This window comes from Streptomyces sp. CG4 (assembly GCF_041080655.1).
Taxonomy (GTDB): Bacteria; Actinomycetota; Actinomycetes; order Streptomycetales; family Streptomycetaceae; genus Streptomyces.
In genome coordinates this window covers 9,496,022-9,553,692 of record NZ_CP163525.1, presented here as the reverse complement: position 1 = coordinate 9,553,692, position 57,671 = coordinate 9,496,022, and the positions used below count along the sequence as shown (strand labels likewise).

Genomic DNA, 57,671 nt, shown 5'->3' with positions numbered 1-57,671 from the left:
GTTGGTCAGGATCCTTTCGACCCGGCGCGGGTCGGTCTCCACCACCGCGTCCCTGTGCACCTGCACGTCCACCTCCTTGCCCGTGGCGGCTACCGCCCGGTGTGCCAGCTCGCCCAGGCGCACCTGCTCCCGCTGGGCTTGCTCGATACCCGGCACGTCCAACCGTGCCACTTCCAGCACGTCCTCGACCAACCGGCGCAGATGGTGCCCGCCTCCGCTGACCAGTTCGGCCGGTCGGGTGGCAGTAGCCCGACGGCTGTCACCAGGCCGGCCACGGGTGTGCGCAGCTCGTGGGCGATGTCGGCGGTAACCCGCCGTTCGGCCTCCAGCCGGGCGTTCAGGGCGTCGGCCATGATGTTGACCGCGTTCCTCATCCGTGCGATCTCGTCCTTCCCTCTGGGCTCGACGCGTGCCGTCAGGTCGCCGCCCGCGATCTGCTGCGTGGTCCGCGCCGACGCGCCGATGCGCCGCCCGGCGGCGGCCGCCACGACGATGCCCAGACCGCAGCCCAGCGCGACGGCGGCCGCACCCGCGCCGATCAGCTCGTGGTCCAGCGCCTTCAGGGCTCGTGCTTGCGGGGCGTAGGAGCGACGTATGGCGAGGATGTCGCCGCCGCTCCGCGACGCAGCCCACGTCACCGGTCCGTTGCGGCCGTCGGGGTCCTGGAGGTAGGTGGCCCGCACGGGTTGCCGGGTGACGGTCGCGCGCGCGGCGTACGCCAGTCCGATGACGTACGCCGTGCTCGATCGTCCCGCTCCCGTCCACGGGGCGCACCCGTCACAGACCCCAACGACCAACGTCAACTTCAGGTTCCGCCACCGGAAAACGGCGTGCATGTGCCGGCGTCAGTGCCGGGATGCGTACCAGTGCGGGTCCCCGGAACCGGTGGGCTATCCGCGCGGCGCGGCCGGAACCTGCGCCCGGTCTGTCGATGCGGGTGCCCCCGGACCGCTCAAGGGGCCGACTAGAGATCACCAAAACATCACTGTGTTGCCGCCGAGTGGTGTAGGCGGTGATGCGTTTGCCGGCGGCTGCTCCATGTGCTGCGCTCAAGGTGACATGTCGCGCAGCGGTGTGCAAGGTATCCCCATGCATACACAGATGGACCGGTCTAAGAAAGTCATTCTGCAAACATTCACAGCTGGTGCTGCCTTGGCCTTTGCTCTCGCGGCAGGGGCGGCGACGGCTGCGTCCGCTGCGGCCGCGCCGCTCACCTCACGCGCCACCACACAGGCGACGGCTGCCGCGACCAGCCCGACCGGCATCCACAGAGACAACGAGAACTGCGTCCTCACCGTCCAGCTCCCGTTCTGCCTGGGCATTGGCGAATAGGCAACCGGGGCCACCTCGTCCTCGCCCGTGACGCGACGGCGTTCCAGGGGCGCAGGCTCCTACCGTCCGCGCCCTGGTCCTCTATGACGAGGAGTAGGCGTGGGACCGGGCCGAGAAGCGGCGGCCCTTCATCGGCGCTTCGACCTGATGATCGAGGTCCCCAGCCTCGACCGTCAGCGCGATGCTGGGTGAACGCTCGGTCGTGTCGGAGCAGTCACGAACAACTGAAGCACGCCCCGGCAGGTACCCGTGCGCTCCCGTCCACCACCACGCCGGCCCGGCCCGAGGAATACGACGCCGCGACCCGGCCACGCTCGACCGCATCGACCACCAGGCGGTGCGGACCGCCCCCGGCGGCCGACCGGAGCGGATCCGCAAGCGGCCTCCGAACGAAACCTACTCAGACCATAAAGAACAAGCTGAGCAGTGCAGCCCACCGTCTGCATGCCATGTCCCGAGCGGCGTAGGCGAGCAGCTCACTGATAGCCGCCTCGTTCGACGCGGGCGGCCGCGCCCGCCACTCCCCCAGCGTTTCCCGCACCGTCCGCGCAACCGCGTGCGTATACGGCGTCAGATCCTCGTCCAGCGTGGTGATATCCCCGGCTGAGGCAGGTCCGGTCACGTCACGACCACCGGCCCGTGAAACGTGTACAAGGACATACCACGCCAAGCACTCGCCAGGGCCCACGCGGTGAGGTTGCCATCGAGCCCGATCTCCCGCCCGCTGCCATGCAGGTGCAGCAAGGAGCACAGGTGATGCACGCCTTGATCGACCGCACCGCTCGGCCCGACAAGGTCACGGATCATCGAGGGCGCACCGGACTCCGGCAGGACGAGATCCGTGGCAGTGTCGACGAGGTCGATGCTCGGCACAGGCGGAGATGTATCGGCCGTTGAAGTCGGCCGCGGCCGCCCCGTACGCCGCCTCGTGCCCGGCCTCCCAGCCGGCGCGCTCGGCCAGGTCAGGGCTGCCGGCCACGCTTCGTCCAGCACCCGGCGGGCCTCGCCGGCGACCGGAGGGGTTCTCTTCTCGGCTCCACCATCCGACAATGAGCATGCCAAATCCGGAAGTGCTCCGGTACGGAGAGGATCCCCCCCCACATGAACAGACCTTCTCTCATCGCCGCTTTGTCGGCCGGATGTCTCGCCGTCGTCACGCTGCTCGGCGCGACCGCCGCACCGGCCGAGGCCGCGGCAAGGCCCGCGGACGCGCAGGTCAGCTTCGCCGGGACCGTGGCGTTGGACGACTGCTCCGGGTCCGTCATACGGACTCCTACTGCGACGGACGACGAACCGGCGATGGTCATGACCAACGGGCACTGCCTGGAGAGCGGAATGCCCGCCGCGGGGCAGGTCATCACCGACCAGCCGTCCAGCCGGACGTTCACGCTGCTGGACGCCAACGCAAACCAGGTCGGCACATTGCAAGCCACCAAGGTGCTGTACGCGACGATGACCGACACCGACATTACGCTGTACCAACTGAGCAGCACCTACGCCCAGATCCGCCGGCAGTACCAGATCGACGCGCTGCCGCTGGCCACCACCCACCCGGTACAGGGGGACAACATCGAGGTGGTCTCCGGGTACTGGCAGTCCACCTACTCCTGTGCGATGGACGGCTTCGCCTACGAGGTCAAGGAGGCCGACTGGACCTGGAAGGACTCGGTCCGGTACACCCCGGACTGCCATGTGATCGGCGGTACTTCGGGCTCACCGGTCATAGACACCTCGACGGGCCAAGTGGTGGCGGTCAACAACACGACCAACGAGAACGGCGAGCAGTGCACCCTGAACAACCCCTGTGAGGTGGACCAGAACGGCAACGTCACCATCCACCAGGGCATCGGCTACGCCGAGGAGACATACCTGATCGCCTCCTGCGTGGGCTCCGGCAACCAGATAGACCTCACCCTGCCGAATTGCGCCCTCCCGAAGCCGTAACACGTGCGGAACGCCCTGGCGAGCGCAGCGCCAGGGCGTTCCCTTCAGGGCTTGATGTCAAGGTCTGATGAGGGCAGTGGGGTGACTGCGAGGGGCGGGGCATCGTTACCCAAGACGTAGTCGGCACAGGCAGTGGTCCAGCACCTCGCGGCCGGAGCCGGGATGCCGATGAACTCGGGGATCGACCGATCCATGTACTGCTGGCGCGCACGGCGACGCGATCAGTGCTGACAATCGAGACCTTCTCCAGCGTAGTGATCGAGCCTCGGCTCGTTGCGCGGCTGCTTCTTCCCCGGTTGCGGCCACTGCCCGTCCACAGCCCGCCGGACCGTCCTCCACGCCACGTTGTGCGTGCGCTGAGGGGACGTCCTTGTGGCTGGTGAAGACGCCGTAGCGAGAGACGACCGTCTCGTCGATCAGTTCCTGCGGAGACTCGCCACGTCCATCTGCTCTCCCAGGAGAGCGCCGACTCATGCAGCAGTGCCTCACCGCTCGAACAGGACATGGCCAGGGCCAGGAACCGCTCGATCCGCCCGAGGTCCAGTTCGGCCGCGAGCGACACACAGATGACGACGTAATCGATGTTAGTGGCCAGCACCTGTCCGTCGGAACGCTTGGACGACGTCGACCGCAGGGAGGCGGTACGGCGCGGCAGCAGAGTCCGCACGTACCGCGGGTCGCTGCCTTCGGGGTCGACGGCGACCCAGTCTCCCGTGCACACGACCTTCATGGGGTCGCGGGGGACGACGAACTCGGTGTCGGCACGGACGATGCCGGCCGGGGTGACGACGTCACACTGGCCGCGGTCGACGCGTACGACACGACCGGGCAGGAGACCCTGCTCGGCATGCGGAACGAACTCCGCTTCCCATCCCTCGCCCCAGCCGTACGGCACGAGAGGAAGCGAGGAAAATGAGGACGAACCCGCGGAAGAAGAGAAAGACAAGGAGAACCCTTCACAAGGGTGGCCCCGGCACCGCGCTCACTGGCGCGGGAGAAGAGTGAGGTCAGCCGGAGACCACGGAGGTGGAATGGATGAACTTCCGGATGCAGGCAGCGCCCATCACAGAGACAGCCATCGGTCACACCTCCCGTTCTCCACACGACTGACCGCGGCAGCCGGCGGCCACCGCGAGGAGCAAGCCCCACCTTAGAGGGGCTGGCTCTGCGGCACCAAAGAATTTCCCGCGTCGTTCCTCGAGGAAGACGACCAGGCCGCCTCCGGTGGACGACGGGCTCGGCAGCCCCATGCGCCGACGATCTTCCGCCCGTCGGTATCCGGGCCATCCGAGATCGCATGCCCGGCCGCCGGATCGAGCAGCACGCCCACGCCATGTTCCTGCCCAGTGGCGAAGGGCTCAACATCGACCGCCCTGCACAATGGTGCGTACCAGCCTGGGAGTTCGAGACCGAGCTCTACACGGACCTGCCGGTGCGATGGCACACCGCTCGACGCCCTGGCCAGGAGGTTGAGCCTCAGGTCCGGAGGACGGACGAGGATGCCGTCGCGTTCGTCGAGGCTTGTGCGCAGGCTACGGACCGTGCGAAGAACCCTGACGAGTATGGGTACTTCAGCGAGTGATGGCAGAGGCACGTCCACCTCGGCCCTTTCCGGGTTCGGCTTCTTCGGGCGGGTGAATGCCAGGGGTTCGACTCCCCTAGGCTCCACCTGATAAATGCCCCCTGACCTGCGGCAACGCAATCAGAGGGGTGTTTTTTCTGTTTTCCAGTGCTGACGCGTCAGCACTGGGGTGCTGACGTAAGCGCCAGGCAGCCCGTGTTTACGGTGCTTGGAGCGGTCTTCTCGCCGCTGGAGACGACGTACTCGTCCGGCCCGAGCGGGGCACCCTCGAACGTACGGGCGTATAGGTCAAGGACACGCCGGGCTTTGGCGCGGAAGTCCGGGTCGCGGATGAAGATCCAGGACCGGTACCGCCAGGGCTTGAGTACGTCCTCGCGCAGCCAGCGGCGCACCGAGGACGCGGAGACGGTGTCGGTGATCCCGCGTGCGGCCAGCTTGGCGGCCAGCTCCGGGCAGGATCAGCGCGACAGCGCCACACCCGTCTAGGCGGCACCAGCCTCGACGGTGGCGAGATAGGCGTACGAGGCAAGGTTCTTGACGGTGTAGAAGCTCACGACTTGTCCCGGATCGTGCAGGCGTGGTTGTCACTCATCGGGCAGGACTGCAGCCGTCCGCTCTCCGGCCGCGCGGTCATTCACGGCTCGAATCAGGCACTGTCGGCCGTCGCCCAGCCAGCCGGCCTGGCGGGTCGAGCCTCCGGACGTGTGGTGATCCGGAGCGCGGGCAGACCGCGGCGTCGGATCATGAACTCCGCGATGACGATGTTGGGAAGCCAGCACAGGAAGGGCAGCGGTGCGTAGGCCTCTCGCAGGATGGCAGGGAAGGGGTCCGTGCCGTGGACGAAGGGAATCTGGGCGAGGATCAATGCGCCGAACCACGATCGCAGGGTGACCGCGGCGTAGGTGAGGGCGAAATTACGGATCATCCATGCCTGGTGGCCGGGTATGTCGCGCCCACGGATGGCTCGGTAGCCGCGCCATGCCGTCCATCCCCACAGCACCGCGAGTGAGCCGAAGCCGAAGAAGCCCAGCAGTCCGACCGAGCTGAACAACGACATCACGAGGGCGGAGACAGAGCCGATCGCGACGCTGGCCAAGTAGATGCGGCCCACGGCGCGGTGCACCAGCGGGTGTCGACTGCGCAGCCGCCTGGAGAACTGCCATGGGCCCAGTGCCAGGGAGAGCCCGGCGGAGGTGATGTGGAGGTAGAAGGCCAGCTGGATCGGCCAGGCCCGCGATGCGTAGTCCTCCGCGAGCCCGACGTGCTGGTGCGCGAGGGAGTCGAGGGTGCCCTGGGCGTACTGGCCCGTGAAGTACCCGGCGACCGCGAGCGAGGACAGCGCGACCCAGGCCCAGCTCCACCGGCCCCGGCGCTTGCGGGGAAGCTGCCCGATCTGCACGGGAGGTGCGACGGCGGTCATACGAACTCCTTGGCGTCACCGAGCCACTTCAATGTGAATGCCTCTAACATAGCAGCAATGTTAGAATCATCAACATGGATTCGGCCCTGACTTTCCGCCTCCTGGTGCGAATGCCCAACCTCCGACCGCACCCGTGGGGTATCAGCTGATGTCACGCGCGACGTACCACCACGGCGCACTGCGGCAGGCGTTGATCGACGGAGCCCGCGAGATCCTCGCCGAACGCGGACACGACCAGTTCAGCCTCAACGAGGTCGCCCGCCGCGCCGGCGTGAGTACCGCAGCCCCCTACCGCCACTTCGAGAGCAAGGACGACCTGCTGGCAGCGGTGGCCGACCAGGGGTACGCCACGCTGCACCAGACTCTTGACCGGACCGCGGCGAGCACCGACGACGTGCGCGAGCGACTCCTGCGCCTGGGCGGGGCGTACGTGCGCTTCGCGCACGACCACCCCGACCTGTTCGTGACCATGTTCCGCGGGCGGCCGAGCCCCAGCCCAGTCGGTGTCGACTCCTTCAACATCCTCCTGCGGAGCGTCATCGACGCCCAAGCGGCCGATCTCATCTCCACTCACCCGTCGCCGGAGCTGATGGCCAGATCCATCTGGGCCGCGCTGCACGGCCTTGCGGTGCTCAGCCTGCGACAGCCCCACCAGCGGTTCGGCATGGACGAACCCCCGGAGGACCTTGCCGCCCACACACTGTCAGCACTCCTGGGGTTGTAGACACCCACGTTGAACACGCTGACCGGGGGGAATCGGATTCGGCACTCGGCGCGCGGAAGGCCTTCTCGATAGCGGATTTTCCTTCTCGCATCTCCCGGAGCGACGGGGAAAAGCCCGGTTACACCTGATCGGCAAGCTCCAGATAGAAGGGGGCACGTGCCCGCCTCGGACGCTGACAGCGATTCGGGGGGGCTCGACGGCCCTGGTTCGGCAGGGCCTTCTCGGCCGTAGATGAAGGAAGTCACGAGAAACGGTCGGGGCCGCTCGCAGCAGCACCGTGGGCTGCCGCCTGGATGAAGTGGTCACTTCCGATCAGTGCGCCGGCCCCGATGAAGGCCATCCCGCCCAACAGCAGGGACACCGCCGTCCCCATCATGTACCGCCACATCTGCACCCGTGCCGTCTGAGGGCGCCGACCTTCATACAGCACCGGAACCCCACGCCCGGTCTCCAGGCCCATCCCGCTCCCGCGCATCCGGGGTGAGAACTCCACGCGGTGTCCCTGCTGGTCGTGGAAGGCGATGCACCGGCACCCAGATGTGCCCGTCGTCCTCGATGACCTGCGTGTTGTCGACCACGACGCTTCGCGTGTGAATGCCGTCCCGCCGAAGCCGCCGCACCACAGCCGTCTCCCGCCACGCGAAGCCGAAAAGCGGCGCGGCCGCCGAAGCACACAGCACCGCGCCCGTAGTTCCGTTCGACACCGACCGCCCTTCCCGTTCCGTCCGGCACGCCGAGTCCCCGAAGTCGAGGAGCCACAGCACCCTGAGGACCGGCTGCAACACCAGATGACCCGGCTCCCGGAACGCCGGATCATCTGCGGGACGGTCCTGCCAGCCACGTCCAGGCGGCAGGACCACCGACACCGCTACGAGCGCGGCGGCGGCCGAACCGCCCTGGCACCGCGGCCCTGTGCTCAAAACCCTGATCCGGGCCAGGGTCCAACGCTGGTCCTCCCAACCATGCGGCGGCCGGCTCCCGCGCCAGCTCCTTCTCCAGCTCGGCACACTGCTCGTCGGAAAGCTTGGGCAGTTTCGGCGGCCCAGCGGAGGCGAGCGCGGCCATTCCGCCCTCCCGCCAGGCACGACGCCGGCGTTCCACCGACCGCTCACTGACCCGCAGGTCCTTCGCGATCACCGTGGTTCTCTCGCCACGAGCGAACCGTTCACCGGCCTCGTATCGGATCCGCTCGCGAAACCGCCGCCGCTCCGCGGTCAGCCCACCACCCTGCGCGAACCGCATACCACCGGCCCACCGCAGGGATCACTACACGTCATCACACCCGACAACAACCCGAAGAGCTCAGTAATCCGTCCAGACGAACAAGGGATCGTGATTCCGGTGTCCGGGTACACGGGCTTGCTCTCAAGCTACCTTCCGCCTCGCGTCACCGAGTTGACGCGGAAGATCGCCCGAGGCGATGGAGGAAACCGCAGTCGGCACTTGCGTGACGGCAGGGTCGCGGCGTCGTTGGACGATGCATCCCCCGATCCGGGCCCCGAGGATGTCATGACTGATCCCCTCGGGGCCCGTGGTGTGTCCTGACCTGATCCGATCGGGAAGCGTCGACTGCTCGCTTTCCGGCTTCGGCTGTCGATAGCCTTCGTCTTCATGATGCGCGCCTGGATCTTGCCGATGCTGCTGGTGTTCTGCGGCTCAGTCCTTGCGGCTGGGCTGATCGTCAGCGGGTCCCCCGGCGCAGCCGCAGCCCTCCTGCTGATCTTTGTGCTGCTCGCAGGCGTGAACTCGCCTCTGATCTTCCCGAGGTCGATCAACGCCCTGGAGGCACAACGCCGCAGCGCGATCGACGGCCGGCCGGTCGTCTTCTGGCGACCGGGCTGCACGTACTGCATACGACTGCGCATACGGCTGGGCCGCAGTGCCCGTCACGTGCACTGGGTCAACATCTGGCGCGACCCAGCCGGAGCCGCAGCAGTGAGGGCAGCCAACGACGGCAACGAGACCGTGCCAACCGTCATCGTGGCGAGCCAAACGCACACCAACCCCGATCCCGCATGGCTGCGCAAGCAGCTCTCCCGTTCCGCGTGACCGGGAGAGGCGCCACATCGCAGAAGCGTCCGCATACGCCGACCAACGGACAGTAGAGCGGTGACGCACGCGCCAAGCAGGAGCCGTCGTTCTCGCGGAATGTGCGCGTTGATCACGTGATGCCCAGGGCTGCGAGCGTGCGGGCGGTGTCGTGTGCGTGGTGGAGGAGTCCGGCGGCGATGCTGTCGTAGCCCGTCAGGCGAAGGGCCCCGGTAGCAGCATTTCGCAGCGTGGCCAAAATGCGGGTCCACGTCCTGGTCGCGGTGAACGGCCTGTGCATGCCGAGTGATCTGACGGTTCAACGCGAAGACCCCCGCGGCGCGTATCCCGACACCGTGGGGGTCTTGGGGTCTTCTGTCGTTCGGTCAGAACGTGCGCGAGGTGACCCAGGTCGCCTGACTGACCGGGTTGTTCAGGTCGAACGTGGTCCCGGACAGACGCCCGTCCGCGCCCCGAACCCCGGTGTAGCGGCCCACGGCCCCGTTCGACCAACTGATGGTGAAGTAGATGTTCTGTCCGTCCACGGCACCGTTCAGGAGGGTGCCGACCATGTCCCCCTGGACGGCGGAGCCGTAGAGGTTCCCGCCGCCGTCCTGCGTCAGGTTGACCGTCAGGAAGGCGTTGCTCTGGTAGATGTCCCAGACCCCGCCGGCGTAGAACCCGGCGGACCGCACGGAAATGGTCCTCGAAGCGGTGACGGTCGTCGCGCTCGCGGGGGCGGCGACGCCGATCCCGGTGACGGAGAGGAGAACTGCGACGGCCATCGCGGTGAGGAGCCTGAGCACGCGGCGTGAAGCGGACATGAGTCCTCCGGAGGAGGTCGGATTGGACGTGAGCAGCGGTGCCGCGGCGACCGCCGGTGAACCCGTGAAGCTGCCGCCGACCGCGAGCGCGGTCGTCGTCGGAAGCAGAACCAGTCGTTTCGCAGCTTTCATGCTTTCCTCCCTATGGCCATTGCGCGGTTGCGCTGGCCCATGTCTAGCTGGCAAGGGTTGTCCGGCGCCGGGACGTGGACGTCGGACATCAACAGCTGGACAAGTGCCACGCAGCGCGGCTACGGGAAGGACGCCCTCGAAGATCGTCGGTCACTGGTGAGGGGCAGCTATCACCCGGCTCGTGCCGGTGGAATTTCTGGCTGATGAGCAGGCTTCCGATGTGCACGGTCCACGGTCCGGTACATGGCCTTGTTCCTGGGGGACCCGCTCGCGGTGCCGTGGCCGGTGGTGGAGCGTCTGGCGGCCGCGCAACTCGGCATCGAGGGCCCATCGGTCGTGACTCGGTACACCAAGCGGCGGCAGACGCTGTACGACCATGCGTGGGAGATTCGGGATGCCTACGGCTACCACCTGCACGAGGACACCGAGTGGGACCGGCCGTTCCGTACGTTCCTGCACGGGCGGGCGTGGACGCATACCGAAGGCACGGTGGCGCTGTTCGACCAGGCGGTGGGCTGGCTCCGCTGTCACCGGGTGGTGCAGCCCGGCGTGAGCGTTCTGGCTCGGCAGGTGTCCGAGGCCCGGAAAGTTGCAGAGAACCGGCTGCACGCTACGGGCGCGAAGGCTGCCCGCCGGACGGATCCGGCTCGGCCCGGGGATCTGGTGGCGACCTGGTGACGCCGCTCGCCGTGCCGCTCGCGCGGCGGAGCGGTCGTCTCCGCCTACCGCACCCGCCGTTTCACCAAGGTGCCCCGGCTGAAGAAGGCGCTACGGGTGCCCACCCCCGCCGACCGCGGCCCCGGCCGCCCCTGGCACCCCGTCGCCGGCGCCCGTCGACCCGGACCTCCAGCGCAGACATCCGCATCGGCTACACACACTGCCCGACCCTCGGGCAGGAACTCGACTCCCAACTCGACGCACTCGCCAAGCACAGCGCCCCGAGGGACGAGGTCTTCAGCTAGAAGATCAGCACCCGCGTGCGAGTGCGCCCGCAGTTCGAGAAGGCTCTGAAGACCGCGCACGAGATCAAGGCGCACGCCAGGCAAGCTGTTGTTCGCGATCCTCGCAGCGATGGCGGAGAACGCGCGCGAGAACATCCGCGAGTCCACCCTCGAAGTGCTCGACACCGCCTCCCGCAAGAACAGGCACGGCGGACGGCCGCCGGTCATCACCCACGGCATGCCCCCACACCGGGCCGCGACGCCGCGCGAACGGCGAGTCCGTCGAGCACATCCAACCCGACCTGATTATCCCCACCGGCAAGCGCAAGGAACAGAACCCTTCCGTCGCCAGCATCTACCGGGCGCTCGCCGAACACGAGGAGAAGGACGCGTACCCAGAGGCCGTCGCCCTGAGGTCGTCGCCCAGGGGCCATCGTCCAGAGGCATGCCGACTTCGCTGGCCTCCAGGACGCCGGCGGCATCCCCAGAACACGGAGACCTTCCCTTCAGTGCGTGATCGTTCTCACCGATATCCGCTGTACCGATCCTCCCCAAGGCCGGCGTAGCCCCGCAGCTGCACGACAAAGGGGCCGACCGGAACTCCCGGCCACCCCGCGGCAGTCCACCCCCGGACATGATTGTTGCTGCGCAGCACCGGCTCCCGCACAGACCGCGGCGCCCCGGACCTCGGCCATCACAAGAGGCCCGGGACGCCCCCCTTCCCAGCCCGCCGACCCGCGACGCCTCAGGAGGGGGCGCACGGGCCAGCGGGGGCTATCCAACCCCGAAGAACAGCACGCAGGCGAGGAATCACACCCACCACGCCCGCGCCGTCACGGGTCCCGCCAGGGAGCTAGCAGCTCGTGCCGCCGCCCAGGCCCAGCAGACTGAGCACAGCTCTCAGCAGACCACCGAGTAGACCACCGGACTCGGTGCACTGGGAACCACCGCTGCTGCCACCACTGCCACTCGGCGGCGTAGCCGGGGACTCGCCGCCACTCGGCGGCGTAGCCGGAGACGCAGCACCACCACCCGGCGGCGTAGCCGGGGGCGCGGCGTTGCTGCCACTGCCGGCGGAGCCGCCGGGAGTGGAGGGAGCGGGAGCGGAGGGAGCGGGAGCGGGGGCCGCCTGTGCCTGGGCGGGAGCGGCGAGCGCGAAGGCACCCACGGTGAGCAGCACACTTGCGGTCGTACGGGCCATGGAGCGGCGTACGCAGTTCACATCTGACTCCTGACGATCCGTTAGTAGAACATAAACGACATTAGGTGCATCTCGCCCGCGAGAGCGCGGCTACACGGATACACGGACGTAAAGGAATGGTTTGATAAGTGTGGATAATTCGTGACGCCCTGTCGGTCAATGGGGTGAAGTGCCAGAGGTGCGAGGTGGTCGTGCTCGCGCTGCTGGGCGAGTCGCCGGACGGGATAGCCACGGACGGCACCGCGGTGGAGAAGGGTCCTGAGCTCGGTGAAGGTACTGAGCGAGGGCGTCACAGACGCAATCCGCAGCGGCCTGCCTGCGCCTCACATCGCTCAGGGCTTCGCGGGTCACTCCGACAGTCAGGCCGCCCTCGACCCATCCCTCAAGCGCCTGGCCGATGTCCCAACGCCTGCCGGCTCGGCACCGCGCGAGCTCAGCGTCCCGTCAATGGCGACCGTGTTGCCCATCGCGGAGGTGAGCCAGAAACGGCCCGCGCCACCGCGATGCGCAGCACCGCGTCCGGACGGACCGTCACTCCTGGACCGGGTATCCGATCTGCGCGATGTCCTCCGCGAGGCCATAGATGTCCACCGACGGGTTCAGCAACGACACGACGCCCTGGGTGAGGGGGCGCAGCGCATAGACGTGCCGGACAGCCGCGGCGCCCACCGGCACCTCGTAGTACTCCTCCGCGAACTGCTGGTATGCCTCGGGACAGCCATCCAGCAGGACGTCGAACAGCCACTCGACGCTGCCGCCGTCCTCAACGCCCTCCGGCAGGGGCTCGACGGCCCCTGCCTTCCATACGGTGTCGGCTTGTTCGCGCCAGAAGCACACCGTCGCCCGCGGCGTCCCGTGGTCACTGAAGGCAGGCTCCTCGACCTGGGCGCGGAACGCTTCCGGCACCCCGTGAAACAGGCCGGGCCACGGGGCCGGAGGCGTCACTCGATACGGGGTCATCGGCGACTCGTGATCGAAGCCGCGGGCATAGGCGCCCGCCGGCGAGAAAACAATCGAGTACTCGTTGCCACAGCCGTCGCGCATGGAAGCCATCTCCTCCGTCGGCGACCACCGGGAGTCGAACGAGAAGTATCGATCCCCCCACTCCGGGCTCAGGATGGCATCCAACATCGCCATGGCACGGGAGCGGTCCCGAACGATCGAGATCTCGGGCAACCGGCGGATCAGGTCAGAGACAGGCACGGTCACATCCAAGCCGATCCCACTGACAGCGCTCGCACCGCCCACCCTGCGGGATGCACGCAGCTCGTGTGTCAGGTAGCGCCACTGCAGCCCGGCAGGCGCAAGCGTGCGTGTCTGGGCAGGCGGCTTCGTCCTCATGGCGACAGGCTCGGCCATCGGCCAGTCGGGCGCCCACGACGAGACAGCCAAGGCTGCCGCAGAGGCGAAAGAACCGACCGTCACTGCCACGGCGACAGTGACGGCCACGCCCAAACCCGCTGTCACAGTCATCAAGACCGCCAAGCCCGCTCCCGCTCCGACGGTGACCGTCACCAAGACGGAAGCAGCCGACCCCAGCAACTCCGGCCTCGACAGCGGCAGCAGCAACAGCGCCACGTGCTCGTTCGACTCCAACGCGGGCAACTGCTACTCGGCGGGCGAGTTCTGCCGCAACGGCGACCACGGTGCCGTGCCACAACGACCGACGCGAGAGGTACGTCCATCACATGTTCCCTCAGCGCCAGTCGCTGGCGCTGGACCTACTCCCGACCTGGCCGGAGAGAGTCGGGCCGACCGCGCAGCGGCTCGCCCGCTGCAGATGTCGCAGCAGTCCGGCCCCGGCCGATCCCCCGCTGGTTCAAGGTTCGGCAGTTCAAGGTTCGGCAATGGCTGGTGCGTCCGTTGAACATCCCGTGGGCTCGGTACGCAGCGCGAGTGGATGCGTCGTGCCGGGCTGTCGGGTGGGTTGTCCCACCGTCTCGCTGAGAAGGGTCCGCACTGTCATGACCGTCGTGCGCCCGCGCGACCGTGGGCCACTCCCGCGGAGAGACGCATCCTGAGGAACAGCTCAGTGACCCGCCAGAACCACGCCGCGAGCGGGGCCACACTCAATACGACCGCCCGGCTGACCAACCGCGACGACCGACACCACCGGCACAACGGCAAGGCCACATCAGCGACCACCAGCGCCCCCAAGGCTCTGGCCAACGGCAGCGACAACCTCTTGCTGACCCAGTTCACGGCCCCGCTCTCAGCTGCAAACCGTTCACCGCGCCGGATCAGTCCAGCGACGGCCAGGCCACATCCGCCCTCGCGCTGGACGAACTGTCCGCCGCGGCAGACCAGAAGGCGCCGATCGCTCTGGTCCCCCAGAACGACCCGATGACGCTCGTTGACGACCGTAGCAGCGTCGCGAAGACCAACGCGTACCGGAAGGGAGTCAACATGCCCGCGGTCGCTGCCGGCGCCGCCCGTGACGGAGCGGCCTTCTGCACCACCTTCTTCCGCGACCCGGCCGGTATCCAGCGCGTCTTCAAGGACAAGGCATTCTTCGAGAAGGCGCCCTCGCCGGACCCGGCCATGGCACCAAACCTCTCCGGTTTCCTTGCCGCACGGGCCAACCAGACGTTCACCAACCTGGGCTGCGATCACCTTCTCGGCGCCGCCGAACCTGTCATCCTCACCACGAACGCGGACGGCCTGATCACCGACGCGGTGCTGACAGCGCCCAGCCAAACGCCTCCCCCGACCGTTCCCACGACCGGCACCTCCCCGTCCGCGTCGCTCAGCACCCCCTCGGCCGGCACCAGCGCCAGTCCGACCGCCACCACCAAGGCCGCCTCGCCAGCCGCACAGCCGCACACCTCATGATCGGCGCTCCCCTACACCCGGCGGAGTAATCACGATGGCTCCCCCCGCAGGACGACCGCGGGTGTGCCATGGGCGATGCTGTGGGCTGTGACAGCTGATCTTCGCCGAACCGGAGCAGGAGAGGGAGACGGGGGCGGGCACGGGGGCGACCCTCCGGCATCCGCTCCGCCGTCGCTCCCTGCCGAGCGCCCGCACCGGCCACGCCGCTCCCGGCTGCGGCAGTGGCTACGGCGCACCGCGCTGGGATGCGCCGTCGCGCTGGTGGTCATCACAGCGGCCTCGTTCGTCTACAACGGCGTCACGGCGGGGCGTGCCGCGCCGCCGCCTGGGCTCAGGTACGTGCAGGCCGCCGATATCCGCACGCGCTACCAGACCTGGGGTACGGCGGGCCCACCGGTCGTCCTGGTGCACGGCGCCTTCGAATCCGTGGACACCTGGTCGCGCCTTGCCCCGCTGCTCGCCCGCGACCACCGGGTGTACGCACTCGACCTGACCGGCGACGGCTACAGCGAGCGCCACGGCCCCTACACCGTCGACCATTTCACCCGGCAGCTCCTGGGCTTCCTCGACGCCATGCACCTCGGCGGTCCGGGTGAGCGCCCGCTGCTGGTGGGGCACTCCAGCGGAGCCGCCGTGGTCACCGAGGCGGCGTTGCGAGCCCCTGGCCGGCTGGGGGGTGTCATGCTCCTCGACGGCGACGCCCTCGACACGGGTGCCGGGCCGCCGCCTGCCTTCAAGTACGTGCTGATCGACCCGTACCGCACCAGCGTGCTGCGGCTCGGGCTCGGCATCGACGCGGTGATCCGCAGCCTGTACGACGCACAGTGCGGGCCTACATGCCCGCCCCTGGACGCCGCCGCCCTGGACCAGTGGCGACGCCCGCTCCAGGTGCCGGGCGCGGAGAACGCGCTCTGGAGCATGCTGGCCGCCGGGGTGCCGGGGCTGCCGACGGACCAGGTGGCCCGGCTCGCCGGGGTGCGCCTGCCCAAGTCGGTGGTGTTCGGTGCCCAGGACGACGTGTTCACCCGGCAGACGCCACAGGAGACCGCCCGGCGCATCGGCGCACCACCCGCGACGCTCATCCCGGGCGCCCGGCACTTGACGATGATCTCCAGCCCCGAGACGGTCGCGACGGCCGTGGACAGACTCACGGCGGCATCGATCGCGGCATCTCGGTAACTCCACCGCTACCCCCGGGGCGTACGTCAAAGGTCAACTGTCCAGACCACCTCATCAGTTGTGGCAGCGCTGTGGCTGCGGCCCACCGCCTCCGGCCGGTGGGCTGCAGCCCGGACGGATCTCTCCTCGTAGCGGTCATGCACAAGAGCACCCACGACTCCGACCTGCAGCACAACCCGGTCGAGATCGCAGGCCCCCGCACTGGGCGCAACCTTCGTCACCGTGCCGGACCATGCCGGTATCGGCAGTCAGCCGGGCGGCTTCGGCATGGGCATCGACATGGTCGGTTCCACGCAGACCACGGCGGCGAGCGGCAGAAACGCCGGGCCCGCGCGTACCTGCTCGCAAACGCGTTTCCTCGGCCCCTTCCGACCAGTACCCTGTTCGCCACTGTGCGTGAGGATCTGCCGATGCTACGCGGGGGAACAGGCGGATGAGTGTCCGGGAATTGAAGCCTGAGGGCCGGCAGCCGGTGCGGGCCGAGGACGAGGACGAGCAGCGGCGGCTGTCGGTGTTCCACCTCGTCGGCCTGGCGGCTGGGGGCATGATCGGTTCCGGCTGGCTGCTGGGCGCGGACGACGCGTTCCGCCGGGCCGGTTCGGACGCCTACCTGGCCTGGGTGTTCGGCGGCCTGCTCATGCTGCTCATCGCTGCGGTCATGGTCGAGTTGGGCACCGTCGCCCCCAAGACCGGCGGGCTGATATTCCTGCCGCTGCAGAGCAGCGGCGCGCTGGTGGCGACGGTGGTCGCGGCCGGCCTGTGGATCTTCTACGCGATCAACCTCTCCAGTGAGGCCGTCGCGATGACGAGAGGCCTGTCCTGGAAGGTCCACGGGCTCCTGGACTCCTCCCAGGCGCTCACCCTCAAAGGCTGGGGCTACGCGCTGGTGTTCATGGCGGCGATCTCCGCGGTGAACCTGGCGACCCCGCGGATCTTCTTCAGGATCAACTCCTGGCTGACGGTGGTGAAGGTCATCGTCCCCGTCCTGACCGTCGCGCTGCTGATCACGGCCGGCTTCGACCACCACAGTGGCCACGCGAGTGGCGGCGGCACCGGAAAAGGCGCCGGCGCCGCCTTGGCAGCGGTCGTCGGCAGCGGCGTGATCTTCGCCTACGTCGGCTTCCAAGGACCGCTGGACTTCGCCGGGAACATCAAGCGGTGGGGACGGGGAATCGGCGAGGCGGCCCGGCTCCGCAGGGCGGTCTTCGGAACGATCATCGGGGCGATGGTCCTGTACATATCGCTTCAGGTCGTCTTCACGAAGTATCAGGCGTCCTACTGGAGTCCGGCCGACATCGAGCCGTCGCCCTATGCCCAGTTCGCCTTCGCCCTCTCCCTGTGGTGGCTCGGGTGGCTGCTCAGGATCGGCGCCGTGCTCTCACCCATGGGCGCGGGACTCGTCTTCGCCCATGCGCTCACCCGCGAGGTGGCGGCGCTCAGCCGGGCCCATCTCACGCACCGCGGGCTGCAAACCGCCCGCAAGGCCTCCCTGAAGCGGCGGTACGACGTGTACTGGCTGGTCCTGGTCGTCGACTTCTTCGTCGCGAGCATCGCGCTGCTGGCGGTCGGCGGCAGCTGGAGCTCTCTCGTCGCGATTACCGGAGTCCTGACGCTGGTCGTCTACGCCGTCCCGGGCGTGGTCCTCGTGTCGCTCCGCGACCACCTGACCGGCTGGTCCCGCATGCGGCGCGGCGCCCGCGAGGTCCTGGCGCGGACCGGTTTCGCCCTGATCGCACTGATCCTCTACGGGGCGGGCTGGGCCCCCCTGTGGCGAGGCATGGCGACCCTCACGGTGGGCTGCACCCTGCTGCTGTGCCTGCCGATCCTCGCCCGGTGGCTGCCCGCCTTCGGCCGGATGTACGACGCCAAAGTGCACGTGACGCTGTTACGGCACTGGCGCACCAGTCCCGCCGCCCAGGCCGGGCTCTGGCTGATCGGCCATCTCGCGGTGCTGACGCTGCTGACACTGCTGGGCGATTCCTCGGTCGGAGTCCTCCCCAAACTCCTGGGGGGCTTCCTGGCCGTCGCCGCGGCGCTCGCGGCCTTCGAGGGCTTGGTCAGCGCGTCCAGACGTCATATGGCCGAAGTGGCGCCCATGCTGCCGGCTCCGGGCACCGGCCGCCCCGCCGCGGCCGCTAACGCAGCGAACGAATGACCTCCGTGGCCTCCGCCTCGAATCCCCTGCCGCGCAGCTCCTCGACCGCCTCCTCCCGGCGGTTGGTGTCGGACCAGCGGCCCACCGTGGCACGGAGCAGGAAATACCTGTCCTCTTCCTCCATCGTGCTGGTGCGCAGCCGGTCGACGACCAGCGCCACGCCCTGAGGGGTGACACGCTGCTCGTTCTCCAGGCATCGTTCGAGCAGGTCCCAGCCGTCGCGGGGCAGCTCTGCGCCGTACAGGCAGGCGGCGATCTCGGCGATGACCGCACCCGAACCCCGGCGCACCCCGACGGAGTGGGACGGGTCCGCCAGCTCCTTGCAGGCCAGATCGACGGCCTCGGCGCGGCCATGGCCCCGCAGCCCTCTGACGTACTCGACGAAAAGCCCGGCGTCGGCGCCCTGTTCGAGGACGCGCGCGGCCAGTTTCTGGGCGATCGTCTGCGCCACTCGGTTGCGGTCCCTCGGCCGCTCGATCCTGACCAGCAGATCGGCCAGCTCGGTTCCGGAGCGGCTGTCCGTGTGCGCCGCGGCGGCGATACGCAGCAGCCTCCTGCATTCCGGCTGGGCGTTGAAGTTGCCCAGGACCGTGTCCAGGTAGTCGAGTTCCACCGGCGAGCGCGGCCCGGCCGCTCGCGCCGTCCCCCTGGCCACGATGTCGGCGAGCAGGTCCTTGGTCGTCCTGGTGAGAGCCTCTGAGCGGTGCCAGGTGATGACGATCTCCGCCAGGTGCTCCACGTTGTCGCGCGATGCTGCGTACTCGCGGATCAGGACGCACTTCTCGACGGCCCCCTGCCTCGCCAACTGGCCGCAGATTTCCGCGATGTCATGCTGGGACAGCCGTTTGCCGACATGCTCCACGAGAGTGTCGGGGCTGTCGGTCCGGGTGGCGATCAGATGGGCGACGATCCGTCTTGTCTCGGGTACGTGATCCGGAATCCGCAGCTGTGCGTCGACCCACTCCTCCAGGATCCGCTCGGAGGGACTGAGCTGGTGGAGCGCGCCGGCGAGATCCTGGAACTCTCTGGGAACGGTGTACGAGGCCAGCAACGGCACGTGCACGTGCTCGGTGATCGCGACGAGGGTCAGCCGGAGGAGCTCGGCGGCCTCTTCCCCGCACCTCTCGTCACGCAGCGCGATGTAGAGGAGAGCCTTGTCGAGATTGGTCCGCCCCGAACTCGGCGTGGTGAACACGCGCAGCGTCCTGTCCACCAGCTCGCGCTTTCCCGCGTCACGGCACTCCCGGACGAAGACGGCCACGTCGAGCACTGTCCGCTGGCAGGCGATGTCATGGATGACGCCGTCTGTCAGCCGCGGGTACCGGCCCTCATTCGCGCGCTCGGCATCCCATTGCCGAATGGCGAGTTCCGCGGCATGGATGATGTTCCGGCTCAGCGCCGCCGTGGCCACCATGTTGACGGCGTCCCGGTAGTCGAAACTCACCGCGCATTCGATGAGCCGGTCGATGGTGCTGAGCATGGCGAACGCGTGCAGGGCCCTGATCGCGTTGGCGGGCCGGGGCCTCTCGCTGGTCTCGGTGACGGGCTGCTCGCCCTCCCGCATGGCCTGCATGCGCTCCCTGAAGTCGGCGACCGAGCACTTGGTCACCCATTCATAGCCGAAGCGCCACGGCTCCGTCGCACCGTCGTCCCCGGAACGTCTGGCCACACCGGAGCCCGCGGCCTTCTGGCCCTCCGTCATACGCGCAGTGCCTTCTCCACCTGGTTCCAGTAGCGGGCAAAGGCATGGGGCGAGTTGAACGCCTGGTTGGCCCTGACGTCGATGTGCCGCGCGAGATGCCGGCTGGCCTCATCCGGCCTGGAGCTGAGCAGAGCCACCACGTCGCCGGTCTTCCGCTCGTCCTTCAGCAGTTCGTCGAGGCGGGAGTCCCGGTCCATCAGCAACGTCTTGACCCAGTCCGAGGGCTCGACCGGGAGCTGCGGGACCGGGTCGCGCTTCTTGAGCTCCATCTGATTGGTGAAGAGCGGAGTGCCGTCACGGGCGTCGTTCAGCGACATCCTCGGTACCTGGTGCTGGGCTCCTGTGCAGTTCTCCATCTCATTCTTCACCGCCTCCCGCAAGAGGCCGATGGTGAGCTGGTGATTGTGGTCCTTCGTGCCATCCTGCAGTACGTGCAGCAGATGCCCGCTGAACGGTGTGCACTTCGCGAGATTCCCCGGCAGGGCCGAGCAACCGTCAGCAGGCGCGAAGTTGGCATTCTTGACGGCCGTGAACACACAGGTGCCCTCGTCCAGCGCGCCCAGGACTCCGGGAAGGACGGGCTCCTCCCCCAGCTGAGGCAGCAGGTTCGAGTAACAGCAGTCGGCGATCAGAACCTTCAGCCTCGCCCTGGCCTTGCGCATGACGCGGTAGACATACCAACTGGAAAGCCAGGTCCATGGCTTGTCCCGGTAGGACGAGCCCACGGAGAAATGGACCTGCGCACCGGGAACGTCACTCCAGTACTGGCCGTGGCCGACATACACCACCAGGAAGATGTCGTCGGGCCCCGTCTCGTCCGCGGCCTCCTGCAACGCCCTCATCACGCCGTCAGCCGTCTGGACCTCGTCCTCGGTCAGGACCCGGCAGCAGTCGGTCCCCCACATCTCGTCGCCCGCGAGAACCTCGCCGTACATACGCGCGCTCGCACCGATCGGCGGATGGCCGTCCATCCCCGAATCGGCGGCGTACCTCGCCGGTCCTATCACCACCGCACGAGACGCCATCTCAGCCGTCCAGCCCTTCCGCCGTCGGCCCCGCCGCCACGTCCGGTACGGACTGGGTGCCGACCGAAGTCTCGGGCGGATCCAGCCGCTCACCGCGCCAGCGCTCGACAACCCGCTTCACGGCATCCACTGCGGCAGACACGGTCATCTCGGTCGCCTTGCCGACGACGGCCACGAGGACGATCTCGACGATGCCGCCGGTCAGCACCCTGCCCTCGTCGACGGCCGACGAACGCCAGGACAGACCGGTCTCCGCCTCCAGCTCGTCAAGCATCCGGTCCGGATCGTCCAGACCAGTCGGCCCCTTGACGGTCACCGAGATCCTCGTAGCCATGCCAACGCCCCCGCCCTGAGCTCAGGTCTACACCCAGAACGCCAAAACCGGTTCCGCGGTTCCCGTTTCAACGCCGATACCAGAGTACTCACGGGGGCAAGCCGCCCCAGTCCGATCAGCCTGCCTCAGCCCCGGCCGCCCAGAGCCTGTCCGGCGGATCTTTCCAGACAAACCACCCAGGTCAAGTGTGATGTCGTGATCCATCCTGCCGATCCGATCCGGATCGCATGGAGGGCGCGGATCGGGTAGGAAAGCGGGCGTGACGCGCAGGCGGCTCACCGGCCTCGGGCGCCAAGCATCTGCGCCGCTCCTTCACCAGCCGCACCGGCCGCCCCCTGCCGGGCGTTGGCTGTGCTGAGTCGCAAGGTGCGGAGGGGGCGTCGACCTTGGTCATATTCTCACCCTCCGCTGAACTTCGCCTTTCATGGTGCGGTTACCTTTCCAGCAGAGTCAAGGTCAGCTTTGCAGTCAGGAGACCAGTAGGGTGAAGCGACGCAACATAGGCGGCAGGTTCTACGCCCCGCTGGTCAGCGGGCTCCTGGCCCTGTCGGTAGGCGGCTGCGGCATGAGCGGTGGGAACGCAGCTCACCCGGCGGCCACCTCGTCGGCGTCCGCCAGCGTCGGCGGCACGCCCGGGACCGCGTCGCACGTCACGGCTGACCCTGCCGCCTGGCAGAAGTGGGGCCTTACGCCGCTGCTCGCGACTCCCGAGCCCCCGGCGGACAAACCCATCAAGCTGTCCGCGACCGGCCCGGTTCCGGTCTTCACGTACGTACCGACATCCCAAAAGGTCGTCTTCATCACCATCGACGACGGACTGGAGAAGGACCCCAAGTTCATCGAGATGATGCGGGACCTCAAGATCCCGATCACGATGTTCCTGATGAACGACGCCATCAAGTCGGACTACGGGTATTTCAAGCCGCTGCAGGCGATGGGCAACCACATCCAGAACCACACCCTGCACCATCCCGCGATGAACACCATCCCGCTGGCCCGCCAGAAGCAAGAGGTGTGCGGCGACCAGAAGGTCCTCACGCAGCAGTTCGGCACCGCCCCGTTCCTCTTCCGACCGCCCTACGGGGCGTACAACAACAACACCAAGATCGCGGTGGGAGAATGCGGGCCGCGAGCGATCGTCTGGTGGCGCGAGTCCATGCAGGTACGCAATATGCAGTACCAAAACCCAGGCAAGAAGCTGCGTCCCGGCGACATCATCCTCGCCCATTTCCGCGGTCCTGCGGAGCTCAAGGGCGCCACCATGACGGAGATGTTCGCGAATCTGCTCAAGCGTATCCAGGAACAAGGCTTCGCGGTGGCCCGCCTGGAGGACTACATACAGCCGCCAGCCGGACACTGAACCGACCAGAAATCAGTGTGCATCGCCGCCGTGGCACTCTTTCGGCCTCGGGATACGGGCCGCGCGATACGCGCCGCGGCTGGCTGGATGGGTGGGAACCTCGCCCGACATTTCCCCATCTATCCTGACAGACATCGCATCCCGTAGTTCTGCGAGAGACCTTGAACCCGGGCCCGATCGGGCATCCGGCGACATTGCGCCCTCTAGGACGGTGTCTCGGGGAGAGAGGTTCACTCCTCACCGGAAAGTCGGGTCAAAGGTCAAGGAAAGCCCCGGGCAAGCCCTCGCGACGGTGCGTGGGCACGTGCCGGGCGGAGAGCGCAGGCAGGAAGCAGCCCATGGGTCTGACGAGCAACAAAGTGCTGATGCTGGCGGTCGTGATCGCCGCCGTTCTGTTCGCCGGTACGGTCTGGCTGTGGCCGCGGCTGGCGCGGCAGAACTGGCGGGCCGTCCTCGGGCGGGTCGGCCTGCTGCTCGCCACGCAGCTTGCGGTCTTCTCCTCGGTGGGACTCGCCACGAATCAGGCCTTCGGTTTCTATGCGAGCTGGGCGGACCTGTTCGGTCAGGAGAACGGCCAGGGGGTGGTCGTGGATCACATAGCCGGGGGCAGTAACAGCCCCATCCAGGTGGTCTCCACGTCCCGGGTCATCGGTGTGAGCAGTTCGATGCCGCAGGTGGCCGGGCAGGTCCAGAAGGTCGACATCATCGGTCGTTCGACCCATCTGTCGACGCCGGCGTTCGTGTACCTGCCGCCGGAGTATTTCCAGTCGCAGAACCGCGGGCGCAAGTTCCCGGTGTCGGTCGTGCTGACCGGTTACCCCGGTACGGCCCAGGCCCTGGTGGACAAGCTGCATTACCCCACGACGGCGCAGCAGCTGGCCAAGCAGGGGAAGATGCAGCCGATGATCCTGGTGATGATGCGGCCGACCGTGGCGCCGCCGCGGGACACCGAGTGCGTCGACGTTCCCGGTGGCCCGCAGGCCGAGACCTTCTTCGCGAAGGATCTGCGTGACGCGGTGATGGCGCACTACCGGGTTGACAAGACGCCTGCCAGCTGGGGCATCGTCGGCGACTCGACCGGTGGTTACTGCGCGTTGAAGATCGCCATGCACCACCCGGGTTCGTACGCGGCCGCCGCGGGCCTTTCGCCGTACTACAAGGCGCCGATCGACCCGACCACCGGGGATCTCTTCCACGGCAACAAGAACCTGCAGAACCGTGCCGACCTCTTCTGGACGATCAAGAATCTGACCGCGCCCGAGACGTCGCTGCTCGTCACCAGCAGCAAGGTCGGTGAGCACAATTACAAGGACACGCTCAAATTCATCAAGAGTGTGCAGGACACGAACGTGACCAGGATTTCGTCGATCATCCTTCCCAGCGGCGGGCACAACTTCAACACCTGGAAGCGGGAGATCCCCAGCACGCTCCAGTGGCTCAGCTCGCGACTGGTCGCCCACTGAACCCCCTGGGCCCGACACCCCGTGAAGCCGGACATGTGGCCGGCCGCAAACAGCCCTGCAGGCACTCGAACGCGAGGCGTCCACTTCCCACACGACGAGTTCGCGCCGTCGAGCGCGGTGCGGTCGGAAAGCTGCATGACGGCGGCGGAGACCTCTGGAAAGACTGGTTCGAGGTTGGCACGCTGGTGGATGTTTCCCGGTGTCATGCCGTATCCCGATGGGGCGGGATCGGCCGCGCACGGCTGGGTGGAGGACCAACGCTGGACCCTGGCCCGGGTGGCCACGGTGATCGCGCGGCGCTTCCACGTGGGCTTCAGCCCGGCGCAGAACTGGCGCGTCCTGCACCCAATGGGCTTCACGGCACAGGTCCGCTTGCGCCGGGCCGCCGAGCGCGACGAAGGTGCCGTGGCGACCTGGATCGGGGAAACCTGTCCCCGCGTGGAAAGACGGTGAGGGAGGACCCAGGATGCGTGGCTGTGCTTCGCCGACGAGGCGGGGCAGGTGCTCCGCCCGCCGTAAGGCGCGCGGCCGCACGTCCCGCCTCACAGTCCGGGCCGGAGGGTCAGGACGTATCTCTCTCGCCGGCCTGGTGTGCGGCAGGCCGGGCCGGCGCACCCGGTTCGTCTTCCAGATGCTGATCCACCGCTGCTGCAAGGTATCAAACACATGCAGTACCAGCCCGGCCTGCTCGACGGCTTCATCGCCGAGACCGGACTCATCCCAGCCCAGACATGACGTCGCCCCGATCCGAAAGCCTCAGTAGCAGCCGGAAGGCCGCACTTCGAGCACGGCACCGGCGGCGGTGGCCACAAGCAAGATCACTGCAAGGGCGCGCCGTACTGCGGGGGGCCACTCGAGCACTGCGTCGGCGGCGGTGGCCATGAGCAAAGTCACCGCAAGGGTGCGCCGTGCGGTGGGGGGCCGCTCACGCCACGTTGCGGTTGGCCACCCGGGCCAGTTCGCTTGTGCCTGGCCGGGGCCGTAGAGCCCGTCGGCCCCGGTGCTGTGGCGCGGTACGGGCTTCAGCGGTTCCTGTCGAGGAGCGCCCGGCAGGGTGCCTCCGCTGGTTCCTGGCCTCGTATCCGCTGTGCCGGACAGGGAGTTCTTGTACCCGCGATATGCCTCACCCGGCCACCATCCCAGCAGCCGCCGGGGCAACTCGTTGGCCAGGCTGGACCGAAGGAGGTTCAGCCGGGTGCGTACGGTTCGGCAGGTGGCGCAATTGCGCAGGTGGGCGTGGGCGTCGCCGTGCACCGGCAGGTAGGCGGAGATCAGGATGTCCTCTCCGTGCAGCAGGCAGTCGGTGTGGCCGCCCTGCTGCAGATGGAGTGCGGCCTGGGCCCGGCGCAACGCCGCCAGCGCGGATCGGCACCGGTTGGGCAGCTGGGCACGGGACAGCCCGGTCACGTCGGCCACCACGTCCGGAGATTCGTATTCGACCTGCGTGTGCCAGAGGAGGCACCGGTCGACGGCGGGCAGCCGCTGGTAGGACTGCACGAGTCCGCAGTCGTCGTCCAAGGGCCACAGCGCGCCGTACGACACCCACATGCGGAATCCGGAAGACAGCTGGTGGGGATCGATCTCGACGGCCGCGCGGCGCACCGAGGTCAGCAGTTCCACTCGCAGGCATGTGCCCTGCAGGCCGGTCGCGGCGCGCGACCCTCTGGACACCTGATCGCGCAGTCGTGAGAAGGCGTGCGCCGATAGGTATCTTGCCAGCTCGGGCTGGGCAACGCAGGTCAGTGCGTACGCGTGGACGGCGGTGGCATGGCGGTGACGGACGGCCTCGAACCAAGGGATCCGGTCCAGGTCGACCGCTCGCAACAGGACGTGATCGCCGGGGAGTTGGACGCTGGACGGCGGGCGGGGGGTGGCAGTGGTCATGGCTGCTCTCCGGAGGAAACGTACACGGCCCGATCTGATTGATGGTGTCCGACGGAGCGGAGTCACCGCAGTGGCTGCTCCAAGTGCGACAAGAAACGGGACTCTTGAAGGCCTGGCCGGGTCTTCTCGGCCCGGCGGGCGATCCCCCGGACCTTCGTCGCGGCTTCACTGCGTCCCGTCCGGCTTCGAAGATGGGTTCCGAGGCAGGGAGCAAAGCGCCGACGGCCGTTCGGCACATCAGCCTTCAATGGGGATACCGGTCGCGACGAATGTGTCATAGGGCGGTCATCGCGGCGGCTGCCAGAATCAGCGGCTGCGCAGAGCCAGTTCCAGTGCGAGGCAGGTGTCCGGATCGGACAGGGCCGGCCCGAGCAGGGCACGCAGTCGGCGCATGCGGTAGCGCACCGTCTGCGGGTGGACCTTCAGTGCCCGGGCGACCTCCGGCGCGGCACGCCACTGGAGCCATGCCAGCAGCGTGGCCTCCAACTGCTCCCGGCGCAGCGGAGTGCACACGTCCAGCGGTTTCAGCAGGGCCGCGGCGAGTGATTCTGCCACCTTCCGGTTGTGCGCGAGGATCCAGCCGGCCGGATGGTCCGCGGCGTGATGGACACCTTGCGCTGTCCGTCCCAGCTCCGTCAGCACATGCTCCGCCCAGCGCAGCGACGTTCCGGCGAGTGGGAGGGGGACGTTCGGGCCGACGACGGCAGGGGAGCCGTAGAAGGCGGGGCCGAGTGCGGTGGCCGCGTTGCGGCCGGGGCCGGGGCCGGATTCGGCTTCGGATTCGGCGACGAGCACACGTACCCGGTCCACGGACACCTGCCGCAACACGCGACAGCCGTTCGGGACATGGATGCTCGCACGGACGTCGCGGGAGACGACCGCCTGCACGGACTGGGGCAGCGGCCAGCGGGCGGCGGTTGCGAGGTGTTCCAGATCGCTTCGCTGGAACGTTTCTTCACTGGTGAGGGCCGCGAACAGCCGTTGCCGGGCAGCGCACAACTCACCGCCGGAGCGCGGTGCCGACGGATGGAGGGTTGCGTCTTCGGGGCCCTTCGACGGGCGGGTGACGTGGGGCATGGGGACAGGGCGTGGGAACAGTGGGGGGCTCCCTGGTGTGGCCGGTCATGGGGTGGTGCCATTACCTCAGGCCTCGGGAGGCAGTGCCAGCGGTCCCGGGACACGCTGTGTTGAATGTGTTGAACGTCCGGGTGCGCCTCAGCGAAGGCAGGACCGCCTCAATGGCCGTAGGGGCGCGGGCGTGCCGACGCCGGGCCCTGCGGCAGCAGGCCCCGCGTCTGCTCCAGCAGATCGATGGCCGGCCTGGCGCGGCCGAAGGCGCCGACCTGGCGCAGCAACTCCTGCAGTCCGCCCGCCATGTCGGCGCTGCGGAGCAGGGAGAACTCGGTGAGGACCCGCCTGAGCGTGGCACATGCTTCCTCCAGGCGCCCCAGCCGGAGCTGGGCATGGGCCATGCTCAGCATGAGGACGGCGCGGAAGCGGCGGTCCGTCGGCGGGACGTGCCGCAGTGATGTGCGCAGCAGCGGCAGCAACTTGCCGGGGCGGTGGTGAAAGGCGAGGACCTGAGCCCGTTGCCAGTGGTACACGGCCAGCTGCCACTCGGAGATGGTGCAGCGGGACAGGTTCTGCTGGGTCGCATCCAGGCAGCGATGGGCGGCGCGCACATCGTCGACGGCCGCATACGCCATCGCGAACTCGCCCTGTGCGAAGGAGACCGTGTCCGGAGCACAGGCGGTGAGCAGGGCCTGGGCCGAGTCGGCCAGGTGCGCCGCCTTGCGGTACTGGCCCAGGTCGAGCGCCAGCGTGGCCGCCCTGGCCAGTATCGTGACATACATCGTCCGGTCGTCCGCGTCTCGGGCCAGCTGCGCCGCGATGCCCACGTAGCGCTGGGCGAAACCGTAGTGGCCGTTCTCGAAGTGCATCAGCGCCAGCCGCAGCGTCAGTTCCGCGGCCCTGGACATCAGGGCCGTACGAACGCCGTCGGCCATGGGGGAACGCAGCCAGACGGCGACGTCGTCCGCGAGGCAGGCGGCAAGCGCGCTGGTGCCGTGGCCGCCGCCGAACGCGTCCCAGACCTCGTGGTAGAACCGGCCCATGGCTTCCAGGGCATCGACCTCACTCGCCCCGATCCGCCAGGACGGGCCTGCGGTGGGCGGCCGGTGCACCGGACCGCGAAGGCAGGTGCCGCCCGCGCCGCCGTCGTCCGCCCAGTCCGTCGACGGCCAGTCCTCGGCCAGGAGTGTCCGGCGCATCGACTCCCTGAGCACGGGGTCGAGATGAGCCTTTCGGAGTTCTCCGAGGCTCGCCGTGGGATCGGACGCTCCCGGCAGCGCGGCTCCCGACGCGCCTGAGGGCGCGAGTCCGGCGTCCTCGACGGTGACGGTACGGCCGAGCTTGCGCGAGAACGCCTCCGCGGCCAGCTCAGGGACAGGCGGCCGGGGGCAGGCGCCCCGGACCCAGTGGGCGACGGTCGTCCGGTCGTAGCTCAGCCGGAGCCCGGATGAAGCCCCGAGGGTGTTGACGGCGCGAGCCAGCGCCTCGTAGGTCCAGTCCGCCTCGCGGATCAGCTCGCGCAGCCGGTCGTTCGGAGTGCGGGGATCGGTTTTGCTCATGGCCTGTCCTGTGGGGGAGAACGGCGTCGGAAGCGGAGGCACGAGCGACCGCACGCCCTGAGGGGCTTGCGGGTTGTGACACTCCATGGACTCTGCGGTGGTCTCCGGCTGCCGGAGCATGCCCACCGTCTGCGACGATTATCTAGGTATGTCAAGCCTTGGTGCTGGTCAGGACTCTTCCGATGTTCAAGGGAAGTGCGGCACGTTGGGCCCGGCCGCGGGGCATGGCGGGCTCGACAATCTTTGCAGACGGTCACGTCCAGCAGAGCGAGGACGGCCGGCAGCAGCCAGGACAGCCGGTCGCACTACTGCGGCGTGACCAGGCCTGTCGCGTTCCATGTGACCGCCAAGTGCCACGCCTACGAGCCGGCCCACCGGGAGCTGATGAGCTGCGGAGCGTGCACGGCGAAACCCCGCCTACCTGGTCTACTACCGGCGTCACGCCACGCAGAGTGCGTATTTCTGAGCGAAAGCCGGGAGAACTGAGCAACTATTGACACCTGGGCTGTTCATGCGTCACCGTGCCGTGCATGAGTCCTGCAGCAGGGCCACTCCCGGTTCGTGAAGAAGGCGGTCCATGTCATGAACAGACGCGTACTCGCACTGTCCGGTGCCTGCGTGGCGGGCGCGCTCACCCTCTCCGCGTGCGGTGGGGGCAGCGGATCGGGAAACGGGGAGGTGACACTGAAGCTCGTCGCGGCGGATTACGGCGACAAGGCGTCCAACAGTTCATCCCTCTACTGGAGGGACGTGGCCAAGAGATTCACAGCCGCGAACCCCAAGATCAAAGTCGATGTCCAGGTCATCAACTGGAATGACATCGACGCCCAGGTCAAGACCATGATCCAGAGCGGCGACGTGCCCGACATCCTGCAGACGGGCGGATACGCCGACAAGGTCGCCGACGACCTGCTGTACCCCGCGGAGGACGTGCTGTCGGTCAAGACCCGTAGCAACCTCATCCCTGGCTTCGCCAAGGCGGGCGAGGTCAAGGGCGTCCAGTACGGCATCCCCTTCGTCTCCTCCGCCCGTGCCCTGTTCTACAACAAGGCTCTCTTCAAGCAGGCAGGAATCGACCAGGCGCCCAAGACCTGGTCCGAGCTCACCGCGGACGCCCAGAAGATCAAGGCGAAGGTCCCCGGTGTCACCCCGTACGCGCTCCCGCTCGGCCCCGAGGAGGCTCAGGGCGAGGGCCTGATCTGGGAGCTGGGCAACGGCGGCGGATACACCGACGTGACCGGGAAGTACACCCTGGACAGCCCGCAGAACGTCGACACCTTCAAGTGGCTCAAGTCCAACCTCGTCGGCCCCGGCCTCACCTACGCCCACCCGGCCACCACCGACCGCAAGACCGCCTTCGCCGACTTCGCGGCAGGCAAGGCCGCCATGCTCAACGGCCACCCTTCGCTGATCCAGATGGCCAAGGACGGCAAGGTCGACTACGGGGTGGCACCCATTCCGGGCAGGGACGGCGTCCTGCGGTCCACGCTCGGTGTGGCGGACTGGATGATGGCGTTCAAGGACAACGGCCACAAGGAACAGATCAAGAAGTTCCTCGACTTCGCGTACTCCAAGGAGAACACGCTGAAGTTCGACGAGACCTACAACCTGATGCCGGTCACCCAGGACACGCTCGACGAGATGCAGGGCAACGGCAAGCACAAGGACCTGCAGCCCTTCTTCAACCTGCTGCCGAACGCCGTCTTCTACCCGCTGGGCGACACCACCTGGGACGCCGTCTCCGCGGACATCAAGAAGAACGGCGGCACCGCCGTCAGCGGTGACTCCGCCAAGGTCCTGGGCGACCTGCAGAAGTCGGCCGAGGCCACGGTCGCCGACCAGAAGTAGTCGGCTCGCCCACCCCACCGCAGACACCGGAGGGTCCTTGTGTCCATCCACTCGTCCACCTCGCCGGTCCGCGCGGCCCGAAGCGCCCGAACCTCCCGGCGCTCGGGGTTCGCCCGGCTCGGACCGCTGCCCTGGATCGGCCCCGCCGTGCTGCTCATCCTGCTGGTCGTCGTCTGGCCCGTCGTCGAGATGGTGCGGACCTCGTTCCTGCGCATCAGCATCAGCGGCTTCACCCGGGGCTCGGCCGGACTCGACAAGTACCGCAAGCTGTTCGACGAGTCCTCACTCCCCTCCGTACTCCTCGCCACCGTCATCTGGACCCTCGCCGTGGTCGCGCTGACGATGGTGCTGTCGCTGGCACTGGCGCAGCTGTTCCACCAGAAGTTCCCGGGCCGACGCGTCACCCGCTGGGCGCTGATCGCCCCGTGGGCCGCATCGGTGGTCATGACGGCCATCGGTTTCAAGTGGATGCTGAACCAGACCGCCGGCGTCCTCAACACCGCCATGACCGACCTGGGCCTGATCGACGGGCCGAAGGACTGGCTCGGCGAGCCGGGTACGGCCTGGCCGTGGATGGTGTCCGTCGCGGTCTTCGTCTCCCTCCCGTTCACCACGTACACGTTGCTGGCCGGTCTGCAGACCGTGCCGGAGGAGGTGTACGAGGCGAGCCGTGTGGACGGCAGCGGCACCTGGCAGACCTACTGGCGGATCACCCTGCCTCTGCTGCGGCCGGCCTTCCTCGTGGGCGTGGTGATCAACCTGATCAACGTCTTCAACTCCTTCCCCGTCATCTGGAGCATGACCCACGGCGGTCCGGGCAGCGACACGGCCACCACCACCGTCTTCATGTACCAGTTGAAGGACTCCGACATCGGCGAGTCCGCGGCGATGTCCGTCGTCAACTTCGCCCTGGTCGTGATCATGGTGGTCGCGTTCCTCAAAGCCAGCCGCTGGAACGAGGAGGAGAGCTGATGGCCCAGCAGACCGCTGCCCCTGACGTCCGCGCCACCGCCGCGCACCGGCCTGCGCACACCCCTCACGCAACCCCGCCCCGTCGCGGACCGCGTCCGCGGACCGTCCTCGTCGCGGCCGTCGCCTGGCTGCTCGCCGTCGTCTTCCTGCTTCCCTACGCCGAGATGGTGATCACCGCGCTGCGTCCGGCCGACGAGCTGCGGGATCCGTCGTACCTGCCCCACCACTTCGAGTGGGCCAACTTCATCGACGTCTGGCACGACTCCAACCTCGGCGCGAACCTGCGGGTGACCCTGCTCGTCGCAGCCGGCTCCACCCTGCTGGTTCTGCTGGTCGCCCTGCCGGCCGCGTACTACACGGCCCGTATGCGCTACCGCGGACGCAGGCTGTTCCTGCTGCTGGTCCTGGTCACCCAGATGTTCCAGCCGACGTCCCTGCTGGTCGGCCTCTACCGCGAGTTCTACCAGCTGGACATGCTCAACTCGGTGTGGACGCTGATCCTGTGCAACGCCGCCTTCAACCTGGCGTTCGCCATCTGGATCCTGACCGCCTACATCGGCTCCATCCCGGTGGCGCTGGAGGAGTCCGCGATGATCGACGGGCTGAGCCGCGTCGGCGCGCTGGTCCGGATCACCCTGCCACTTGCCCTGCCCGGCGTGGTGACCGCGATGATCTTCACATTCATCGCGGCCTGGAACGAGTTCGTGATGGGTCTGACCTTGTCGACCGTGCAGGAGAGCCAGCCGCTCACCGTCGGCATCAACAGCTTCATCGGCAACTACACCGTGCAGTGGAACTACCTCTTCGCCGGCTCGGTGATCGCCATCGTGCCCGTCGTCGTCCTCTTCGCCTTCATCGAGCGCAAGGTGGTCTCAGGCCTGACGGCCGGGTCCGTCAAGTAGCCCGCCGGTCCGCCGGTGGCGCCCATCCGCACCTCCCAAGGAGACCCTTCACATGTCTGTCCAGGACACCTCCCTCACCTCGGCCGAGATCGCCTCGCAACCGGACGTCTGGCGGCAGGCAGCCGCAGCGGGCGTCTCCCTCTCGCAGGGACTGCCCCGTCGTGGTGAACGCGTCGCGGTCATCGGCTGCGGCACCTCGTGGTTCATGGCTCACGCCTACGCGCGGTTGCGGGAATCGGGAGGGCACGGCGAGACCGACGCCTTCGCCGCCTCGGAGTTCCCCGGCCACCGCTCGTACGACCGGGTCCTGGCGATCACCAGGTCCGGCACGACGACCGAGGTCCTGGAGGTGCTCGGCGCGCTGAAGGGCAACGTGGCGACCTGTGCGCTGACCGCGGACCCGGCCACGCCGGTACTGAACGTCGCCGACGCCGTCTCCGTCCTGGACTACGCGGACGAGGAGTCGGTCGTCCAGACCCGGTTCGCCACGAGCGCGCTGGTGCTGCTGCGGGCTCATCTGGAGGCGGAGGGCGCCCTGTCGGTGGGCGTACGGCCGGTTGCCGACGCGATTGCCGACGCGGAGACGGCACTCGCCGAACCGTTGGGTGAGGAGCTGACCCGCGGTGCGCAGTTCACGTTCCTCGGCGCCGGCTGGACCTATGGTCTGGCCCTGGAGGCCGCGCTGAAGATGCGGGAGGCGGCGGGCGCCTGGACCGAGTCCTACCCCGCAATGGAGTACCGGCACGGACCGATCAGCATCACCGGTCCCGGCCGCGCCACCTGGGTGTTCGGCCCGGTACCCAAGGGGCTGGCGGAGGACGTGGAGCACGTGGGCGGCACGTTCGTCGCGCGCTCCGGCGACGCGGCGGGCGACATCGATCCGCTGGCGGACCTTGTACGCGCACAGCGCCTCGCCGTGCTCATCGCCCAGGCGCGGGGCATGAACCCGGACCGTCCCCGCAACCTCAGCCGCTCCGTGATCCTGAAGGACGACGATGACTGACCGGCCGGTTCCGGCCGGCTGCGTGATCGCACTCGACGTCGGCGGCACGACCATGAAGGGCGCGGTGCTGGATCGTACCCTCACACCGCTGGCCGCCCTGCACCGCCCGACGCCTCGGCACGCCGGTCCCGACGCCGTGGTGGCCGCGATCACCGCCGCGTTGTCCGGGCTCGCGGACCGCGCGACGGCCCTCGGCCGCGCTGTCCGGCAGGCGGCGGCCGCCGTACCCGGCATCGTCGACGAGACCGCCGGTCTCGCCGTGCACGCCGCCAACCTCGGCTGGTCGAACCTGCCGCTGGCACAGCACCTCACCGAGGCCCTGGGGCTGCCGGTCGTCCTGGGCCATGACGTGCGGGCCGGGGGGCTCTCCGAGTACCGGGTGGGCGCCGCGCGCGGGATCACGGACTTCCTGTTCGTACCGGTCGGCACCGGCATCGCCGCCGCCATCGTCTGCGACGGCCGGCCGCTGCGAGGCCTTGGTCACGCGGGCGAGCTCGGCCATGTCGTCGTCGATCCGAAAGGCCGCCCCTGCGCGTGCGGTTCACGGGGCTGTCTGGAGACCGTCGCCTCCGCCGCGGCGATCGCGGCCGCGTACACCGAGCGCACCGGGCACCACGTCCACGGGGCCGCCGGGGTGGCGGAGCGGGTCACGCGGCGGGACCCGGTGGCGGTGGCCGTGTGGGACGAGGCCGTTCAGGCGCTCGCCTCTGCTCTCGCCGTGGTCAGCACGGTCCTCGCCCCCGAACGGATCGTCGTCGGCGGAGGCCTGGCCGAGGCCGGGAACCTGCTGCTGGCCCCCCTGCGGACACACCTGGAGCAGCGCCTGACGTTCCAGCTCCGACCCTCGGTGGTCCCTGCCGAGCTGGGCGACCGGGCCGGCTGCCTGGGCGCCGGCCTCCTCGCATGGCAGGCCGTCGGCCACGAACCGTCCGCCGTCTCCGGCCGGGCGGGACAGCGATCGGAGGCCATGGCACCGTGATCCTCACCGTGACTCTGAACGCGGCACTGGACATCACCTATGTCGTCGACGCGCTGGTACCGCACTCTTCCCACCGGGTGCGCACCTACTACGAGCGCGCCGGCGGCAAAGGCATCAACGTGTCCTCCGTGCTGGCCGCGCTCGACGTGCCGACGGTCGTCACCGGACTCATGGGGGGCGCCACCGGCGAACTGATCCAGGACGGGCTGCGGAGGGCAGGCCTGCGCGACGAACTGGTACCCATGTGGAGCGAATCACGTCGCACAGTCACCATCGTGTCGCGCGCCGAGGGCGACGCCACCGTCTTCAACACTCCCGGCGCGGAGGTCGGTCCCGCCGTTTGGGCGGGATTCACCGCCCGGTTCGCCGAGCTGGCGCGCGAGGCGACCGTGGTCGTCCTGTCCGGGAGTCTGCCGCCGGGACTGCCGGCAGACGCCTATGCCACGCTCGTGCGCCTGAGCAGCCAGGCCGGGACCGCGACCGTGCTGGACACCAGTGGCTCGGCGCTCCTGGCGGCGCTCCCCGCCGGCCCCACCCTGATCAAGCCGAACGCGGCGGAACTCACCGAGGCCACCGGCGAGCAGGACGTGGCCGCCGCAGCGGAGTCACTGCGCCGCCTGGGCGCCCGCACCGTCGTCGCCTCGCGGGGAACCGAGGGCTTGTACGTGGCCACTCCGCGGGGAACTTGGCAGGCCGCTCCCCCGCGCCCGGTGTCCGGCAACCCGACGGGTGCCGGGGACGCCTGCGTCGCCGCCCTGGCCGCCGGACTGCACTACGGGACGCCCTGGCAGCAGATCCTGGCGGAGGCGGTGGCCCTGTCGGCCGCCGCGGTCGCCTGCCCGACGGCCGGACAGGTCGACAAGGCCGTCTACGAGGAATTCCGCACCACCGTCTCCGTGGAGAGAACCCATGCCCCTCGTGCCCACTGACCACATCATCGGCCCCGCACGCGCCGGATGCTCGGGCGTCGGCGCGTTCAACGTCGTACAGATCGAGCACGCAGAGGCCATCCTGGCAGGGGCCGAACACGCCGGTCTGCCGGTGGTGCTGCAGATCAGCGAGAACACCGCGAAGTACCACAGAGGACTCACACCCCTCGGTCTCGCGTCGCTTGCCTTGGCACGCCGGTCGGGTGTGCCCGTCTCCGTCCACCTCGACCACGCGGAGTCGGAAGCCCTCGTGCACGAAGCGGTCGAACTGGGCTTCACGTCCGTGATGTTCGACGCATCGAAGCTGCCCTACGAGGAGAACCTGGCGGCCACCCGGAAAGTCGCCGCGCACTGCCACGAGGCGGGTGTGTGGGTGGAGGCCGAGCTGGGCGAGGTGGGCGGGAAGGACGGTGCGCACACGCCCGGGGTCCGCACCGATCCCAGGGAGGCACAGGCGTTCGTAGCGGCGACCGGCGTGGACGCGCTGGCGGTGGCCGTCGGCAGTTCGCACGCGATGCTGACCCGCGACGCAGCCCTCGACTTCGGCCTCATCGCCCGCCTGCGCCAGGCCATCGACCTGCCACTGGTGCTGCACGGCTCCTCGGGCGTGAGCGACGAGGATCTCGCCAAAGCCGTCGCGGCCGGCATGACCAAGGTGAACATCTCGACCCACCTGAACAAGATCTTCACCGGGGAGGTGCGCGCACGGCTGACCGCGGCGCCGCAGGTCGCGGACCCGCGCAAGTACCTCGGCCCGGCCCGGGACGCCGTCGCGGCGGAGGTCGCGAGACTGCTGGGCGTGCTTGCCGGCCACTGAGCGCCGAAGTCCTGAACCGCCGTCGGCCGCTGACTGCTGCCGGCAGCGGTTCAGGACTTCGGCGCCTGACTCAGCCGGCGATCCAGGCTGCGGGTGAGGTAGTCGGTCATGGCCTCCACGGGCCTGTCGGCTTTGCGGCGCGGGCTTTCGGCCGGTGCGGCACGAGTGTGCGCCGGGCGTCGCGACGGGGCGAATGTTGCCTGTCGGGGCACTGACTGCTGGACGGGCTGTGAAGGCTGCCGAGCCGCCCCGACCGGGCCGCCAATGACCAGGTGATCCCGGGCCTGGAGGCACTCAGAAGGCACTCACGGAGCGGCACGCCTACCGCGCGATGGACCTCCGCAGCAAAGCCGACACCCAACGCGTCGAGCAGGAAGCGGTGTTCCCTGCGATTGCCGCCGAGGGCGACGGCCTGGTTGGGCTGGTTGGGCTGGTTGGGCAATGCTGCGGTAGGCCCACACGGGTGTCACGGAGCGGGCGGGGTACTGAAGGGGGCGCTCCAGGTCTGGTTGGGCTGGTGGTCGCCGCAATGGTAGGTGCTGACGGTGGCGTTGGCATCATTCAGGGCGCCACCGGAGATGTCGGCGCACAGGCCGTTGGCCTGGAGCTGACCGGCGCGGTTGTAGGTCCAGATCTGCTTGGGGTCACCGCTGTTGCAGGGGGAGAGTTTGAGGCCGGTGCTCTCGCCGGAGACGCACAGGCTGCTGTCGCCGAGGGAGGCGATCAGGCCGTCGCCACGGCGTTGCCACTGCTGGTTGTTGTTGCCGGTGCAGGAGTAGAGACCCACGGTGGCGCCGTTGCCGGCGCCTTGATGGGCGTCGAGGCAGTAGGCGAACTGTTGGAAGCCGGGCTGGGCGGCCTGGATCTGGCCGACCGGGACGGCCGCACCGCAACTTCCGGGGGCGATGGTGTACATCGCGTTGTCGTGGGAGCCGATGGTGGCGGTGATGGAGCCGGTCACGGAGCTCGTCGTGCCGGTCCAGAGGTCCTTGGCGGTGCGAGTACAGGCGAGGTTGGCGAAGCCGACGCGGGCCAGGTCGAGGGTGTAGGTGGTGGCGGTGGAGTTCTTGTTGAGGACGACCACGGCGCGCGAACCATCGGCCAGCGGCTTGACGACGACGTCGACGCCGGAGGAGTCGGTCGCGCCCTGCCGGGAGGCGAGGTACCCGCCGGCCGTGGTGTCCTGGTCGACTGCGATGATGTCGGCGTTCTTGAGGATGTTCAGCTGCGGAGCGTAGGTGACCGGGTCGGCAGCCATCTTGCGCACGTCGGTGCTGATCATGAGCGGGGAGCCCATGGCCGACCAGAGGGCGAACTGGCTGCGCTGCTCGGCGAGGGAGAGCTGGTTGTTGTCACCGATCAGCAGCATGTCGGCGTCGTTGTGGTTTCCCGGGCCGTTGTAGCGGGCCAGCGCGACGGTGTCGGTGAAGTTCTGCAGGACACCGCCTTCGTAATAGTCGTGCACGTGCGGCCAGTCCCAGGCGGACTTCATCGGCTTGCTGTCGTGCCAGACGGCGATGTCAGGGCTGACCCTCCACATCTGGCCGAGTCCGCGCACCCAGTCCATCACGCTGTACTTGGTGCTGGACTCGGGGCCCGAGCCGGCGGGAGCCGACTCGTTGAACAGGATCTTGCGGGAGTTGGAGGAGGTGGCCGTGCCGAGTGCGTTCGCCATGGTGGTGAACTCCTGCTGACGGTTACTCCCGGTGGTCCCGCAGTTGTCGAGCTTGAGCGAGTCAATGCCCCAGTGCGCCAGGGAGTTGGCGTCCGACTGCTCGTGCCCCATGACGCCGCCGGGCACGCCCTGGCAGGTGTTCACACCGGAGGTGCTGTAGAGGCCGGCTTCCATGCCGAGGCTGTGCACGTGGGAGGCGTAGTCGGTCAGCTCCGAGTCGAACCCGGGCTGGGTGGTGCCGCCCCAGTGGGCGGCGCCGTGCAGGTAGCCGGCACTGTTGCGCTGCATCCAGCAGTCGTCCACGGTCAGGTTGGTGTAGCCGGCAGCGACCAGGCCGGTGTCCTTCATGGCCTTGGCCTGGTCCTGCATGAACTGCTGGAATGAGTAGCCCTCCCGCGTCCCGTCCAACCGGGCCTGAGCGGTGCAGCCGAATCGGGCCCAGTTGTTGAATCCCATCATCGGCTTGGCGCCGATCGGGGCGTTGGTGTTCGCGGCCACGGTGTCCGCCACCGCCTGTCCGGGGGTGGCGCCCGCCAGTCCGGCGGCGGTGAGCAGGACTGCGGATCCGAGGCCGAACAGTCGTTGATGCCATCTCATACGATGCTCCGAGCACGAGGAAGTGAAAGAAACTGCTCTATATAGATGCTGAGTGAGCAATTTTGAGCAAACGATGGCGGTTGGCGAGGGGGGAGTCAAGGGCTTTGCACCGGGAAATTGTCCGACCCTGTCGCTGGCACACAAGCCTCTCGCTGACTGTGCAGGGGTGAGGTCGTGGGGCCTGCAGGGGAGGCGACGAGGACTGGACCGGTCGAGCATCTTTGGGGTACGAGATCGAATGGCATCGCGTTGGCTTGCAGCAACACATGTACCCACAGCGTGGATCTTGGGCGGCCTTCGTCCGAAGTCCGGCCTATACTCAGCGCGGCGGTGGCCGTGCTCGGCACATGAGTCCAGACGGACGCCAGGTGGTCCGAGGTCCGCCGATCAGCACATTGCGTGCCTGACCTGCGGATTTCCGCGTTGCTCCCCCAGGCCACGACAGGTGCACCGGACCCAGACCAGCAATGGCCTGGTCAATCATCGGGTCCAGGTCCATTGCCGTGTCTATGCACGATGGCGATGGGACGCGCCGACGCAGCTGTGGCAGATGGACCTGATCGCCAGCGTCTTCCTCGCCGATGGACGGGAGCGCAGGCTCGTCACCGGGATCGCGGGCCCGGCCTCCGATCGTGCCCCCACCCCACCCGGAACGCACACAGTGGCCTACCAGCGCTCGCCCCGGCAGGCCGCCATCTGACCAGGCCGGCGGGCACCAGCCCAGCACCAGCCCCAATCGCCGACCGAGTGGTCAGGCGGTCAGCACCTTGACGCCTGCCTCCGTCAGCCGATCCGTCATCTCCTTGGACACCTTGGCGTCTGTGACCAGGGTATCTATGCGCTCCAGTCCGCAGATGCGAGCGAAGGCGCGCTGGCCGAGTTTGGAGGAGTCGGTGACGACGACGACCCGGTGCGCCCGTTCCGCTAGGAGCCTGCTGACGCTGGCCTCGTCCTCATGGTGAGCCATGATCCCCATCTGCAGATCCACCCCGTCGACCCCGAGCATCACCACGTCGAGAACGACCTCGTTGAGCACTCCGGTCGTCAGCGGACCGACGAGTTCAAAGGTTTGCGGGCGTGCGACTCCGCCGGTGAGTACGAGCTTGATCTGGGGTCGCACGGCCAGTTCGGACGCGATGTTCAGCGCGTTGGTCACCACGGTCAGGGCGGGCCCGCTGCCATTGCCCTCCCGGCCGCCACTCATCCGCATCGCGAGCACGCGCGCAACCTCGGTCGTAGTCGTACCGCCGTTCAGGCCGACCACTTCGCTCTCGCCGATGAGAGCGGCGGCAGCGGCCGCGATGCGCTGTTTCTCCGGCGCGTGCCGGGAGGACTTGTAGCGCAGGGGCAGCTCGTAGGAGACCCCGTGGGCGACGGCACCGCCACGGGTGCGCACCAGCATCTGCTGCTCGGCCAGTTCGTCGAGGTCCCTGCGGATGGTTGCACCGGAGACAGCCAGGGCGGCAGCGGCCTCCTCCACGTCCAGTCGCCCCTGCGCGGCCAGCAGCTCCATCAGTGCGCTCCAGCGATCATGCTTGGCCATGGGCGGGCTCCTCGTCGGTGCGGGTTCGACTGCGCACTTCGATCGTACGGACACGGGGAGTCGCAGAAGGCCCTGGTTCGCCTGTAGCGATGGCCATATCCCCTTCCTTCGCCGCTCTCTTCTGCTCGAAAATCCCCATAAGCAATCAATTGTAAGCATTGACTTTGTGTGTCATCGTGCCGTACATGATCCCGTAGCGGGGGCTACCGCAGAAGAGCGTGCGCACAGATTCACCGCTGCCACGAAGGTGTGCATCCCGCGACATCCGGACGGATTGGCTCCGGGACATGCTGGACAGCCGCTGCTTCCTTGCGTGTAGGTGAAGGCTTCGGCTTGTTCTGTGAGGGCGAGCGTCGCCGCACACATCAAGCCTGCGGCTTTGCTTGGTCTTCACTCTGGCTCTCCGGGGCGTCGGCACGGGCTTGCGTGAGCCTGGTCCGTGCGGCCCCCAAGGCAAGGACGGACGGCAGGAGGAGGGCGCGCACGACCATGGCATCAAGCAGTACGGCGAGCGCCACTCCGATCCCCAGCATCTTGACGCTGGTGATGCGGGAACCTGCCACCGCGAGCATGCTCGCCGCCAGGATCACGGCCGCGGAGGAAATCGTTCCTCCTGTTGTCCGGACCGCTTCCTCCAGCGCTGCATAGGGATCGAGCCGCCGACGGCGCTCTTCGGCCAGGCGGGAGACGAGGAAGATCCCGTAGTCCATCGACAGACCGAAGGCAAGGACGCCCATGAGGACCGAGACCCCGATGTCCAGGGAACCGGTGGGTGTGAACCCGAGCGTCTGGGCCAGGCTTCCGTCCTGGAACCACCAGACCTGCGCGCCGAGCATGGCCGCAAGACTCAGAGCGTTGAGGAGTACTGCCTGAACTGTGAGCACGGGGCTCCGCGTCAGACGAAGAATGAGCAACAGGGTCATGGTCACGGCTGCGATTGCCGCGTACGGAAGTACCTCTCGTATGGAATCGCGCGTATCCAGGTTGATCGCCGCCACGCCGGTGACATGCCGGTCGGCCGGGGCCTCCACATCGCGCAGTCGGCGGACGAGGGTCTCCAGCTCGGCCGGTGGCGTCCGCGGTCGCGCGCTCACCGATATCCATGAGCTTCCGCCTGACGAGCGCGCGGGCTGCGGCGGACCGGTGAGCAGCCCGTGCGCATATCGCCCGGTGGGAGCGTCCACGGTGTACGCCGTGGTGAAGGTGGACAGACGACGCGCGTAGCCGGCGACAGCCCGCTGATCTGCGGAGGCCAGGATGATGTCCACGCTCTGCGTCGGAAAGACCGATGTGATGCGCTCTTCGGCGATGCGCGCCTGGGCTCGCGAGGGCAATTGCCTGACGTCACTCACGTCGAAGCGAGCATGCAGGAACGGGGCGCCGAACAGGACCAGGACGATGGTAGTGGTGGATGCGACCGCAAGAGCGTGCCGTGCCGTCCAGCGCACTGCCGTGACCCAGCCCTCCCCGCCGACGGACGGCACCGCATGGCGCGGACTGCGCGCCCTGGGCAAAGCGCCCACCGTGTCGATCCGCTGACCGAGTTGGACGAGCACCGGGGGAAGCAGCGTCACCGTGGCGAACGCGGCGAGCGTGACCGTGGCGATACCCGCGTATGCCATGGAGCGGAGGAAAGGCAGGGGGAACAGCAACAGCGTCGTCAGCGCACTGACGAGGATGGCCGCAGAGACGACGATGGTGTGGCCGGCTTGGCCCACGGAGGCGATGACGGCGTCGCGTTTCATTCCGTACGTCAGCACCTCTTCCCGATACCGGCGTACCAGGAGGAGACCGTAGTCGACTGCCAGACCGATGCCCAGGGCAGTGGTCAAGTTGAGCGCGAAGACAGAAACCGACGTGAAGGGAGCCAGTGCCCGTAGCAGAGCGTTGGCCCCTTCGACGGCGAACACGGCGATCAGGAGAGGCAAGGCAGCGGCGACCACGCTTCGGGAGACGAGCAGGAGAAGAGCGATCACGACGGGAAAGGCCATCAGCTCCGCAACGCCCAGGTCGTGCAGAATGGTGTCCTGAATCGCTTGCCCCACCGTGGCCGAGCCGCCCATCCGGACCTCCAAACGCCCGCGGACGGACTCCAGATCGCGCGACACCGCATCGAGGGTGCGAGGCAGACGAGCCGAGCTTTCATCGACGTGCGCAAGGATGAGCGCGTGGTGACCGTCGGCGGACATCAGATCAGGCCGGCGCTGGTCCCCGTAGGATGCGATGACCTGCACGCCTGGCTCGTGTATGAGCGCCTTGGTAAGCCTCCGCCCGTATAGGCGTGTTGTGGGGCTGTCGACTTTCCCCGGCGTGCTGACCAGCAGTGTCAGATTGGACTGCGCAGCGGGAAAGTGGGCACGCAGCAGGCGAGCTCCGATGCTCGAATCGGCCCGCGGATCGCCTTCCACATCGCCGTCCAAATGGCGACCGGCACCGTGGCCCACCAGAAGCGCGACGAGCGTGAGCAGTGTCCCGGCAATCAGCGTGATGCGCGCGTGTGCTGTGGTCACCTCCGCCCATTTCCCCAGCGCCGGGCGAACTTTCCGGCGACGTGCGAGTCCCACACCGACTCCTAACAAGTGACAACTGCCAACCGCTTCCCAGAGGTAACGAATCCCTTACGCATGACCGTCTCGCCTGCACGAACTCGACCGCGACGCCCTGCGAGGTCCCCTCGACAACGTCATGAGATTGAGGGACATACGGTGCCGCCGCCGTTGGGGGACGTACTGGTTACGCGGCACGGGCAAGACAGGAGGAGAGACATGCCGCTGGGCGCGCCAAGAGCACACGGCGGCCACGACGGCCGGCCGGCGGATTCGTGCCCGCAGCGGCCGTCCTCGGCCCACGAGTTGTTCCGGGGGACCCTGGCCGGTCATCGGTCCAGCGGTGGCTCTTGAGCGCGCTGGAACCTGCAGACGGTGCGGTGTCGACTTCGGCGGATAGAGGGGCTCTTCTGCGCGGCTCTCCATCGCCCTGACATGCGCTTCGCCCTGGAGTACGCGCTGCGGGGCGTTCAGTAGAAGAGTCAGTGGGAAGTCGGCGGCGATCGGCACCGGCTCCGATGACGGTCGGGGCGGACACATCTCGATCTCGGTCATGTCGTTACCGTTGGCTGCGTAGGGCATCGCGCAGGAACCAGGGGTCCGTGTCACAGGCAGGCACGTGGTGTTTGACGTCGTGGTAAGGCACGCCCGGCCACCACCCCAGGAGAATCCGAGGAAGGTGCGATCTGACGTACCCCTCCATGGTGAAACGTTTCTCCCAGTAGTGCGGGCCGCGGAGGCCGTCCAGCCGGCCGACAGGACCGCCATCACCCGTCGGCTGGAAGTGACGGAGAAGCGAATCGAGTACGTCGACACGCGCTTGCGGCACGTGGTGAAGGGCCAGCCCAGCGATGGCTGCCACGCTGGAAGGCGCCTCCGCCTCCACAATCGCGTGCCACAGCACCAGCTGCTGCCGTAGCGAGAGCTGCCGGAAGGCGGTCAGCCACCTTTGATCGTCGGTGACCGGCCACACCGCTCCACGTGCCACCCAGGCTTTGAAACCGGTCCCGCCCATGCACATCTCACTTCGCGTGAGATGCTGAACCGACATGTTGCGTACGCCGGTAAGCGTTTGGAGCCGTACACATCCCGCGTGTCGGGAAGTCTGAGCAGGTCTCGACGTCAGCTGACAGAACAGGGAGTGAAAGGCCTGCTCGGTCACTTGCGCGGCATGAGCGCTGTCCCCGAGGCAGCAGTATGCGTAGGAGAACGCCGCGGCGTAGTGCCGCCGGTAAAGATAGCGGAAGGCGATGAGCCTGCCGCCGCGCAGCCGAAAGATCAGCCGCGCATCGGGGCGCTGTGCACGGTGGGAAAGCGTCATTCGGCTCCTCCGGGCCAGAAAGATTGTCTGCCGTGTCGCCGGCGCGGCCTGTGGCTCACCTGGAGGGTGGGTCACTACCAGAGTGAACGGCCCGTACCCGTGCTCTGATCACGGATCAGGGAAAACTATCCGAACGTGACAAAAGAGAAGACACGCAAGCGTGGATCGTCAATCCTGGCAGTACGGTGACGCCACGGTTCTGACCGGCAATGCCGTCCAGAGCGTCTGGCGAGCGGAAGGGTGTGCCACGCAGTAGCTGACCGAGCAGCAAGTACCTGGACATGCGAGACCCGCTGACGGACGCTCCTTGGACGTGACGCACAGCTCCGTCCAGGCGGGCGCTCGTCACGTCAGACTGAATACTCCAGAGCTGCTGCCAAGCTCATCTTCGACCCGGACCCGCCGGTCCCGTCCACGTGGTGGTGGTGGTGCCATCCATGTCGTTGCAGGCGATCAGGTGAGTGCTGACGTATCGAGGGCAACCGCACCGAGCCCCGTCAGCAGCAACTCACCCGCCACCAACACCGACCAGCAATCCGCCCCGGACACACATCCCGACCCCCGGCCCACCAAGCAACGCAGCCCACCAGACAGCACCGGGACGCGGGTGCACAGTGGGCTGCCGATCAGTAGCTCCCCGGGATCCTGGTCGGTCATCGTCCGGTCAACGCAGAGGCAGCACCAGACGGGACTGATCGGTCTGCGGGGAGCTGAACGAGACGTCGCTGCCGAGCTGGGTGCTGTCGCCGTACGCGGGGTCTTTGGTGTCGAGGACGAGGGCCAGCCGGTGGCCCGTCGGCAGGTCGTAGGCCGTGGCGAAGAGCGCGACGTCGAGCGGGAAGGCCTGCCCCGGAGCACGGCCGGACCAGCTCTGTGGTGCGTGCGAGATGAGTTTACCCACGCCGAGTGCGTTCACGTCGTAGAGGTAGGCGAAGACGGTGCCCTGCGACGCGGAGGAGGTGACGGTGGTGTGCAGCCTGACCACACCGCGGATGCGCTGGAGGGACGGGTAGGGCGCCGACTGCCAGACGGCGGCCGCGAACCGGGGCAGCAGCGGAACCTCGACGATCGGCGGCAACGAGGCGGTCTGGTCGAGCACCCCGGACACTTCGGTGAACCCGGTGTCCGCCCCGGAATCGATGCCACCGGTGATCGAGGTGCGCCATCCGGTGTCGGCCGGACCATCCAGCGCACCGGTGCCGAAGACGTCCGCACGGCCGAGCGGCAGCGACCGGGTCCGCGAGCTCACAGCCTGCCAACCGGGATAGTCCTCCTCACCGCCGCCAGGCCTGACGTGCAGTTCCACTGGTGCGCCATGGGCACCCGAAGTGCCGCCGTTGCCCTTCAGTTGCTGGTCGAACCACTCACGCGCGTTCGCCCAGGTCTCGTTGTCCATGCCGAGGAATCCGGTCAGTTCCTGGGTGGCGTGGTCTCCGGGGCGCATGATCAGGCGCTTGGGGCCGGTCAGCTTCTGGTAGAAGCCTGTCATCTGGCTGGAGTTGAAGACGCTGTCGCTCCACGCGTTGGACACGAGGACCGCCGTACCGTGGGCGTTGATGCGATCCACGTACGTCCCGGGAGACCGTACCCTGGCCCAGTTGACGACGTCCGGCATGTCGCGGTTGGCGTAGAGGTCGGCCAGAGCCCGCGCGTACTCCGCGCCCGGACGGCCGGTCGGCACCTGTAGGGCGTTGAGCAGTGCCGCCGCCTGCAGGTGCCGGGTCTGGCCGCTGTAAAGGGAGTCGACCAGATCACCCCAGGCGCTCAACGCGGCCACCGCCTTGATCCGGGGATCGAAGGCGGCACCCAGCAAAGACATGCCCGCGCCCAGTGACAGGCCGAGCATGCCGATGCGCCGTGGGTCGGCCTCGGTGTGGGCGAGGGTCCAGTCGATGACGGAGGAGATGTCGGCGACGTCCGTGGGCCCGCCGACGTCTATCCGCCCGCCGGAGAGCCAGAATCCGCGCACCGTGTACGTGACCACCACATAGCCGTCAGCAGCCAGCTTGCTGCCCTGAGCGACGTACTCCAGGTCGCTCTGCCCCCACGAAGCGGGCTGCACGATCACGGGATAGCGACCGCGTGAGTCGGCACCAGGTGTTCCCGCGGCGGGTGTCAGGACGTCGGCCTTGAGGACGACACCGTCCTTCATGGGAATGTCGGCCAGGCGGAAGGAAGGCCTGGCTGCGACGGCGGCCGCCGAACGCGCAGGAGGCGTTGTGGCTGAGGCGGGAGCCGTGCCGATGCTCGCGCACAGAGCGACGGAGGTCACCGCCGCAGCGCCCGCCAGCCAGCCCCGGACCCGGACCCGGTGCGTACGGAAGCGGCCGGAACGCGTCATCGATGTCCCCATCAGGATCGGATCGGACCGTGATGCCCCGTCGGCATCCATCCGGTGTGGTGATCGGAGCCTAAAGTGACTCAAGTGGTTGCGAGGAGTGCCTGATCAGCCAAATCTACTGGCCGGTAGCCACCGCTGCCGAAACGAGAACGCACACCCACCCGGCCACCGCCTCTGGCTCCGGATCCAGCCCGCCAGCGACGAAGAGAAGCCGGAGGTCCGCCGCACTCAGTCCGACAGATGGGCGCTCAACTACTCCCCCGCCAAGCAGTACTGCCAGCGCGAAGGACACCTGCAAGTGCCGATGAAACGCATCGAGCGGATCGTCGGCAAGGACCGGGAGGAGTGGCAGCTCCGGCTCGGGACATGGATCGGCAACCAACGCCGCAGGGTTGCAACACCGTCCCGGAGCGGGTCGGGCAACTGCCCGCCGTCGGCATGCGGTGAGCACAGCCGCCGGGCCGGCCGGCCCGAGGTGTCCGCCAGTGCGGCGGGCACCTTCAGGAGGGTGTGCCGCCCAGGACTTCCACCTTGCCGGTGTCGAGTGAGTAGTACGCGCCGACTACCGCCAAAGAGCCCTTGCGCACCAGTGGGGCAAGGTCCTCGTTGGAGCGAAGTGCGCCGGCGGTCAGCTTGACCTGGGTCCTCGTCATCGTCTCGACCGGGTCGGCGCCGCCTTCCCGCACCGCCTGCTCGTACGCCGGCCGCAGCGCCTTGACGATCGCCTGCAGGTTGCCAGGCAGGGGTTTACCGTCATGCAGGGCCTCGTACGCCGCCTTGACGGCGCCGCAGCGTTGATGCCCGAGGACGACGACGAGCGGGGTGCCGCTCGTCATGGGGCCGTACTCGACAGAGCCGGTGACCACCGGACCGACCGCCTGGCCGCCCGTGCGCATCACGTAGAGGTCGCCCAGTCCGGTGTCGAAGAGAAGTTCCGGCGGCACCCGGGAATCGATGCACGACAGAACCGCCCCGAAGGGCTCCTGTTGCTGAGCCACGAGCTGACGCCGGTTCGGATCCCGGTCGGGATGCTGGAGGTTTCCGCTCACCCAGCGTCCATTGCCATCCATCAGTCTCGCGAACGCGGCGGCGGGGGTGGTCGGGCGCGGAGAGGGCGAGGGCGAACTGCTGGTCGCCGACGTGGCGGCGCTCGTCGCTGAGCACCCCGCAAGGGCGGCCGTGGCGCCCGCGAGTGAGCCGGCGAGCAGGGCTCTACGGTCCAAACGCCCACCTGCACCCATCGGTCGGTCCCCTCTGCGCCGTACGAACCCGTGCCTGCCTACAGATCAGGGCGATTGTTCAGCGTGGTGGGACGGTCTGGCGGCAGACACAAGCGGGCGCGGGTTCTTTCCCCCCGACGGCCCACAGAAACGGGCTCACACGCCTGTGCCCACCGTACCGGCGCCGGCGCCAGGGACAGTGGGGATCCCACCCCGCTTGCGGGCTTGGCCACAGGCGAACTCGACCTGGTGCTCGGAGACGGGTCTCCCCGATGACGCCCTGCTCGACGAGGCAACAGTCTCCACCCGCAAGGCCGCCCCAAGGGACTCACTCACGCCTACGGCGCGCACAGGGCCCTCCTGCGCCTCCGGGCCGTGGGCGGGGTGTCCGCGGCGGACGAGGCGATGTCGGACCTGGCGCCGTCCTGACGCTGCGCGCAGGGGGCGAAAGCTCTGGAATGAGGGCGCGGAGCACGGAGAGCAAGGGATCGGTCGCACTCGTGACCGGAGCGAATCGGGGATTCGAGCCGGGGTTCACTCGCGCTCTGCCGGCCCGGGGTGCCGCCAAGGTGTATGCGAGTGTCCGCCGCCCCGAGGACTTCACCGAGCCTGGGGCGGAAGCCGTGCGCCTCGACGCTCACCGACCCCGATCAGACCGCGGCCGCTGCAGCAAGAGCGTCGTCGGCGTGCATGTGGGCTACGCCGAGGCCCACTCCGACGCCCACTCCGACGCCGACGCCGACGCGACCGTAACGGTCGACGCTCCTAAGGTGGAAGCTGTGGAAGTGGTCGCGAAGACGATGGACGCGATCAGTCACGACGAGCCGGAGGTGTCCGACGACGAGACCGCTCGCCAGGTGCGCGCGGCGCTGTCGGGCCCGCAGGAGCTGCTCTACCCGACCGCGTGAGGGCGCGCGGGAGAGCGCGAGGACCGGCTGCGTCCGAGAGTAACCGTGAGGTGGGCGGATGAGCACGGACAGTGACTTCGATGTCGTGGTTCTCGGAGCCGGCCCCGGCGGATATGTGGCCGCCATCCGCTGCGCACAGCTCGGGCTCCACACGGCCATCGTGGAGGGCCGGTTCTGGGGCGGTGTCTGTCTGAACATCGGCTGCATCCCGGCGAAGGCGCTGCTGCGCAACGCCGAGGTCGCGCAGTTGTTCCTGCACGACGCGGAGAAGTTCGGGGTGAAGATCAGCGGGGACGTCACCCTGGACTACCGGGCCGCGTACGAGCGGAGCCGGATGGTCGCCGAGGGGCGCTCGAAGGGCGTCACCTACCTCATGCGCAAGAACAAGATCACGCAATTCGAGGGCCAGGGAACCTTCCTCGATCCGCACACGCTCCAGGTGCGGATGAGCGACAGCGAAGCGACCCTGTCGTTCCGTTCCTGCATCATCGCGACCGGTGCGACCGTGAAGCTGCTGCCCGGTACGGCGCTGGGCAAGCGCGTGGTCACCTACGAGGAGCAGATCCTCGCCGACAGCCTCCCGGCCAGCCTGATCATCGCAGGCGCCGGCGCCATAGGCGTCGAGTTCGCCACCCTGCTCAGCTCCTACGGCGTGGAGGTCACGCTCGTCGAATTCCTCGACCGCATCGTGCCGCTGGAGGACGAGGAGGTCTCTGCCGAGCTCGCCAAACGCTTCAAGCGCCAGGGCATCCGTGTACTGCCCTCCACAGGCGTGCAGTCCATCGAGGAAGCCGAGGACCAGGTCCGCGTGCTGGTCGAACAGGGCGGCCGGCAGCAGGTCCTGGAGGCGGAGAAGGTGCTGCAGGCCACCGGCTTCCAGCCGCGTACCCATGGCTACGGCCTCTCCAGCACCGGCGTACGGCTCACCGACCGCGGAGCCATCGACGTCGACGGACACTGCCGCACCAGCCAGCCGCACATCTACGCGATCGGCGACGTCACGGCGAAGCTGATGCTGGCTCACACCGCCGAGGCGATGGGTGTCGTGGCCGCCGAGAGCATCGCCGGCGCCGAGACCATGGAACTCGACTACCGCATGATCCCGCGCGCCACGTTCTGTCAGCCCCAGATCGCCAGCTTCGGCTGGACCGAAGCCGAGGCACGCGCCCAGGGCTTCGACGTCCGCGTGGCGAAGTTCCCCTTCACGGCCAACGCCAAGGCACACGGCTTCGGCGACACCGCCGGGTTCGTGAAGCTGGTCGGTGACGGCCGCTACGGCGAACTACTCGGCGCCCATCTGATCGGCCCGGATGTCACCGAGCTGCTCCCGGAGCTGACCCTGGCACAGAAGTGGGATCTGACGGTGAACGAACTCATCAGGAACGTCCACGCCCATCCGACGCTGAGCGAGGCGGTGCAGGACGCCCTGCACGGACTCGCGGGACACATGATCAACCTCTGACGAAGGGCACCCCTACGTGCCACTGCGGTGGAACTACGGATGACGGCTGGTCCCCCGGCAGCACATCCTGCTCGTGCTGCGCTCGCGGTCACACCCGCCGGCGGCAACCGCAGCGACGTCACCCAGCTCGTCCCGGTGCCGCACCACTCCCGCCACCTGCGGATCCGATGCGGGGTGCGCGGGACCTCGGACCGTTGATGGCACTCGCGGTGCGGCTGCGAGAACTCGGCGCGGGGGTAGGGGTGTACACCGCCGCCGAACGAGGAGTTCGCGGTGGCCTCACGATCGGAGACAGCGAGGCGCTGGCCGACCCCCGCCCCGCGCCTATCCTGGGCTGTGGGGGATCACGATGATGAACCCGCTCACCGTGATCTGCTTCGCGGCTCTGGTCCTGGGCCGGCTCCCAGCCACCTGCAGCGCGGTGGGTTCGTCCACGCAGCGTTCGCCGCGTCCGCCAAGGCTGGTATCCCCATCAGACCTTCTCCTCTCGCCCGGCAGGGGCTGTGTACGCGGATGCGGAGATGGCTGTCGCCGGGTGAATGGACTCGACATCCTGGAGTCGTGGACGACTCCCCGCTGGACCGGCTGTAGACAGCCACGAGCCGAGTGGCTCACCCGATCAGGTCTCTCACAAGCCGATCAGGCGAACGGGGCGGCCCAGGCGGACCGGGACGCCTGGTGAGTACAGGACGCTGACCGGGGCGGTGCTCGGCGCGGGCACACCGGCCGCGGTGAGCAGATTCTCCTCGCAGGTGATGAGCTCGGCACGGTGGAGAGGCCAGCGCGGATGGTGGTTGGGCAGGTACGCGGCCCCGCTCGCGAGGGGGTTGTGCATGCCCCAGCGGGCGGTGAGAAAGTGCTCCAACTCGGTTGGTTCGTCAATGCGTTCACCTGTGCGTACGGTGACGCGACTGTAGGCGCCGCGTCCGCCCGGCCAGCGGCGCGAACTGGTATAGGTGACGGTGTCGTCGGCGGCGCGCACACCCATACGGGACCACAGGTAGGGAAGGTGGAAGCCGATGCGTCCCATCACCACGGGGATCAGGCGCGCGGCGTCCATCGAGCGGAAGACGACACCGCGGCGGCCGTGCGTGTCCACCGAGTACAGGCGGACGTTGGTCTCCGGGAACGAGCCGAGGTAGGGCACCCCGGGCAGCCGGAACCAGCCGACCTTGTGCATGCGGAAGGCGACCAGCCCGACGTAGGTGGTTCCCTCGTGGATGTCGGGCACGGTCCCGGTCGGCAACAGGTGTGCCACCGTGGCCGGTTCGACGGCCCAGTGGATGAACGTCAAATCCAGCCACTGCTGGGTGAGCAGCGGGAAGCGTATGCCGACGGGAGCGTCCGGGGAGACAGTCATGTCAGGGGAGCGAGGACCGTCGGGAGTGGGCTTCCGCATCACTTGAGCATGACAGGCGACTGGCCGCCACCGGTAGGCCGATCCTATGAGGCTTGAGACTCAGGCGTTCCCGGGGTGGTCTGGGGATAGGTGTTCGGCCGGTCGTACGGCGGCGGCATCGGCAGAGACACAGGCGTCCGGCTGAGGCTGGTCGTGGTCACGGATGCCGCCCCTGTGGGGCCGCGGCTGTGCCTGCGGCGCTGTGAACCGTTGATGCCGATACTGAAGGCGACGGTGGTGTACTGCTCTCGGCCGATGAGGCTGTGGTGCCCACCCTGGACGGGCAGGAGGATACTCTGCCGGGGCACCTCCTGGGGCGCTTCCTCTCAACTGCAGCCATTACCTTGGGAATTACGTGATCGTCCTGAGGAGGCCTTGTCGTCTGCGCCCGAGGGTCCGCGACCTGCGTGCGGACCGGCCAGGGGCTGGGGAGCCCAGGGAGTGGCTCCCCAGCCCGCAGATCGTGAGGTCAGCGCGCGGGCAGTGCGGGGGTGTGCTCGGCGCGTACGGCGTCCAGGGTCCGCGGGTCGAGGCCGAGGAGCCGCAGGATGGTCGGGGCGATCTGGGTGGTCTCGACCGGGGCGGCGACCCGGACGTCGTGCGGGGTGACGGCGCCGGAGACGACGAGCGGAACGTCGAGGTCGTCGGCGTGGGCGCCGCCGTGCTCGGCAATCTTCTTCTTGCCGCCGGTGTAGACGACGCCGTACTGGCTGATGCCGAACAGGTCGGGCACCCGGGAGTCACCCGGCCGCACGTGGAAGTACCGGGCGGCGTCCGCGCCCGCGTACAGGGTCTTCAAGCCGCTCGCCATGAAGGGCTTCGCGTTGCCGTCGATGCCGTTGCCGGTGCCGGACTGGGCAAGCAGGTACGCCTTGGCGAAGTCGGTGGCGGCCTTCGATCGGTCGGTGAGCCAGATCAGCATGGCGTCGTCGTCCACGGCGTGCGCGACCAGGTCGCCGGAGCCCGGGTGGGCCTTCTTCCATGCGGCGTTGAGGCCGTCCAGGAGGGGGCCGTCGTCGATGCGGGTCAGCGCCTTGGGATCGGTCGGCGACTGACCGTGCTTGGCGGACAGGACGACCGTGGTGCTGCCGTCCAGGTGCCGCTTGCGGAGTTCGGCGACGAACGCACCGACCTCCCTGTCGACGAAGGCAAGGTTCTTCTCCAGCAGCGGGCCGGGCACGCCCTTCGCCTTGTAGCCGCCGGCCAGCCCGTCGGAGGCGGGCAGCTTCTGGGCAGTCGACACGGACTGGAAGTTCATGCCGAATACCGCCGGGGTGCCGACCTTGTGGGTGCCGCTGTGGTCGTAGCCGTCGATCTCGTTGAGCACGGCCTGCACCTTGTAGCCGTCGTACTGCTCGGTCGCCGCGTTGTCCTTGGTCCAGTCGTCGCCCGCGGGGTAGCCGATGGCGGTGCTGTTGATCTCCGGGGCGAACAGGTCCTGGATGCCGTTGCCCGAGGGACCGTTGAGGATGTCGTAGGCCACGTGCTTGTCGGACCACGCGGTCCGCAGTCCGGCCTTACGGGCCACGTCGAAGACCGTGTTGACCCGCAGGTATGCGTGCGGGGAGACCGGCGCGCAGGACTTCGGGTCGACCGGCAGCTTCGTCGGATCGATGAGGCTTGCGGGGTGACCGGTCATCTTCAGGATGCTGCCGGGCAGCCCGGTCAGGCCCTGGCCGGCGTCGATGGAGTCCTTGTTCTTGTCGAGGTCCTCGGTGAGGTCGACCTCGGCGCCGGACTTGGCGCCCGCGCACTTGGTGGTGCCGGCCGGGAGCAGGGCGGCGTCGTAGCCGTCGTCGTAGTAGACGCCCGTGGTGCCCGGGTTGCCGCCGGTGAGCTGGCCGACCATGCCGGGGAACGAGTCGGAGGGGATGGTGGTTCTCGCGTGTGTGTACTCCACGCCGCCGTCGGCGAGCCGGGCGAGTGCCGACTGCGGGTGGCGGGCGATGTACCAGGCCAGGTCGGACTGGTGCAGGCCGTCCACCGACAGCAGCAGGACGTGCCGGGCGGCCGGGTGTCCGGGCGTGTGCGCCGAGGCGGGCTCGATGGCCGTGGCGGTGAGCGCGCCGGCGGCGGCGAGCGCGGCGGCCGCCGCGGTGACCGTACGGGCCGTACGGGCCGAACGTCGCAACAAGGGTTCTCCTCAGGCAGTGCGGGAGGGGGCGGCATGTGGTGCGTGCGGGGACATCCGAAGGGCCGAACGTGTACGGAAGCGGACTTCCGTGCCGTGTTCTGACCAAGAAAGTCACGTGGACACGCAAAGCCGCGCGCCAGGTGCCCACGGCCCGCGGTGTTGTAGCCCGCAGTGTCGTAGCCCGCGCAAGGTGCGCCCGCACCGAGCTGACCGGCCATGCTCCCGGCTCCTGCCAGGCGAGCACCGCTCCCATCACGGTGATCCGTCCGTCCGGCTCGCCATACCGGCCCCTCGGGGCGTAGGCGGTTCCGCCGTAGTTGCCGTTGGCCATGCAGGCCTTGCCCTTCGAGGGCAGCTGCAGGCGGATATCTACGGCTTCCGTGGAAGCGCACCACCCTCGTGCAGCGGCCGGAACAGCGCCGTCGCAATGCCCGGCCCCACGGGAACGGACCAGATCGACAGGCTACGGCGGTTTTGGTGAAGCCACCGGTGCTGACATAGGTGGGAGGGAAGGACACATCAGGGTCGTCCCGTCCGCGACCTCGGGAGCGGGGAGCCGACAGCGCCGAAGCCTGTCTCCGCCCTCGTGTGCGCTGCCGCCAAGGGGCCGATGACCGCGGCAACCCACTCCCTGGGCGGTTCGCTGGAGACGGTAACGTCGACTCGTCAAACAGGCGAGGGTGGTCAGGATGGAGATGCGGTCGGCCCGCGGCCACCGGCGTCGCGAGCGGAGCAATGGCGACGCAAGGTTCAAGCGCCGCCGCGAGCATGGCAGTTGGCGGCTTGCCGCAGACGGCCTGGACCACGACACGGCATTGGCGGTTCTGCACGAGCGACGCCCGTCGGTCGGTGCCTGGCCGGGCTGCCGTGTCGGATCAGACGGCTCGATCGCGTTGAACGTGCCAAGTCGCAACCAGAATGCCAAGTTTCGTGGTCGGCTGCATCAGGTGCCAGATCCGGACGGGGACGACGGTGTGCTGCTGGTCTCCGGAGTGATGCTGGAGACCATGTCCGCGGTCATGCTTCCGCTGTCGTTTGGCTTCGTCACGCTGCTGATGCTCGGCATCCTCATCGCCGGGGCGCTGACCCTCACCATCGCGCCGCTGGTCATCGGCCTGGTAGGGGCGCCGCTGATGGGAGCGATGGCCGTGGGCTTCAGACACACCCGCGGCCAGGCGTACGACCTCGATGCACAACGGCTCTACCGCAACCTGCACACGCTGCTGGAGCCGCTCCGCCCGGAGCCACTGGGAGAGTCTCCGCAGCTACGCCAGGCCTGACGTGCGTCTCAGCGGCACCTGGTAGCTCATGCAGGGCGACAGCCAGATCGGCGGCTGCGACAGTGCGCCTGTCCCCTGGCGGGTCCCGGGAGACCGGATGCGCAACCGGGACCGCTGGCCCCGGCAGTCGGGCGGCGGAGCCGCAGTACCCTATGCAGCCCCAACACGGCAGTGCCCGATGCCAAGTTGGGGGATGCGCGAACCGCGCCACAAACACCACCACCTCGACGGCCAGGACGGACGGACTTCGAGCGGGGCCCGGTAGTCCCCGGGTCGCGCCCAGCCAACCGGAGGAACTGTCGGGCGCTCTCCCCCGGCGTCCCGCCAGGCGGGGACGACGTGGCAGGCCGGCCGGCGTAAAGGCTTCAAGGGCGCAGAGCACGCTGCCCATGGACGCCTGCGCCGGCTGGCCGCGCTGTTCGGCATCTCGAAGTGTGCGGCCGACCCCATCATCGAACAGCACCACTGCCGCCCGGTCGGCGAGCGTGACAACGACTGACCGGGCACGCAACCTCGGCAGTGGCACGGCGCGTTACGATGCCCGGCGGTGCACCATGCCATGGTCGTATCTCCGGTGATCGACACAACCCGCGTCCCCCACGGAACGCCTGCCATGCCGCACGGAGCGCACCCGCGGGCGAGGATCTGCCCGGCAGGGCTCAGGTCTCCGGTCGGGAGCGACCAGGTCTGCGGCCGGGAGGGCGCACATCGCCTCCCGGCCGCAGGGTTGTTCGTGGCGGCAGGCGGTGTCCTGCCGCCGGGCGGTTACCGGTCGTTCAGCGCGCCGGTTCTGGGGTCGTCGTGCTGAATGCGTGGTGGGCGGTGCGGCGCCATCGGTTGGCGGGGAGTGCGGGTCGTAGTGCGGCGTAGGCGCTGCAGTACTTGGTGAAGACGGCGGGGCGTATCCCGTGGGTGTGCAACAGGCGGTCCGCCTCGGTGAGATGCCCGGTGGTCTTGGTCTCGACGAGGACGAGGTCGTCCGTGCACCGCACGGTGCGTCCGGTGCGCAGGTCGTCGCAGAGCAGTGCCGCGTCGCAGGTGATGCGTTCGCCGTCGGCCACGAAGGTGGCGCGTGTGTAGTCGGTGCTCAGGGATGGTTCGAGGGCGGCGGGGGCGGTGATGCCGTAGGCGGTGTGCAGGGTGTCGGTGAGGAAGGCTCGGCTGTCGGGGTCGAGGGGGGTGGCGGCTGGGGTCAGGGGGCGGCGGTGTTTGACGGTGTTGCCGCGCGGGCCTTTGAGTTTGATCTCGAACTGCCGCTCGCCGGTGTCCTCGTAGAGCCGTTCGCGGATCTTGAAGCGGAGCCGGCGGCCCTGGCGGTGGTCGTGGAAGGAGCGGAGGTCGGGGGTGTCGTAGTAGACGGAGTGGTAGCGGAAGGCGCGGCGGCCGTTGATGGTGAGGGCGCGGTAGGGGCCGCCGGGCCGGTGCGGGTCGGTGAGCCGGCCGATGACGTGCAGGAAGGTGGGTGCGGGTACGAGGTAGCTGTGGTCGAAGCGGGCGAGGAGGGAGGCGCGTTCGTTGAGCTCGTCGAGTGAGATGGGGGCGGCACTGTGGGCGGCGTCGGCGATGGCGCGGACCGCGGTGGCGCAGCGGGCCGGTGCGGTGGTCACGCGGCCTCCCAGGCGGGCGTGGTCCGGGGGCTGGGTGCGGCGGCGCGCGCCGCGCCCCGGCCGGCCGGGGCCGTTACGGGCTCGCGGTAGCGGACGTCGACGACGGTGAGGTCCCGGACGTAGTCGACTTCCATGACCGTCCAGTGGAGGGGCTGGCCCAGGCGTCGTACCAGGTCGGCGCGGAGCGCGGCGGGGTTCTGGTGGACGGTGTCGAGGGTGACGACGGCGCGTCGGGTGCCGGCCAGGAGGCGGGGGCTGTCGGCCGCCCAGACGACGAGGAGCAGGGCGGCGCACAGTCCGGCGGTGAGTGCGAACGGCAGCCTCGGCAGTCCGCAGAGCAGGCCCAGGACCAGGGTCGTGAAGTAGTAGGCGACCTCCTCGTGCTGCACGGCGTCGGAGCGGAGTCTGACGATCGAGAGCACGCCGAACAGACCGAAGCCCAGAGCCGCGCCCCCGCTGCCGCGCACCTCGGCGAGGGCGGTGACGACCGTGAAGAGGCCGGTGTTCAGGGCCAGATAGGCCGGCACGAGGTCGCGCCGGCGGTGGCGCGGATAGTAGATGGCGAAGGTCAGCAGGCCGACGGCGGCGAGGTCGAGCCCGAGGTGGGCGGCGAGATGCCGTAACGACTCCATGACTGCACTCCCTGTGGGAACGGAGGCCGGAAGGCCCCGAAGAACCGGAACGAGAGACAGACGATAGGCAAACGCATGGCGAACATGCATTCGCTTGTGGAGAAACGATGCGCCTCCTTGATGACCCCCGGCCCGAACTGACCGGAAGCACACTTCTCCTGTCCCATTAGCCCCTCTTGCCGACCGCCACCGACGCTCCACTCCCGACAAGAGCGGCCAACGATGATGTGGTGTCCGAGGCCAGCACCGCCGCCTCGGTCCACAGAGGCCAGGCCGGACCCACCCGCTGGCTGCCGGCTTGTGCACCATCGCCACATCCCACCCCGCGCTCGCGGACGTCGCAGGCTGCGACGTCATCCCTCTGGACCTGAAAGACCTCGACAGCGTGCACGCCGCCGCCGCGCAGATCAGCGACTCCTTCACCCGGCTCGACCTGTTCATGGCAGCCGCCGGCGTCATGGCCACCCCGGAGCGGCGCCCCGGCCCCGGCTGGGAGAGCCAGTTCACCGCCAACCACTTCGGACACTTCACCCTCGCCTGCGAGCTCTACGCTCTCCTGGCCGCGGCAGGCGGTGCGCGCGTCGTCGTCAACGGCTCCGCCGGACATGCCCTGAGTGACATCCGCTGGCACGACCCGGACTCTCGCACCGGCTAAGACAAGTGGCTGGCCTACGGCCAGGCGAAGCCTGCCAACGCCCTCTTCGCCATGTACTTCGACACCCTCGGCCGTGGCGACGGCATCTGGGTGTTCGCACTGCATCCTGGCAAGATCATCACCGGGCTGCTGCGGGAGATGACGCTCCGGGAGCAGATCGATCGCGGTTGGGTGGACGAGCACGGTGATGTGATCGGCGCCGACTTCAA

46 protein-coding genes and 5 pseudogenes (2 of these 51 running past the window's edge) are annotated in these 57,671 nt (G+C 68.4%); 26 read left to right on the top strand and 25 right to left on the bottom strand.

All coding sequences use genetic code 11. The annotated features are described in order from the left end of the window. Positions 1-66, bottom strand: the 5' portion of a protein-coding gene (locus tag AB5L52_RS44045) for a hypothetical protein (protein WP_369368642.1). The gene continues 204 nt to the left of window position 1, outside the view; 66 of the gene's 270 nt are visible here — the first part of the coding sequence; its start codon is at positions 64-66; its stop codon lies off the left edge, out of view. A gap of 23 nt (positions 67-89) precedes the next feature. Further along, complete coding sequence (locus AB5L52_RS44040; RefSeq protein ID WP_369368641.1) at positions 90-803, bottom strand: HAMP domain-containing protein; 714 nt, start codon at positions 801-803, stop codon at positions 90-92. A 286-nt stretch (positions 804-1,089) separates the two neighbouring features. Between AB5L52_RS44040 and AB5L52_RS44035 the strand changes: the two genes are divergently transcribed. After that, positions 1,090-1,332 carry a hypothetical protein gene (locus AB5L52_RS44035; protein WP_369368640.1) on the top strand — a complete coding sequence of 81 codons (243 nt, stop codon included), beginning with the start codon at positions 1,090-1,092 and terminating at the stop codon, positions 1,330-1,332. A 618-nt stretch (positions 1,333-1,950) separates the two neighbouring features. On the opposite strand, the gene AB5L52_RS44030 is transcribed toward AB5L52_RS44035, so the two are convergent. Beyond that, positions 1,951-2,205: a hypothetical protein gene (locus AB5L52_RS44030; protein ID WP_351578764.1), complete on the bottom strand. Its 255-nt coding sequence runs from the start codon at positions 2,203-2,205 to the stop codon at positions 1,951-1,953. A 228-nt stretch (positions 2,206-2,433) separates the two neighbouring features. Between AB5L52_RS44030 and AB5L52_RS44025 the strand changes: the two genes are divergently transcribed. After that, entirely contained in the window at positions 2,434-3,276 is an 843-nt protein-coding gene (locus tag AB5L52_RS44025; RefSeq protein ID WP_369368639.1) for a serine protease, read from the top strand. A gap of 475 nt (positions 3,277-3,751) precedes the next feature. Here the strand turns inward: AB5L52_RS44025 and AB5L52_RS44020 are convergent. Further along, a pseudogene (locus AB5L52_RS44020) lies at positions 3,752-4,222 on the bottom strand (GTPase RsgA); the annotation flags it as partial. Positions 4,223-5,218: 996 nt separating this feature from the next. Between AB5L52_RS44020 and AB5L52_RS44015 the strand changes: the two are divergent. Continuing rightward, positions 5,219-5,344 (top strand): hypothetical protein, encoded by a 126-nt coding sequence (locus tag AB5L52_RS44015; RefSeq protein ID WP_351766909.1) that lies wholly within the window; start codon positions 5,219-5,221, stop codon positions 5,342-5,344. Positions 5,345-5,504: 160 nt separating this feature from the next. Here AB5L52_RS44015 and AB5L52_RS44010 read toward each other — a convergent pair whose 3' ends face one another. Beyond that, positions 5,505-6,278 carry a DUF2306 domain-containing protein gene (locus tag AB5L52_RS44010; protein ID WP_369368638.1) on the bottom strand — a complete coding sequence of 258 codons (774 nt, stop codon included), beginning with the start codon at positions 6,276-6,278 and terminating at the stop codon, positions 5,505-5,507. Positions 6,279-6,426: 148 nt separating this feature from the next. Here AB5L52_RS44010 and AB5L52_RS44005 point away from each other — a divergent pair, with 148 nt between their 5' ends. Continuing rightward, on the top strand, positions 6,427-7,002 hold the full coding sequence (locus tag AB5L52_RS44005; protein ID WP_369368637.1) for a TetR/AcrR family transcriptional regulator: 576 nt from the start codon (positions 6,427-6,429) through the stop codon (positions 7,000-7,002). A gap of 241 nt (positions 7,003-7,243) precedes the next feature. On the opposite strand, the gene AB5L52_RS44000 is transcribed toward AB5L52_RS44005, so the two are convergent. Then, a complete protein-coding gene (locus AB5L52_RS44000; RefSeq protein WP_369368636.1) occupies positions 7,244-7,819 on the bottom strand; it encodes a DUF3592 domain-containing protein in 576 nt (191 codons plus the stop codon). Then, on the bottom strand, positions 7,816-8,244 hold the full coding sequence (locus AB5L52_RS43995; RefSeq protein WP_351032953.1) for a helix-turn-helix domain-containing protein: 429 nt from the start codon (positions 8,242-8,244) through the stop codon (positions 7,816-7,818). The genes AB5L52_RS44000 and AB5L52_RS43995 overlap by 4 nt, the downstream gene beginning before the upstream one ends. 369 nt (positions 8,245-8,613) lie before the next feature. On the opposite strand from AB5L52_RS43995, the gene AB5L52_RS43990 reads away from it, so the two are divergent. Then, positions 8,614-9,051 (top strand): glutaredoxin domain-containing protein, encoded by a 438-nt coding sequence (locus AB5L52_RS43990; protein WP_369368635.1) that lies wholly within the window; start codon positions 8,614-8,616, stop codon positions 9,049-9,051. 365 nt (positions 9,052-9,416) lie between these two features. Here the strand turns inward: AB5L52_RS43990 and AB5L52_RS43985 are convergent, their stop codons facing one another. Beyond that, a complete protein-coding gene (locus AB5L52_RS43985; RefSeq protein ID WP_369368634.1) occupies positions 9,417-9,986 on the bottom strand; it encodes a hypothetical protein in 570 nt (189 codons plus the stop codon). A gap of 225 nt (positions 9,987-10,211) precedes the next feature. On the opposite strand from AB5L52_RS43985, the pseudogene AB5L52_RS43980 reads away from it, so the two are divergent. After that, a pseudogene (locus tag AB5L52_RS43980) lies at positions 10,212-10,658 on the top strand (DUF4158 domain-containing protein); the annotation flags it as partial. Between the two features lie 2,001 nt (positions 10,659-12,659). Here AB5L52_RS43980 and AB5L52_RS43975 read toward each other — a convergent pair. Continuing rightward, positions 12,660-13,706 carry a hypothetical protein gene (locus tag AB5L52_RS43975; protein WP_369368633.1) on the bottom strand — a complete coding sequence of 349 codons (1,047 nt, stop codon included), beginning with the start codon at positions 13,704-13,706 and terminating at the stop codon, positions 12,660-12,662. Positions 13,707-14,534: 828 nt separating this feature from the next. On the opposite strand from AB5L52_RS43975, the gene AB5L52_RS43970 reads away from it, so the two are divergent. From AB5L52_RS43970 to AB5L52_RS43960, 3 genes are all read left to right on the top strand, one after another. After that, the gene (locus AB5L52_RS43970; RefSeq protein WP_369368632.1) at positions 14,535-14,960 is read left to right on the top strand and encodes a hypothetical protein; all 426 of its coding nucleotides are present in this window, start codon (positions 14,535-14,537) and stop codon (positions 14,958-14,960) included. Positions 14,961-15,221: 261 nt separating this feature from the next. Then, positions 15,222-16,139, top strand: a complete 918-nt coding sequence (locus tag AB5L52_RS43965; RefSeq protein ID WP_369368631.1) for an alpha/beta fold hydrolase — start codon at positions 15,222-15,224, stop codon at positions 16,137-16,139. 433 nt (positions 16,140-16,572) lie between these two features. After that, on the top strand, positions 16,573-18,294 hold the full coding sequence (locus AB5L52_RS43960; protein ID WP_369368630.1) for an APC family permease: 1,722 nt from the start codon (positions 16,573-16,575) through the stop codon (positions 18,292-18,294). On the opposite strand, the gene AB5L52_RS43955 is transcribed toward AB5L52_RS43960, so the two are convergent. Genes AB5L52_RS43955 through AB5L52_RS43945 form a run of 3 tightly spaced genes read right to left on the bottom strand, consistent with a single transcriptional unit; the run spans position 18,275 to position 21,355 of the window. Further along, a complete protein-coding gene (locus AB5L52_RS43955) occupies positions 18,275-19,996 on the bottom strand; it encodes a hypothetical protein (protein ID WP_369368629.1) in 1,722 nt (573 codons plus the stop codon). The genes AB5L52_RS43960 and AB5L52_RS43955 overlap by 20 nt on opposite strands. Beyond that, positions 19,993-21,021 carry a hypothetical protein gene (locus tag AB5L52_RS43950; RefSeq protein WP_369368628.1) on the bottom strand — a complete coding sequence of 343 codons (1,029 nt, stop codon included), beginning with the start codon at positions 21,019-21,021 and terminating at the stop codon, positions 19,993-19,995. Before AB5L52_RS43950 ends, AB5L52_RS43955 begins: the two co-directional genes overlap by 4 nt. 1 nt (position 21,022) lies before the next feature. Next, a complete protein-coding gene (locus AB5L52_RS43945) occupies positions 21,023-21,355 on the bottom strand; it encodes a hypothetical protein (RefSeq protein ID WP_369368627.1) in 333 nt (110 codons plus the stop codon). Positions 21,356-21,839: 484 nt separating this feature from the next. On the opposite strand from AB5L52_RS43945, the gene AB5L52_RS43940 reads away from it, so the two are divergent. From AB5L52_RS43940 to AB5L52_RS43930, 3 genes are all read left to right on the top strand, one after another. Then, entirely contained in the window at positions 21,840-22,715 is an 876-nt protein-coding gene (locus AB5L52_RS43940) for a polysaccharide deacetylase family protein (protein WP_369368626.1), read from the top strand. 338 nt (positions 22,716-23,053) lie between these two features. Further along, a complete protein-coding gene (locus AB5L52_RS43935; RefSeq protein WP_351580968.1) occupies positions 23,054-24,178 on the top strand; it encodes an alpha/beta hydrolase-fold protein in 1,125 nt (374 codons plus the stop codon). A 135-nt stretch (positions 24,179-24,313) separates the two neighbouring features. Continuing rightward, entirely contained in the window at positions 24,314-24,631 is a 318-nt protein-coding gene (locus AB5L52_RS43930; protein ID WP_369368625.1) for a winged helix-turn-helix domain-containing protein, read from the top strand. Between the two features lie 303 nt (positions 24,632-24,934). Here the strand turns inward: AB5L52_RS43930 and AB5L52_RS43925 are convergent, their stop codons facing one another. The 3 genes from AB5L52_RS43925 to AB5L52_RS43915 all read right to left on the bottom strand — a co-directional run bounded on the left by AB5L52_RS43925 (position 24,935) and on the right by AB5L52_RS43915 (position 28,692). Beyond that, positions 24,935-26,062, bottom strand: a complete 1,128-nt coding sequence (locus tag AB5L52_RS43925) for a hypothetical protein (protein ID WP_369368624.1) — start codon at positions 26,060-26,062, stop codon at positions 24,935-24,937. 306 nt (positions 26,063-26,368) lie between these two features. Next, the gene (locus tag AB5L52_RS43920; RefSeq protein ID WP_369368623.1) at positions 26,369-27,139 is read right to left on the bottom strand and encodes a helix-turn-helix domain-containing protein; all 771 of its coding nucleotides are present in this window, start codon (positions 27,137-27,139) and stop codon (positions 26,369-26,371) included. A gap of 158 nt (positions 27,140-27,297) precedes the next feature. Continuing rightward, positions 27,298-28,692, bottom strand: a complete 1,395-nt coding sequence (locus AB5L52_RS43915) for a hypothetical protein (RefSeq protein ID WP_369368622.1) — start codon at positions 28,690-28,692, stop codon at positions 27,298-27,300. A 582-nt stretch (positions 28,693-29,274) separates the two neighbouring features. Between AB5L52_RS43915 and AB5L52_RS43910 the strand changes: the two genes are divergently transcribed. The 7 genes from AB5L52_RS43910 to AB5L52_RS43880 are packed head-to-tail and all read left to right on the top strand — an operon-like array spanning position 29,275 to position 36,142. Beyond that, complete coding sequence (locus AB5L52_RS43910; RefSeq protein ID WP_369368621.1) at positions 29,275-30,540, top strand: extracellular solute-binding protein; 1,266 nt, start codon at positions 29,275-29,277, stop codon at positions 30,538-30,540. A 39-nt stretch (positions 30,541-30,579) separates the two neighbouring features. Continuing rightward, positions 30,580-31,512, top strand: coding sequence for a carbohydrate ABC transporter permease (locus AB5L52_RS43905; RefSeq protein WP_369368620.1), 933 nt, complete (start codon positions 30,580-30,582; stop codon positions 31,510-31,512). Then, positions 31,512-32,414: a carbohydrate ABC transporter permease gene (locus AB5L52_RS43900; RefSeq protein ID WP_369368619.1), complete on the top strand. Its 903-nt coding sequence runs from the start codon at positions 31,512-31,514 to the stop codon at positions 32,412-32,414. The genes AB5L52_RS43905 and AB5L52_RS43900 overlap by 1 nt, the downstream gene beginning before the upstream one ends. Before the next feature lie 52 nt (positions 32,415-32,466). Further along, positions 32,467-33,417: a sugar isomerase gene (locus AB5L52_RS43895; protein ID WP_351579344.1), complete on the top strand. Its 951-nt coding sequence runs from the start codon at positions 32,467-32,469 to the stop codon at positions 33,415-33,417. After that, positions 33,410-34,396, top strand: coding sequence for an ROK family protein (locus AB5L52_RS43890; RefSeq protein ID WP_369368618.1), 987 nt, complete (start codon positions 33,410-33,412; stop codon positions 34,394-34,396). The genes AB5L52_RS43895 and AB5L52_RS43890 overlap by 8 nt, the downstream gene beginning before the upstream one ends. 8 nt (positions 34,397-34,404) lie before the next feature. After that, positions 34,405-35,325 carry a 1-phosphofructokinase family hexose kinase gene (locus AB5L52_RS43885; protein ID WP_369368617.1) on the top strand — a complete coding sequence of 307 codons (921 nt, stop codon included), beginning with the start codon at positions 34,405-34,407 and terminating at the stop codon, positions 35,323-35,325. Further along, positions 35,306-36,142, top strand: coding sequence for a ketose-bisphosphate aldolase (locus AB5L52_RS43880; RefSeq protein WP_369368616.1), 837 nt, complete (start codon positions 35,306-35,308; stop codon positions 36,140-36,142). The genes AB5L52_RS43885 and AB5L52_RS43880 overlap by 20 nt, the downstream gene beginning before the upstream one ends. A gap of 466 nt (positions 36,143-36,608) precedes the next feature. On the opposite strand, the gene AB5L52_RS43875 is transcribed toward AB5L52_RS43880, so the two are convergent. Beyond that, positions 36,609-38,414 (bottom strand): ricin-type beta-trefoil lectin domain protein, encoded by a 1,806-nt coding sequence (locus AB5L52_RS43875; protein ID WP_369368615.1) that lies wholly within the window; start codon positions 38,412-38,414, stop codon positions 36,609-36,611. A gap of 550 nt (positions 38,415-38,964) precedes the next feature. Here AB5L52_RS43875 and AB5L52_RS43870 point away from each other — a divergent pair. Further along, positions 38,965-39,114 (top strand): hypothetical protein, encoded by a 150-nt coding sequence (locus tag AB5L52_RS43870; protein ID WP_369368614.1) that lies wholly within the window; start codon positions 38,965-38,967, stop codon positions 39,112-39,114. Between the two features lie 51 nt (positions 39,115-39,165). Here the strand turns inward: AB5L52_RS43870 and AB5L52_RS43865 are convergent, their stop codons facing one another. From AB5L52_RS43865 to AB5L52_RS43850, 4 genes are all read right to left on the bottom strand, one after another. Then, the gene (locus tag AB5L52_RS43865) at positions 39,166-39,957 is read right to left on the bottom strand and encodes a DeoR/GlpR family DNA-binding transcription regulator (protein ID WP_351033228.1); all 792 of its coding nucleotides are present in this window, start codon (positions 39,955-39,957) and stop codon (positions 39,166-39,168) included. A gap of 365 nt (positions 39,958-40,322) precedes the next feature. Beyond that, on the bottom strand, positions 40,323-42,467 hold the full coding sequence (locus tag AB5L52_RS43860; protein ID WP_369368613.1) for an MMPL family transporter: 2,145 nt from the start codon (positions 42,465-42,467) through the stop codon (positions 40,323-40,325). 595 nt (positions 42,468-43,062) lie between these two features. Beyond that, complete coding sequence (locus AB5L52_RS43855; protein WP_369368611.1) at positions 43,063-43,824, bottom strand: hypothetical protein; 762 nt, start codon at positions 43,822-43,824, stop codon at positions 43,063-43,065. A 664-nt stretch (positions 43,825-44,488) separates the two neighbouring features. Continuing rightward, positions 44,489-46,165 (bottom strand): CocE/NonD family hydrolase, encoded by a 1,677-nt coding sequence (locus tag AB5L52_RS43850; RefSeq protein ID WP_369368610.1) that lies wholly within the window; start codon positions 46,163-46,165, stop codon positions 44,489-44,491. Between the two features lie 97 nt (positions 46,166-46,262). Between AB5L52_RS43850 and AB5L52_RS43845 the strand changes: the two are divergent. After that, positions 46,263-46,499 (top strand): annotated as a pseudogene (locus tag AB5L52_RS43845) (hypothetical protein); the annotation flags it as partial. A 166-nt stretch (positions 46,500-46,665) separates the two neighbouring features. On the opposite strand, the gene AB5L52_RS43840 reads toward AB5L52_RS43845, so the two are convergent. Then, complete coding sequence (locus AB5L52_RS43840) at positions 46,666-47,214, bottom strand: carbonic anhydrase (protein ID WP_369368609.1); 549 nt, start codon at positions 47,212-47,214, stop codon at positions 46,666-46,668. Positions 47,215-47,885: 671 nt separating this feature from the next. Here AB5L52_RS43840 and AB5L52_RS43835 point away from each other — a divergent pair. The 3 genes and pseudogenes from AB5L52_RS43835 to AB5L52_RS43825 form a co-directional block, all read left to right on the top strand. Continuing rightward, positions 47,886-48,293, top strand: coding sequence for a hypothetical protein (locus AB5L52_RS43835; RefSeq protein ID WP_369368608.1), 408 nt, complete (start codon positions 47,886-47,888; stop codon positions 48,291-48,293). A 58-nt stretch (positions 48,294-48,351) separates the two neighbouring features. Continuing rightward, positions 48,352-49,755: a dihydrolipoyl dehydrogenase gene (gene lpdA, locus AB5L52_RS43830; protein ID WP_369368607.1), complete on the top strand. Its 1,404-nt coding sequence runs from the start codon at positions 48,352-48,354 to the stop codon at positions 49,753-49,755. A 313-nt stretch (positions 49,756-50,068) separates the two neighbouring features. Beyond that, positions 50,069-50,211 (top strand): annotated as a pseudogene (locus AB5L52_RS43825) (lysine transporter LysE); the annotation flags it as partial. Between the two features lie 172 nt (positions 50,212-50,383). On the opposite strand, the gene AB5L52_RS43820 reads toward AB5L52_RS43825, so the two are convergent. Then, positions 50,384-51,115: a YqjF family protein gene (locus AB5L52_RS43820; RefSeq protein ID WP_369368606.1), complete on the bottom strand. Its 732-nt coding sequence runs from the start codon at positions 51,113-51,115 to the stop codon at positions 50,384-50,386. 508 nt (positions 51,116-51,623) lie between these two features. Next, on the bottom strand, positions 51,624-53,288 hold the full coding sequence (locus AB5L52_RS43815; RefSeq protein WP_369368605.1) for an alkaline phosphatase family protein: 1,665 nt from the start codon (positions 53,286-53,288) through the stop codon (positions 51,624-51,626). Positions 53,289-53,977: 689 nt separating this feature from the next. Here AB5L52_RS43815 and AB5L52_RS43810 point away from each other — a divergent pair. Then, complete coding sequence (locus tag AB5L52_RS43810; RefSeq protein ID WP_369368604.1) at positions 53,978-54,568, top strand: hypothetical protein; 591 nt, start codon at positions 53,978-53,980, stop codon at positions 54,566-54,568. Positions 54,569-55,344: 776 nt separating this feature from the next. On the opposite strand, the gene AB5L52_RS43805 is transcribed toward AB5L52_RS43810, so the two are convergent. Next, entirely contained in the window at positions 55,345-56,175 is an 831-nt protein-coding gene (locus AB5L52_RS43805; protein WP_369368603.1) for a polyphosphate polymerase domain-containing protein, read from the bottom strand. Continuing rightward, positions 56,172-56,807 (bottom strand): DUF4956 domain-containing protein, encoded by a 636-nt coding sequence (locus AB5L52_RS43800; protein ID WP_369368602.1) that lies wholly within the window; start codon positions 56,805-56,807, stop codon positions 56,172-56,174. The genes AB5L52_RS43805 and AB5L52_RS43800 overlap by 4 nt, the downstream gene beginning before the upstream one ends. A 325-nt stretch (positions 56,808-57,132) precedes the next feature. Here AB5L52_RS43800 and AB5L52_RS43795 point away from each other — a divergent pair. Further along, positions 57,133-57,671: pseudogene (locus AB5L52_RS43795) on the top strand (SDR family NAD(P)-dependent oxidoreductase) (its annotated part continues 227 nt past the right edge of the window); the annotation flags it as partial.

Bases quoted from the DNA above. Each gene is read 5' to 3' on its own strand.
- AB5L52_RS43985 (WP_369368634.1), bottom strand. From the start codon at position 9,986: ATGAAAGCTGCGAAACGACTGGTTCTGCTTCCGACGACGACCGCGCTC.
- AB5L52_RS43875 (WP_369368615.1), bottom strand. From the start codon at position 38,414: ATGAGATGGCATCAACGACTGTTCGGCCTCGGATCCGCAGTCCTGCTC.
- AB5L52_RS43930 (WP_369368625.1), top strand. From the start codon at position 24,314: ATGACGGCGGCGGAGACCTCTGGAAAGACTGGTTCGAGGTTGGCACGC.
- AB5L52_RS43900 (WP_369368619.1), top strand. From the start codon at position 31,512: ATGGCCCAGCAGACCGCTGCCCCTGACGTCCGCGCCACCGCCGCGCAC.
- AB5L52_RS43935 (WP_351580968.1), top strand. From the start codon at position 23,054: ATGGGTCTGACGAGCAACAAAGTGCTGATGCTGGCGGTCGTGATCGCC.
- AB5L52_RS44035 (WP_369368640.1), top strand. From the start codon at position 1,090: ATGCATACACAGATGGACCGGTCTAAGAAAGTCATTCTGCAAACATTC.
- AB5L52_RS44010 (WP_369368638.1), bottom strand. From the start codon at position 6,278: ATGACCGCCGTCGCACCTCCCGTGCAGATCGGGCAGCTTCCCCGCAAG.
- AB5L52_RS43990 (WP_369368635.1), top strand. From the start codon at position 8,614: ATGATGCGCGCCTGGATCTTGCCGATGCTGCTGGTGTTCTGCGGCTCA.
- AB5L52_RS43855 (WP_369368611.1), bottom strand. From the start codon at position 43,824: ATGACGCTTTCCCACCGTGCACAGCGCCCCGATGCGCGGCTGATCTTT.
- AB5L52_RS43870 (WP_369368614.1), top strand. From the start codon at position 38,965: ATGGACCTGATCGCCAGCGTCTTCCTCGCCGATGGACGGGAGCGCAGG.
- AB5L52_RS43995 (WP_351032953.1), bottom strand. From the start codon at position 8,244: ATGCGGTTCGCGCAGGGTGGTGGGCTGACCGCGGAGCGGCGGCGGTTT.
- AB5L52_RS43820 (WP_369368606.1), bottom strand. From the start codon at position 51,115: ATGACTGTCTCCCCGGACGCTCCCGTCGGCATACGCTTCCCGCTGCTC.
- AB5L52_RS44000 (WP_369368636.1), bottom strand. From the start codon at position 7,819: ATGATCCGGCGTTCCGGGAGCCGGGTCATCTGGTGTTGCAGCCGGTCC.
- AB5L52_RS43925 (WP_369368624.1), bottom strand. From the start codon at position 26,062: ATGACCACTGCCACCCCCCGCCCGCCGTCCAGCGTCCAACTCCCCGGC.
- AB5L52_RS43920 (WP_369368623.1), bottom strand. From the start codon at position 27,139: ATGCCCCACGTCACCCGCCCGTCGAAGGGCCCCGAAGACGCAACCCTC.
- AB5L52_RS43880 (WP_369368616.1), top strand. From the start codon at position 35,306: ATGCCCCTCGTGCCCACTGACCACATCATCGGCCCCGCACGCGCCGGA.
- AB5L52_RS43970 (WP_369368632.1), top strand. From the start codon at position 14,535: ATGCCCGCGGTCGCTGCCGGCGCCGCCCGTGACGGAGCGGCCTTCTGC.
- AB5L52_RS43945 (WP_369368627.1), bottom strand. From the start codon at position 21,355: ATGGCTACGAGGATCTCGGTGACCGTCAAGGGGCCGACTGGTCTGGAC.
- AB5L52_RS43915 (WP_369368622.1), bottom strand. From the start codon at position 28,692: ATGAGCAAAACCGATCCCCGCACTCCGAACGACCGGCTGCGCGAGCTG.
- AB5L52_RS43955 (WP_369368629.1), bottom strand. From the start codon at position 19,996: ATGACGGAGGGCCAGAAGGCCGCGGGCTCCGGTGTGGCCAGACGTTCC.
- AB5L52_RS44025 (WP_369368639.1), top strand. From the start codon at position 2,434: ATGAACAGACCTTCTCTCATCGCCGCTTTGTCGGCCGGATGTCTCGCC.
- AB5L52_RS43960 (WP_369368630.1), top strand. From the start codon at position 16,573: ATGAGTGTCCGGGAATTGAAGCCTGAGGGCCGGCAGCCGGTGCGGGCC.
- AB5L52_RS43895 (WP_351579344.1), top strand. From the start codon at position 32,467: ATGTCTGTCCAGGACACCTCCCTCACCTCGGCCGAGATCGCCTCGCAA.
- AB5L52_RS43865 (WP_351033228.1), bottom strand. From the start codon at position 39,957: ATGGCCAAGCATGATCGCTGGAGCGCACTGATGGAGCTGCTGGCCGCG.
- AB5L52_RS43890 (WP_369368618.1), top strand. From the start codon at position 33,410: ATGACTGACCGGCCGGTTCCGGCCGGCTGCGTGATCGCACTCGACGTC.
- AB5L52_RS43910 (WP_369368621.1), top strand. From the start codon at position 29,275: ATGAACAGACGCGTACTCGCACTGTCCGGTGCCTGCGTGGCGGGCGCG.
- AB5L52_RS43950 (WP_369368628.1), bottom strand. From the start codon at position 21,021: ATGGCGTCTCGTGCGGTGGTGATAGGACCGGCGAGGTACGCCGCCGAT.
- lpdA (WP_369368607.1), top strand. From the start codon at position 48,352: ATGAGCACGGACAGTGACTTCGATGTCGTGGTTCTCGGAGCCGGCCCC.
- AB5L52_RS43850 (WP_369368610.1), bottom strand. From the start codon at position 46,165: ATGACGCGTTCCGGCCGCTTCCGTACGCACCGGGTCCGGGTCCGGGGC.
- AB5L52_RS43800 (WP_369368602.1), bottom strand. From the start codon at position 56,807: ATGGAGTCGTTACGGCATCTCGCCGCCCACCTCGGGCTCGACCTCGCC.
- AB5L52_RS44005 (WP_369368637.1), top strand. From the start codon at position 6,427: ATGTCACGCGCGACGTACCACCACGGCGCACTGCGGCAGGCGTTGATC.
- AB5L52_RS43810 (WP_369368604.1), top strand. From the start codon at position 53,978: ATGGAGATGCGGTCGGCCCGCGGCCACCGGCGTCGCGAGCGGAGCAAT.